A 41558-nucleotide genomic window follows, 5' to 3' on the forward strand; every position below is an offset into this window, starting at 1 on the left:
CGATTACATCGAGATGTTTTACAATCCGAAGCGCCGGCACAGCTCCAGCAATGACTTGTCGCCGGTCGAATATGAAAAGCAGTACTTCCAGCGGCTCGCGAGTGTCTAGGAAACTCGTGGCGATTCAAATAACGCTTGCCCTTGAACTCCTGCATGCTGATACCGTGGAGTTTCAGGTCGGCCTGGTGCAGCACGCTCTGGAGTCTGATGACTTCCAAGAACTCCAACACTTTCTGCCGCAATTGAGTGTACTGCTTTGCCCGAGCAAAATCGGGCGAAAGAAAATCGGTCGGCTTTAACAGAATGACCTTCGAGATGGCTGGAGCAGCCTCCCGGCTTCTATCGGTGCTGCGGTAGCTGGACTGCTCGAGCGAGCCACGCTTCAGGTAATAGCCATCGCCAGATATCACATACGAGGCACTTGAGACGTAATCGACTCGGTTGAAGGTCGGACTCATCTTTGGCTGGACGGTGACTGCGATGGTGCTTTGCCCATGTTCATCCGTCACGACAGTTTGCGTGATCGATTCGCCGTTCGCCTGGCTTGTCCACTCGACCTTTGCCTCCTTGACAGGCTTGCCCGCGGAATCGACAGCCGTCACTGAAAAGCTGTGGGCTGCCGCGCTTGAATCGAACCCCGGCGTAGCCTGGGTATTGGATCTCTGGGAAGCGGGATTCGCGATGGTGTAGGTGTTATATCCCTGGGAAACGGCAGGTGCGCCGCAGCCGCTTAACAGGACAGCGGTTACAGTGGCAAGGGGAGCGATATGGGTCAGGATGTGCTGGAATTTCATGGATTTCGCAGTGAGCTGGACTGCGGGCACTCTACCTTTGGTTTTGCTAAAAAGCAAACTTCTTTGCCGCGTTGCTATGGGTGCTTAGCGGGAGTGACTGTGTCAGGCAGAACGGCACACCTTATCGGGGCTGTTGCTTGTTCTGTTATTGGTGTGTTTGATCCGCGTGGGCACAAGTGCCCACCCTACAGGATGCGCTTGGGGTCGAGATCGCCCAGCGATGCGCCGCGGGCCGAACGTCATACCCGCGGCAATCTTTATCTTTTACGACGACGGTCCCATGTCCGCCGCCTGCGGATCCACCCGCATCGCCTTCAGCAGCGCGTCGTTGAACGCCGGGATATCGTCCGGCTTGCGGCTCGTGATCAGCTTTTCGTCGATGACCACTTCCTGGTCCACCCACTCTGCCCCGGCGTTCTTCATGTCATCCTGGATCTCCGGCCAGCTCGTCAGATTCTTCGATTCGGCAATGCCGGCGTCGATCAGCACCCATGGGGCGTGGCAGATGGCGGCGATTGGCTTGTCTTCGGCGTAGAAATCGCGGATGAAGGCGATCGACTCGGGGCTCTTGCGCAGTTCCAGGGGATTCTTTTCGCCGCCCGGCAGCAACAGGGCGTCGAAATCGCCCGGGCGCGCATCGTTCACGTTCATCTCGACGCGGAACTGGTCGCCCATGGCGTCATGGTTCATGCCCTGCACCGCTTCGCCGACGGCTTTCGGCGAGATCAGGATCACCTGCGCGCCCTGCCCTTCCAGGAAGCTGCGCGGCCCGGTGTACTCGACCTGCTCGACGCCGTCCGTCATCAGCACTGCAACGCGTTTGCCCTGCAGCGCTCCACCATTGCCCACACTACCGCTCTGTTCCATGTAACCTCCTCGATATGTCGAATTGTGATTTCACTAAGACCAATTCTAGGAGCACCCAAGCATGCACGGCGCGCGCTTCAGGGGTGGGCGATGCCGAGCGCATGCAGGCGGGCACGGAGCCGGCGCACTTCGTCCGCGAGGTCGATCACGAGCGCGGCGAGTTCTTCGTCGGCATCGAAATGGCGCTCGAGTTCGAGCAGCCGGCGCGCCCGCGCCAGGTCGACGCTGCGAAAGCGCACACTCGCCACTTGCGCGGCCTCGCCGCCAAGTACACCCGCTTCCACATGCCGCACCACCCAGTCCGGCTCGACCTTGCAGGCCCAGGCCAGTTCGTTGAGGTCCAGCGCCACGTCGTCGATCAGCACGCCAGTCAAGGTCTGGTTCGATAACATTTTTTTCCTCCTCAAGCCAAGCCCGCTTACGCAGCCCTCGGATTAAACGCGAGATCGCGCGCCATCGCCTGATAGATCGCGCGCGCCTTGTCGTTGTTCGCGGGCGGCAGCACGACGTCGAGGATCAGGTAGAGGTCGCCCGGCGGACTGGCCGGGATGCCGCGTCCTTTCAGGCGCAGCTTGCGTCCGCTCTGCGAACCGGCCGGTACCGTGACCTCGACCGTGCCGGAGGGCGTCTGCACCGACACGCTGCCGCCCAGCGCCGCTTCCCATGGCGTCACCGGCACATTCTCGTAGACATGCGCGCCTTCGACCCGGTAGCGCGGATCGGGCGCGAAGCCGATCTCGAGGTAGAGGTCGCCCGGCCCGGCGCCGCCGTGCCCTTCGTGGCCCTGCCCCGCGAGGCGCAGCTGCTGACCCGGCGTCACGCCGCGCGGGATGTTCACGCTCAGCGTTTTCTCTTCCATCACGGCACGGCCACGGCCTTGCTGGCGCGGCACCCGGAGGCTGACCGTGCGCGTCGCGCCCTGGTAGGCGTCGCGCAGGTCGATCGTGATGGCGGCGTGGATATCGTCGCCGCGCATCTGGAAGCCTCCGCCATGGGCGCCACGCTGGCGACGTCCGGCCTGCGCGAACAGGTCGGCGAAGAAGTCGTCGGCGCCCGCGCCGGCAAAGTCGAACTGCTCGCCCCAGTCGGGCGGCGGCTGGAAGGATTCGCCGGGGCGATGGCCACGGCCGAGCGCGTCGTAGGCGGCGCGCTTCTCCGCGTCGCCCAGCACCTCGTAGGCTTCGTTGATTTCCTTGGTCTTGGCGTCGGCGTCCTTGTGTCCGCTGACATCGGGGTGGTATTTGCGCACCATTTTCCGGTACGCCTTCTTGATCTCGTCCGCCGATGCGCTTCTGTCGACGCCAAGGGTCTGGTAATAGTCCTTGTATTCCACAGTGAACTCCCGGATGGTTAACGCTGGCAGCCCAAACCGCACACGGAACAGGCCGCGTTTTCCACCTAGATGGGGATTCACAACACAATTTCAAAGTTCTCTCCCGGCTCCCTTTACATCAGGTTGAATGCTGATAAATTGAACAAACCAACCACTCGTTACAGCGGGGCGGAGATGGCCAAGTGGAAGAAATGGACGGTACTGATCCTCGGCGGTTTAGTATTGCTGGGCCTGCTTGCCGCGGCCGCTGCCTACGTTCTGAGTGCACGCAAACTGGAACGCACGGTGGCCGTCGATGTCCAGCCGGTGGCGATTCCGGTCGATGCCGCCCGGATCGAACACGGCCGCTACCTGTATAACACCCGCGGCTGTGCCGAGTGCCACGGCGCCAACGGTTCCGGCAGGACGGTGGTCGACACCGACGGTATGCTGGTGGTCGCACCGAACATTACCCGTGGCGCGAACAGCACGACTGAAGACTACACCGTGGTCGACTGGGTGCGCACGATCCGGCACGGCGTCAAGCCCAACGGGCAGCCGGTGATCGTCATGCCGAGCGAAGACTATGCGCGCCTGACGAATGAGGATACCGGCGCCCTGATCGCGTACTTGCGCCAGATGCCGCCGGTTCCCGGCGCACGCAGGCAGGTCGAGTTGCCGCTGCCGGTCAAGATGCTGTACGCAACGGGAGCCATCAAGGACGCCGCCGAGAAAATCGACCACACGCTCCCGCCGCCGGCTGCGCTGCCTGCGGCCGTGACGGTGGCGCACGGCGCCTATGTTGCACAGACCTGCATCGGCTGCCATGGCGCCCGACTGAGCGGCGGCGCCATTCCGGGTGCTCCGCCCGACTGGCCCGAGGCGGCCAACCTCACGCCCGGCGCCGGCAGCGCCATGGCGCGCTACCGTAGCGCGGACAGTTTTGTGGCCTTGCTACGCAGCGGCAAGCGGCCGGACGGCAGCGCGATCAGCCCGGTCATGCCCTTCGGTTCATTCAGGAACATGAACGATACCGACGTGCGCGCCTTGCATGCCTACCTGTTGACGGTCCCGCCTCGTCCGATGGGCCAGCATTGACACGCGGAACAGGCCAGCGGCGTTATCAATGAGACAGTAAAATCATGGGTTTTCGCCACCAGGCTGCCCATGACATTCACCGCCACCCCTTCCGCCACGACGTCGCCCGTCCGTACCGAAATCGCCACGCTCTGGAAACTCTCCTGGCCGATGCTGGTCGGCCAGCTGGCCACCGTCGGCATGGGCGTAGCCGACGTCGCGATGACCGGGCACGTGAGCGCGGCCGAACTGGCGGCGGTGTCGCTCGGCGCCTCGGTCTGGTCGATCGTGCTGGTCACCGTGATGGGCACCATGATGTCGATTAACACCGTGGTCGCGCACGAGATCGGCGCCGGGCGTTACGACAAGATTCCGCATTCGGTGCGCCAGGCCTTGTGGAAAGGCGTGGGCATTGGCCTGATTGCCTTCGTGCTGACCAACCTGGCCACGCTGCTGTTCGACCATATCGGCCTCGACCAGGCCGTGGCCGACCGCGCCGCGATGTTCCTGCACGTGACGAGCATCGGCATGCCGGCCTTTGCCTGCTACCGCGCGCTCTACGGCTACACGACGAGCATCAACCAGACCAAGCCGATCATGGTCATCGCCATCTTCGGGCTGCTGTTCAACATCGCCAGCAACTGGCTGCTGGTGTTCGGCAACTGGGGTTTTCCGCAACTGGGCGCGGTCGGGTGCGCGGTGTCGACCAGCGTGGGCATGTGGCTGATGCTGGGCGCGATGCTGGTCTGGGTCAAGATCTCTCCGGTCTACCGCATGACTTATCCGTTCACGGGCTGGGAAGGCCCGGACTGGAAGGAAATCCGCGAGATGCTGCGCCTGGGCGTGCCGATCGGGATCACCTATTTTGCCGAGGTCAGCGCCTTCGGCCTGATCAGCCTGCTGGTGGCGCGCTTCGGCGTGGTGCAGGTGTCGGCGCACCAGATCGCGCTGAACTTCGCCTCGCTGGTCTTCATGGTGCCGCTCAGCTTCGGCATCGGCCTGCTGACCCGCGTCGGTCAGGCGATGGGCGAAGGCAATCCGCTGCGCGCGCAGTTCGTGTCGCGGGTCGGCGTCGGCATGTCGGTAAGCTTCGGCCTGCTGTCGGCCGCCTGCATCGCCCTCTTCCGCTGGGAAATCGCGCGCGCCTATACCTCGGACCCGGCCGTGCAGGAAGCCTGCGTGCACCTGCTGCTGTTCGCGGCGCTGTTCCAGTTGTCGGACGCGACCCAGGTCGCCACCGCCTCGGCCATCCGCGGCTACCAGGTGACGCGTCCGCCGATGCTCATCCAGCTGCTCGCCTTCTGGGGCTTTTCGCTGCCGCTCGGCTATATCCTGGGCATTGCACCGGGCTGGTTCCCGTGGGCGCCCGCGGCCCCGATGGAATCGACCGGCTTCTGGATCGGGCTGGTGCTGGGCCTGACGATCGCCGCTGTCCTGTTGAGCTGGGCGATGGAGCGCCTGTCGCGCCAGAAGGTGCGAGAGGGAGCACAGCAGCAGGCTGCCGCCACCGCCGCCGGTTGAATCTTGCCTGAGGCCGCGTTGTTGCAAACGCGGTCTTCCTCTGTGCTTTCCCCTTAGTATGTACAGCTTTTGAGGTGCGACTCTGGTATCGTCTCGTCCGTTGCATATAGCTAACTTTAACGAGACAAACAATGCGCCTTCTCCTCTGCCTCCTGGCCGCGCTCGCGGCAGCGCCCGCGTCCGCGGAACGCCTGACGCTCGACCGCATCCACGGCGAAACCTCGCTTGCCGGTCCCGGCGTGAAAAACGTGCGCGTGTCGCCCGACGGCGAACGCGTCACCTTCCTGCGCGGCCGCACCGACAACCAGTTCCAGCAGGACCTGTGGGAATACAACATGAAGGACAAGACCACGCGCCTGCTGGTCGATTCCAAAAAGCTGGTTCCCCTCGAAAACCTGTCGCTCGAGGAAAAGGCACGGCGCGAACGTGCCCGTACCGCAAGCCTGTCGGGCATCCTGAGCTATACCTGGTCGCCCGACGGCAAGCAGCTGCTGGTGCCGATCGCCGGCGACCTCTACCTGGTCGACGCTGCCAGGCCCGACGCGGCGCGCAAGGTTGCTTCGGGCAATGTGCTCGATCCGAAGATTTCGCCGAAGGGCCGCTACGTCTCCTTCGTGCGCAACCAGAACCTGGTCGTGATCGACCTGAAGACCGGCGCCGAGCGCCAGTTGACCCAGGACGGCAAGGGCACCGTGCACAACGGCGAGGCCGAATTCGTCGCGCAGGAAGAGATGGACCAGACCACCGGCTACTACTGGGCGCCGGACGATTCCGCGATTGCCTATAAACGCTACGACGAAGCCCCGGTGCCGGTCGCGCGCCGCTTCGAGATCTTTGCCGACCGCACCGAAGTGATCGACCAGCACTACCCTGCCGCCGGGGACCCGAACGTGCTGGTAGACCTGTTCATCGTTTCCCCGGAAACCGGCGTCTCGCGCAAGGTCGACCTCGGCGCCGAGAAAGACATCTACCTGGTGCGCGCCGACTGGAGCGCGGACAGCAAGACCCTCGTCTACCAGCGCCAGACGCGCGACCAGAAGCGCCTCGACCTGGTCGCGGTGGACGCCGCCACCCTGGCCCAGCGCAAGCTCTTGAGCGAAACCTCCAACACCTGGGTCAGCCTGCACAACGACCTGCGCTTCCTCAAGAAACGCCAGGCCTTCATCTGGGCCTCCGAGCGCAGCGGCCGCAACCACCTGTATTTGTACGACCTGAACGGCAAGCTGCTGCACCCGATCTCGAGCGGCGAATGGGGCATCGACAACGTGCTGGCTGTGGACGAGGCCGCCGGCAAGGTGTTCGTGTCCTCGAACCGCGACGCCGTGATCGACAAGCAGACCTATGCGCTGGCGATCGACGGCAGCACGGCCGCCAGGCCGGTGCGCATCACCAAGGCCGACGGCTGGCACGAAGCCGCGTTCGCGAACAACGGCAAGATTTTTGTGGACACCTATTCCGATCCGAAGACCCCGCCGCAGGTATCGATCCGCAAGGCCGACGGCAGCATGGTGCAATGGCTCGAGCAAAACGAGCTGAACGCCAAGCACCCCTACGCACAATACCTGCCGGACCACCTGCCGACCGAGTACGGCACCATCAAGGCGAAGGATGGCCAGACCCTGCACTACTCGCTGATCAAGCCGGCCAATTTCGACGCCACCAGGAAATACCCGGTCTTCCTGTTCACTTACGGCGGCCCGCACTCGCAGCGCGTCACCCGTACCTGGGGCAATTATTTTGACCAGTACATGGCGCAGCAGGGCTTCGTGGTGTTCCGCCTGGATAACCGCGGTTCGAGCCGCCGCGAGCGCCAGTTCACCGACGTCATCTACAACAACCTGGGCAAGCACGAAGTCGAAGACCAGCTGACCGGCGTCGACTGGCTGGCGCAGCAGGCCTTCGTCGATCCGAAGCGCGTCGGCGTGTTCGGCTGGAGCTATGGCGGCTTCATGACCCTGCGCCTGCTGGCGGCCGATTCGAACAAGATCGCGATGGGCGTGTCGGTGGCGCCGGTGACGGACTGGGCGCTCTACGACACCCACTACACGGAACGCTATGTCGGCGCCACGCCGAAGTCGGGCAAGGACGCCTACGACCGCAGCGGCGTGTTCGCCCACCTCGACGGCCTGAAGTCGCCGCTGCTGCTGGTGCACGGCATGGCGGACGATAACGTCCTGTTCACCAACAGCACGCGCCTGATCGACGAACTCGTCAAGCGCAACGTGCAGTTCGAACTGATGACCTACCCGGGCGCCAAGCACGGCATCTCGGGCCGCGTCGCCCAGCGCCACGTGTACGGCATGATCGAGAATTTCTTCAAAAAGAACCTCGGCGGTACTGCGCCACGCTGATCGCGCGGTTTACTAGCATGAAAAAGCCGGATTACCCAAGCGGGTAGTCCGGCTTTTCTTATTGAGTGCCCGAAAAAGCCAATTGTGTCTTTTTTTGACCATTCAACATGGAAATGTTTCTTATTGGTCTACACAATTTCTGACAACTCAACAAAATGTCAATGCCTGATGTTGCGAAAAAGAGACGAAATCAAAAATATTTTTAAGAGGTACATTTGACCCCAAATGCATATTTTTCCTATGGGAATTGTGAACACTGAACTCAACAGTTCAGCTTTCCTGTAACAAATTATGTCCCCACTGAATTAATTCCTCGCGGTATTCTCCGTGTTCCTGATCTAGAGACACGCTCAAGAAGAGCGGTACACCAAGAGGACTTATTCAATGCAAGCCATCCGTACCAGCGTCACCCGCACCTCCCTCGCAGTCTCCGCCCTCATCATCGGCGCGGCCATCGCAGCTCCAGCCTCGGCTGCCGTCCGCAGCGTCGGCGCCGGCAAAACCTACGCCACCCCATGCAAGGCCTTCGCCGCAGCAGCTACGGGCGACACCATCGAAATCCAGGCCGGCACCTATTCGGGCGACGTCTGCGCCATCTACAAGAGCAACCTGACCATCCGCGGCGTCAATGGCCGTCCGAAGATCGATGCTGCCGGCAAGAACGCGCTCGGCAAGGGCACCTGGGTCGTTGTCGGCAGCAACATCAAGATCGACAACGTCGAGATGATGGGTGCCAAGGTGACGTCGAAGAACGGCGCCGCCCTGCGCCTCGAAGGCACGAACTTCACGTTGACCAACTCGTTCCTGCACCATAACGAAAACGGCATCCTGAGCGGTGCGAATACGGCCAGCACGATCGTCCTCGAGAACAACGAGTTCGGCTACAACGGCTACGGCGACGGCTACAGCCACAACATCTACATCGGCTCGGTGGGCAAGCTGACCTTCCGCTTCAACTTCTCGCACGACGCCCGTGTCGGCCATAACCTGAAGACCCGCGCCCACTACAACACGATCGCCTACAACCGCTTCTCGAGCCTGCGCTCGGGCGAAACCGGCAGCACCCCTGCCGGCAAGCCAAGCTATGAGATCAACGTACCGAATGGCGGCACCACCTTCATCATCGGCAACGTGATCATGCAACCGACCGCCTCCAACAACCCGGCGATGGTGGCGTATGGCGAAGAAGGCGTCGGTACGCGCAAGACCGACCTGTACGTGGTCAACAATACCTTCGTGAACGACGACGGCTCACGCGGCACCTTCGTGCAGGTCAAGAACGCCGCTACCCCGGCCAAGCTGATCAACAACCTGTTCTCGGGCTACGGCACCGTTACCAACCAGACCTCGGCCGTCAAGAAGACCAACTTCCAGTCGCTGGCTGTGGGCTTCGTCAACCGCGCCGCCTATGACCTGCGTCCGCTGTCGAACTCGCTGATCATCAACGCCGGTTCCTCGCCGGGCAGCTCGAGCGACGGCCTGACGCTCAATGCGGCAGCAAGCTACAAGCACACTGCATCGGGCCTCAACCGTTCGACCCTCGGCAGCCAGATCGACATCGGCGCCTACGAAGTCCAGTAAGCACCCTGTTCCCGGCAACGGGGAGAGATAAAAAAGCCCCGGCGCGCTGCGCACCGGGGCTTTTTTGCGTTGACGGCTGCCATCCGCGGGCAGCGCGGATCAGCGGCGCGTGGTGTCGTTCAGGGCGTCCTTGACGTCGCCGTACTTTTCCTGGGTCTTGCCTTCGACCTGGTTCTTCAGGCCTTTGGCCTCCTGCTCCTTGTTGCCGACCAGCTTGCCGGCCTCTTCCTGGATCTTGCCACCGATGTCCTGCAGCTTGCCTTCGACTTGGTCCTTGTTCATGGTGTTCTCCTTGAATGCAGCGCGGTCCCGTTGACTGCGCGATGGGGCCAGAATACGGCCGCTTGCCGCCGCGTTCTGTACGGGCCCGCACATAGCTCGGCAGTAGCAAAGCCTGCATCCCGCTGAGCTCAGCCATGCGCCGGGACGGGACAACCCATGGTAGTGTTTCATTAACGTTTTGTTAATGGAATCCGATCATGAATGAACCCGCCCAATCCCCGCCGCCCGACAATGCACCCGCCAAGCGCAGGTTGATGAAGCGCACCGCCATCGTCGATGGCATCAGCCTCCTGTTCATCCTCGGCCTGGCCGCCATCTGGTTCGCGGCCGACGCCCTGCTGCTGGTATTTGCCTGCATCCTGTGCGCGGTGCTCTTCTATGAGCTCAGCCGCATGCTGGCGCGGCGTACCGGCATGCGGCGCAAGTTCGCGCTGGCCACGGTCGTCGTGCTGTTGCTGGCGATCATCGGCCTCGGCGGCTGGGCGATGGCGCCGCAGATTGCCGAGCAGTCGAACAAGCTGGCCGAGGCCGTGCCCAAGTCGCTGCAGCAGTTGCAAGGCGTCGTCAACGAACACCCCCTGCTCAAGCGCGTGCTGGCCGGCATGCCGCCGCCCGAGCAGATCGTCAAGCAGATGTCGAACATGGTGCCGAATGCCGGCCTGTTCTTCGGCGGCGTCGTCGGCGCGCTCGGCAACGTGGTGATCATCCTGTTCGTCGGCATTTATTTTGCCGCCTCGCCCCAGCTCTACACGAGCGGCGTCATCAAGCTGGTGCCGCAGTCGAAACGGCCGCGCGCACGCCAGGTGCAGCAAAAGATCGGCGACACCCTGGGCAGCTGGCTGCTCGGCAAGGCGATGTCGATGCTGATCGTCGGCATCGTTACCTCGGCGGGCCTGTCGATGCTGGGCGTGCCGCTGGCGCTGATCCTCGGCATCATCGCCGGCCTGCTCGACTTCGTCCCCTACCTCGGGCCGATCATGGCCGGGGTGCCGGCAGTGCTGATCGCGTTCTCCATCAGCCCCGACCTGGCCCTGTACACGGTTGTGCTGTTCGTCGGCGTGCAGCTGGTGGAAGGCTATGTGCTGCAGCCCCTGATCGAATCGCGCGCGGTCGACCTGCCGCCGGCCCTGACCATCGTGATGCAGCTGATCTTCGGTACCCTGTTCGGCTTTGCCGGGGTCGCGCTGGCGACGCCGCTGGCGGCGGTGATCAAGGTGCTGGTGCAGATGCTGTATGTGGAGGATGTGCTGGGGGATAAGGTGGAGGAGCCGGAAAAAACGTAGGGTGGACGGCTCTGCCGTCCACGCGTCGATCGCCGCCACGCGATCGGCCGCAAACGCGCTGGTGCACAATAAACAAAGCCGCGACGAATCGCGGCTTTGTTCTGCGTGGGCTGCAACGATTACTTGTTGCCCTTGAAGATATCCTTCACATCGCCCACCTTTTCCTGCACCTTGCCTTCGGCCTGGTTCATGTTCCCTTGCTTTTGCTGCTGGCGGTTGCCCGTGGCTTCGCCGACTTTTTCCTGAATCTTGCCGCCGATGTCCTTGGCCTTGCCCTTGATCTGGTCGTCGTTCATCACTGCACCTCTTCGGTTGGAATTGGAAAGCCCACCTTAGGCCCGATTCCAGGGTGCATCCGTTCGCTGGTTAACATTGCCTGAAGCTTAAGAATCCTCTAAGGTTTTCGCCACAGGCTGGCCAGCCAGGGCTGCTGCTCGCGCGGCAGTCCGGGTGGCCGATAGTAGTGGCCCAGCGGCGCGAATCCCGCGGCGACGAGGTAGGCTTCCCAGGTCGGGTAGTCGTAGTAACTCCCGTAACGCGGCCCGTTCCAGCCCTCCTCGTTGTGCCCGCGGGGGTTCGAGCTGAACAGCACGCCGCCGGGCTTGAGGGCGCCGTGCAGGGCCGCCAGCACGGCCGGCAGCGCCGCGCTCGGCACGTGGAACAGTGAGGCGTTGGCGAAGATGCCGTCGAACATGCCGGGCGGCAGCGCCAGGTGCAGGAAATCCTGGTGCCAGACCTCGCAGCCGCTGTACTCGCGTGCCAGCGCGACGAATTCCGCCGCGCCGTCGAGCCCGATCGCACGGTGACCGAGCGCGCTGAAGGTCTTCAGGTCGCGCCCGGGGCCGCAGCCGAGGTCGAGCAGCGTGAACGGGCCGGGTGCTTCGATGGCGCCGAGCAGCGCCGCCACGTTCTGGCTGACGTCGTGGTCGACCGTGCCGGCGAAGAACTGCTGCGCATGGCGCTCGTAATGCGCCAGCGTGCGGCGCGCGATGTCGTCGAGGTCCTCAGTCATGGTTCACCAGATCCGCACCCGGTCCTGCGGCGCCAGGTAGAGCTCCTGCCCCGGCTTGACGTCGAAGGCTTTGTACCATGGGTCCAGGTTGCGCACGATGTAGGTGCGGTACTGCGCCGGTGCGTGGCCGTCGGTAAGGACGATGCGGCGCAGCGAGGCTTCGCGCATCTTGGTGCGCCATCCCTGGGCGAAGCCGGTGAAGAACTGGCGGTCCGCCTCGGCGGTCTTGCCCGATGGCGTCGTCTTGAAGGCGTCGTAGGACGCGGCCAGGCCCGCCAGGTCGGCCAGGTTTTCGCTCAGCGTCAGCTGGCCGTTCACCGCCAGGTCCGGGAAGGGTTTATAGGCGCCGTACTGGGCGACCAGCTTGTTCGATGCCTCCTTGAAGTGGGCCAGGTCTTTCTCGGTCCACCAGTTGCGCAGGCGCCCCTGGGCGTCGAACTGGGCGCCCTGGTCGTCGAAGCTGTGGCTGATCTCGTGGCCGATGATCGAGCCGATCGCGCCATAGTTGACGGCGTCCGGCGCCTTCGGATCGAAGAACGGCGGCTGCAGGATCGCGGCCGGGAAGTTCATCGCGTTCTGCAGCGGCAGGTTCACCGCATTGACGAGCTGCGGCGGCATGGCCCACTCGGTGCGCTCGGGTTTGCGCCCCAGCTTGGCGAGTTCCTGCTTGTAGCGGAAGTCTTCGGCGCGCACCGCGTTGCCGAAGGCGTCGTCCCTGGCAACCTGCAGGCCCTCGTAGGACTTCCAGCGCTCCGGATAGCCCACGCCCACATACATGCCCTTGACCTTGGCCTGCGCCTGGGCGCGCGTGGCCGGCGCCATCCAGTCGAGCTTTTCGATGCGGCGGCTGAAGGCGTCGATGATGTTGGCCACCATCGCCTGCACGCGCGCCTTGTTCTCTGCCGGGAAGTAGCGCGCCACGTAGATCTTGCCGACAGCCTCGTCCATGCCCTCGTTGGTCGCGGCCAGCGCGCGCTTCCAGCGCACCGACTGCTGCGGCGTGCCGGTCAGGGCGCGCCCGTTGAACTCGAAGCGCTGGTCGGCAAAAGCCTTGGGCAGCAGGCTGGCGTACTGGTTGAGCTTGTGGAAGGCGAGATAGTCGCGCCAGATGGCGACGTCGGCCGCCGTCGCGTTCCCCAGCAGCCGCGCCGCCCCCGTCACGGCGCTCGGGTGGTAGACCTGGAAGCGTTCCTGGCCGGACAGGCCGGCCGCCTTGAAGAAGGCGGTCCAGTCCACGCCCGGCGCCTTCGCGGCGAAATCTTTCATGGTCCAGACATTGTTCGACTTCTGGATGTTGGCCGAATCCTCGCGCGTGGCGTGGGTCTGGGCCAGCGCCAGCTCGAGTTCGAACACGCGCGCGGCGCGTTCCTCGCTCTTGTCGAAGCCGGCCAGCTTGAGCATCGCGGCGATGTGCTGCTGGTACTTCGTGCGCAGCTCGGCCATGCGCGCATTGTTTTCCAGGTAGTAGGCGCGGTCCGGCATGCCGAGGCCGCCCTGCAGCAGGTACGGCAGGTTGCGCGACGGGTCCGTCAGGCCCTGCGCCACCCACAGGCCGAACAGGTTTTCGGTGAAGAAGTCGGTGGCGTTGAGCGGGTCGACGTCGGCCCGCAGCGAGGCGCCCAGCGCGCGCACCAGCGCCGCCTTGTCCTTGATTGCCGCAATGCTCGACAGCATAGGCTTGATCGGGGCCAGGCCGCGCTTGTCGATGCCCGCCTCGTCCATGTAGGCGGCGTAGAAATCGGCCACCTTGCGCGCCTCCCCGCTCGCATTCTTGTCGGCGCCCAGTTCCTCGATCATCTTCGCGATGCGGGTGTTGGTCTCTTCGGCCAGCGCCCCCATGGCGCTCCAGGAGCCGCGGTCGGCCGGGATCTCGGTCTTGGCCAGCCACTCGCCGTTGGCATAGGCGAAGAAGTCGTCGCCGGGCAGCACGGTCATGTTCGCCGGCTTGGCGGCGGCGGGTTTTTCGATCGGCGGCGCGATCTTGGTGGCGTCCTGGGCCTGGGCCAGGCCGAAGCTGCCGTAGAGGGCCAGCGCAACGGCGGCGGTCGATGAGGTCAAACGGATCTTCATGCTCGTCCTTTTTCTCGTGATCGGTCTATATCAGGGATGCGGGTTCGCCAGGGCCGCGCGCACCTGCGGCAGCAGGCGCGCCTTTTGCGCCGCGCGCACGCGGATGCCGTTGCCGACGCGCTGGGCTTCGACCAGCGCATCCGGGCCGAAGTTCTGGGCCACGTAATGTTCCATCATATCCGCGTGGCGCACATCGGCGGAGCCGGCGACGACGCTGGCGATGGCGCGGTTGCGCGCCACGGCGTCGCTGCTGGCGATCAGGGCCTTGCGGTTGGCGACCGCGAAGGCCCAGGCCTGGTCCGGATGCTGGCGTCCGACGCCGCTGACGATGCTGCCGACCAGGTTGGCCGGCGTCTGCGGCGACAGCGCCATGTTCAGGGTCCGGGCCGCCAGCGCCGGGTCCTGCACCAGCGTCATGGCGCCGCCGATGCGGTAGCGTTCCTCGTCGGTCGCGCTCGCCGCCAATGCACGCCCGAGCGCCTCGTAGGTGGGCGCGTCGGCATAGCGGCCGGCGGTGTTCACCACGAAATCGAGCATCTCCGGGCTGATCGAGGACGGGTCGCTCACATAACGGGCGAAACGCGCGCGCGCTTCGCTGATTGCGCGCTGATCGCCGGCACGCGCCAGGGCACCCGCCAGCAACGGCCGCAGGCGGCGCTCCTCGAGCGTGTCGCCGGCCCGCTCTTCCCAGCCGAGCTTGTCGAAGCGGGGCTGCACGAAGCGCGCCACGAAGCCGCGGATCAGGGCGCTTTCCGGCTCGCCGCGCGCCAGGTTTTCCAGGGTGCCGAGGTTGGACAGGATCGATTCCCAGACCGCCAGGCGCGGCTCGTCGCCGTATTTGTCGACCAGGTTCAGGTAGCTGGCCAGCGGCGCGCGCCCGGCCGCGACCAGGCTCCAGGCGTCGAGCAGGAGTTTCAGGCGGGTCGGGTCCGGCAACTGCCGGGCGTTCGCCGCCAGCGCATCGAAACTGGCGCGGTCGTACTGGATGCGGAAGAAGCCGACACTGTCCGGATCGACCACCAGCGTGCCGCTGCAGCTGCCCTGGGTGAGCGTCGTGCTGCGGCTCGTCAGCAGCGTGGTCCAGGCGCGGCCATTGACGGTGCCGACCTGCAGCGGCACGCTCCACAGGCGCTCTTCCTTCGCCGGCTCGTCGAGCCGGTACTGCTCCTGCGACAGGGTGACCTTGCGCCGCCCGTCCTCGCAGCTTTGCGACACCGTGATCAGCGGGTAGCCCGGCTGGGTGGTCCAGTCGGCGGCGATTTTCGCGACCGGCTTGCCCGAGGCCGCCTCGATCGCCGCCCACAGGTCGGCCGAGGTGGTGTTCGAGTACTGGTGGGCGGCCATGTAGGCGCGGATGCCCTTGCGGAACTTGGCCTCGCCAACATAGTCTTCGAGCATGCGCAGGAAGCCCTGGCCTTTCACATAGGTGATCGCATCGAAGGCGCTGGCGGCCTGCTCCTCGTTGTCGATGCGCATCTGGATCGGGTGCGTGGTCTTGCGCGCATCCAGGTTCAGCACGCTTTCGCGCTCGACGATGCCGTCCAGGTAGGGGCGCCACTCGGGGTGGAAGCGCTCGGTGGCCTTCGCCGCCATCCAGGAGGCAAAACCTTCGTTGAGCCAGAGGTTGTCCCACCAGGCCATGGTGACCAGGTTGCCGAACCACTGGTGCGCCACTTCGTGCGCGTTGATCTCGAAGGTGAGCTTCTTGACGTCTTCCGGGCTCTTTTTCGGGTCATACAGCAGGGTCGCCTCGTTGTAGACGACGCCGCCCCAATTCTCCATCGCGCCATTGAAGCCGCCGGGAATCGCGATCTGGTCGAGCTTGGCGAGCGGGTACGGCAGGCCGAAGTAATTATTGTAGTAGCGCAGCAGATCGCGGGTGGCGGCCAGCGGGAAGGCGGTCGCGCCCAGCTTGCCTTCGGTGGTGACGATGCCGATCTCGACGCCGCCCTGGCGCGCCGAGACGCGCTCCATTTCGCCCGCCACCAGCACTACCAGGTAGCTCGGCATCTTCGGCGTCGGGGCAAAGGAGATGCGCTGCAGGCCGTTGGCCAGCGTTTCCTGCGTCAGGACCGGCGTGTTCGAATAGGCCTTGAAGCTGGCCGGCACGTCGACCGTCAGCTTAAAGCGGGCGCGGAAGGCCGGCTCGTCCCAGGTCGGCAGCATGCGGCGCGCGTCCGAGGGCTGCATGGTGGTGGCGACCAGTTTCTTGTCTGCGCCGCCCGCCTTGTAGCGGACCTGGAACAGGCCGCGCCCCTCGCGGTTGATCTGGCCGCGGAAGCGCAGCGCCAGCGTGTAGCGTCCCGGCGCGAGCGCTTCGTCGAGCTGGAAGGCGAGCGTTTCCTGCTTCTCGTCGAGGATGGGCTGCAGCGTTTGCTGTCCCTTGCCGGCGCGCGACAGCGTGGCGCCCTCGATCGTGAGGTTGGCGGCATTGAGCACGATGCGGCTGGTCGGGCGCAGCACCTCGATCTCGACGCTCTGGCTGCCGCTGAAGGTGTCGTCGGCGATATTCGGCACCAAATGCGCGTCGTACAGCAGCGGGATCACGTCCTTGGGCAGCTTGCCGGGCGTGGCGGCGAACGAAAACGGTGCTTCGGCCTGGGCGGTCGCCGGGAGCAGGACGGCGGCCAGGGCCAGCGCAGTCGCGGCGGCGGCGGTGACGGCGCGCGATGCTCGGTGGTCTCTCATGATTTCCTCTTTTCTTGTAAGTGCCGGATGCCGCGCCTGGCGCAGCAACCCAGCACGCACTCTAGGAGAACCGGTGGGAGGCGGTGCCGGGATTGCGACAGACGGCATAAAACGGCGCTGGAATGCAGAATCCCGGCAGTATGCGATCCCCGGTAAAGCCGGGCTCTTGCGCAGGCCGCCGCGCCCTTTTCGACTACCGGAAAAAATTTTCAACTATTTTTGCGGACAACCCTAAAGTTCCCGAAAGCCCTGCCGTAAAAGGAGGACAACCGGTAATCCGGCCGAAAAAAAATACCAGCGAAGCTGCCATGACCTCCAACGAAGTCCTCTCGATGTACGAAAACATTGCTGGCCTGACCGGCAAGATGGCCGCGGCAGCGCAATCGGACGACTGGAACGGCTTCGACAGCCTGCAGGCGCAATGCGCTACTCAGGCATCCGCCGCCGCGACCGGCGTGCCGGCACTCGAGGGCGCCAAGCGCCTGCGCAAGATCGACCTGCTCAAGCAGATCATGGCCAACGACCGCGCCATCCGCGACATCACCGAACCCTGGATGGGCCAGCTGGACCGCGCCATGTGCGCGCACTGAGCCCTGCCCTCATCATGAAAAAAGCGCCTGCGGGCGCTTTTTTTTATTGCCTAAAACTTTTTCCTGAACACCGGCGCATCGACGCACGGCGCACAAAACAAAAAAGGCGCCCGGAGGCGCCTTCCTGCTGCGACCGGCGTGAAGCCGATCGCATGAATTCGGAGAGCAACACCAGAAACCTGGTGCTGCCTCTTTGCCGGTTGCATCCGGCGTCCGCTGCCGCTGTTGGCAAACGTGACCGCTTCCGGAAACAGGCATCTTGCGACGTACATCCGGTACCCGCGCCACGCTATCGGTGGTGGCTGCGCCGGCCTCTGTTCCGTTTTGTGGTTTTGACAACCAACGAACCCAGTATATATCAAATTTTTAACTTGTGTAGACTGATTCGTGCGCGTCCCCTGTCGGGCTAGCTGTCGGCGTTTTCCAGGGCCGGCTCGACCGCTTCCGGCGCCGCCTGCTTGCGGTTACCCGGCATCAGGCGCTCCTTCACCGAGGCCATGAAGCCCGGTTTCGGCACGCCCTCAGGCGCATCCGGCTCCGATGCCTTTGCCATGCGATGCAGCCTCGCCGGCTTGTGCTCTTTCGGGATCTTGCCGAAGCTCGAACGCTTGCGGCGGCGCAGGAGTGCGACGGCCAGGCCCGCCAGCGCGAGGCCGGCCGCCAGCGCGCCGCCGATCAGGCCCCATGGGGTTTCCGGCTCCGGTGGCGGCGGCGCCTTCTTCGCCTTGAGGATGCGCGGCGCGCCTTTCGGTGCGGGTGGCGCGGCAGGTGCGGCGGCGGCATGCGCAGCGGCGGCAGGCGTGGGCGACGGCGTCGCGCCGGCCGCGACTTGCAGCCCCTTCATCTTTGCTTCGAGCCGGCCGAGTTGGTCGTGCAGGGCGGCATTCTTTTCGCCCAGCGCGGTGCAGGCGTTCAGCTGCGCATCGGCCGGCTGCGGGGTGCAGGCGGCGGGCGCCTCCGGCGCTTTCGCAGGAGCCGCAATGGGCGCCGGCTTCCTGGCAGGCGCTGCCTTGACGGGTGCCATGGCCTTGGCGACCGGCTTGCGCACCGGCGCGGCCGAAGCGCTCCCGTCCACGTACTCCTCGCCCTCATGCAAGGCGGCTTGGGGACGCGCCACGGGAACGCTCCGGCGCGATGCGGCCTGGACTGGTGCCGGCAGCGGCGCAGCGACGGCCGGCGTGGGCGCGGCCACAGGAGGCGGCGCCGGGCTCGGATCCGGCGTCAGCCACAAGGTCACCAGGCGCACCGTGCGCTGGCCGCCATCGACCAGTTCGAGGTAGACGTGCAGGTGGCGGCTCTCGACCGGTTTGAGCGTGCTTAAGTGCAGGAACTGGCGGCCGCCCTGGCGCATCACATTCAGGTGCAGGCCGGAGAGTACGGCCGGCATGGCGATGTTGGCGCCCCGGTAGACGTCGGGATGGGCCAGGCGCACCCCGACCGGCGTCCCCGCATCCTCGATCATCGTCAGCTCGACGTCCGCCACCAGCTGCTGGCCGATGTGGGACTGCATCTTCGCCTCGCCCAGTTCGGCGGCATGGGTACCGGCGGCGCAGGCGAACAGAAGGCTGGCAGTGATGTGAGAAGCGCGGATCGGCATGGGAAGGGAAATGTGGTGCCTAAGCGTCATTAACGGGTGTTCGGCTACACTCTTTAGCTCAGACGCCAAATAAACAAGAGGACAAGCTCATGGATAACCGGATAGAAAAAGACAGCTTCGGCCCGATCGAGGTTCCGGCCGGGCGGCTGTGGGGTGCGCAGACCCAGCGCTCCCTGCACCACTTCCATATTTCGACCGAAAAGATGGCGCCGGAACTGGTCGCCGCGCTGGCCCAGGTCAAGCGCGCGGCCGCCGCCGTCAACCGCTCGCTCGGCAAGCTCCCGCGCGACAAGGCCGACGCCATCATCGCGGCCGCCGACGAAGTGCTGGAGGGGCGTTATCCGGACGAGTTCCCGCTGGCCGTGTGGCAGACCGGCTCCGGTACCCAGAGCAACATGAACATGAACGAGGTGCTGGCCAACCGCGCCTCCGAGCTGATGGGAGGCGAACGCGGCGAAGCGCGCCTGCTGCACCCGAACGACCACGTCAACATGGGGCAGTCCTCGAACGACATCTTCCCCACCGCGATGCACGTGGCGGCGGCGCAGGCGGTGTCGAAAGACGTGCTGCCGGCGCTGGCGCGCCTGCGCGGCACCCTGCAGGTGAAGTCGCGCGACTTCGCCGACATCGTCAAGATCGGCCGCACCCACCTGCAGGACGCCACGCCCCTGACCCTGGGCCAGGAATTCTCCGGCTATGTCGCCCAGCTCGAGTTCGCGGAAAGCGCGATCAAATCCTCCCTGTCCGGCCTGCTGTTGCTGGCGGCGGGTGGCACGGCGGTCGGCACCGGCCTCAACGCGCATCCCGATTTCGCGCCGCGCATCGCCGCCGAACTCGGTTCGCGCACGGGACTGGCCTTCAAGACCGCCCCCAACAAGTTCGCCGCCCTCGCCGGCCACGACGCGCTGGTGAGCAGCCATGGCGCCCTCAAGACCCTGGCCACGGCGCTCATGAAAATCGCCAACGACGTGCGCTGGATGGCTTCCGGCCCGCGCTCGGGCCTCGGGGAAATCACGATCCCGGAAAACGAGCCGGGCAGCTCGATCATGCCGGGCAAGGTCAATCCGACCCAGTGCGAAGCGCTGACGATGCTGTGCTGCCAGGTGTTCGGCAACGACGTCGCGCTGACGGTGGGCGCCTCGCAGGGCAATTTCGAGCTGAACGTGTTCAAGCCGATGATCGCGCATAACTTCCTGCAAAGCGCGCGCCTGCTGGCCGACGGCATGCGTTCCTTCGACGAGCATTGCGCCAAGGGAATCGAGCCGAACCACGGCCGCATCGGCGAGCTCATGGAGCGCTCGCTGATGCTCGTGACCGCACTGGCGCCGCACATCGGGTATGATCGCGCCGCGCAGATTGCCAAGCATGCGCAGCACGAAGGCATCACGCTGCGCGAAGCGGCCCTGCAATCGGGCCACGTCAGCGAGGAACAGTTCGGGCAGTGGATCGTTCCGATGGACATGACGCGGCCCGATCCGGCCTGAGCCATAAGGAGCCGCCGCGCGCCGGCTGGCTCCCCTTCGCCACTCATGCGAGGCCAAGCGTGCGCCCCACAATTTTTCCCGAGGATAGTATGCAAAAGACAACTTTCGAACTGACATCCGAGTTCGTCGAGCTCAACCAGCTGTTGAAACTGGTCGGCTTGGTGGACAGCGGCGGCGCCGGCAAGAACATGGTGGCCAGCGGCGCGGTGTCGGTCGATGGCAAGCAGGAGCTGCGCAAGACCGCAAAGATTCGCACCGGACAGACTGTCACCGTAGGCGACGTGCGGATCTCGGTGCAGTAGGCGGGACTGCCGGCCTCTACGGCACACGTTTGCGCGCAGACAAACGCGACCGGTGGTCCTTGTTTATATTTTAAGCGTGACCAACCGGCTTAAGGTGACGGCAATGGAAACCCCGCAAGATAACCCGCAAACCCAGGAACGGCTGATCGGCGATCTGCGCCTCGTGATCGAGAACGCGGAAGAGCTGCTGAAAAACACCGATCAGTACACCAGCGTCCTGTACCAGAACGCGCGCGCCAAGCTCGCCATGGCGCTCAACGCGGCCAACGAAGAACTCGAACGCTTCGAAGACGCCCAGCTGAGTCGCATGATGGAGGCGACACGCCAGGCCAACGAGCGTTATGCCGACCTGACCGGCGAAGCACGCGTCTTGCGGGCTTTCCACTGAGTTTTTCCAGCGCTGCTGCGGCGCCGAGAGGCGCCGCGTTTCGTTTACGTTCCTGTTTTTGATACCCGCTCGGGTATGCGTAGGCACGAAAACGCGTGGAGTCGGGACTCCACCCTACGATCAGCTGGTTTCGTAGGGTGGAGTCCCGACTCCACGCGGCATTGAACTTCGCACACCGCCCGGCCACGTTCGGCCACGGCCGGATTCAGGCAGTCGTATTGATCGTATTCCCCAGATGCGCCGGCAAATTCTGGATCGGCTGCGGCGGCTGGATGGCGTCGAGCATCTGGGTGGCCATCGACTTCTGCATGTCCTGCTGTTTCTTCAGCATGGTCAGCGCCACTTCCTGCTTGTTGCCCGTTTCGGCAATGGTGGTGGACAACTTGGCGATCGCGGCGACATCCATGGTGGACTCCTGATGAGGGTTATCCTCCGTTAACGGCAGGCGTTCCAGGAACTTGAGCGTCCAGCCCCATCCATTCGATGAGCCACGTCAAAACATTGTCGGGCGTATTCAGGTCCAGCCAGGCCTGCCCTGCCGCACCCGGCATGGACGGCGGCGCATCCGAGGCCACCGCCACCACCAGCGGGTCGTCGGTGTAGAGCGGCGCGCGGCCGAGGGCCGGGCGGAAGACCTCGAGCTTGGGCAGCGGTTCCCACTTGTAGCCTTCGACCAGGGTCAGGTCGGCCGGGGCCAGGCGGGCAAGCTGCTCGGCCAGCGGCGGTTCGCGTTCGCCGCGCAGCTCGCGCAGGATGGCGTAGCGGTAGGGAGAGGCGATCATCACCTCGGCCGCCCCAGCCATGCGCAGGCGCGCGCTGTCCTTGTGCGGCGGCTCGAGTTCGATGTCGTGGTGGCTGTGCTTGACGATGTTCACGTGCAGCCCGCGTGCGGCCAGCTGCCCCACCAGGAATTCGAGCAGCGTCGTCTTGCCGCTGCCCGACCAGCCGACGACGGCCAACACGGGGCCGGCCTGCCCTATCCGGGAATCAGTAAGCGACACGGTAGCGGGTGCCCCGGTAATTCATGACCGCGTACTTCGGCATCAGGCGTTCCAGCACCAGGCCAGGCGCCAGCTCTTCTCCCTCGCGGCGCAGCATCTTGTCGACCAACAGCAGGCGATCGGCCGGATTCGGCGAATAGATGTAGCCGCCGACGGCGACCTTCGGCACCTCGCGCTGGAGCGCTTCCGGCAGCTGCTGCAGCGTACGCAGGTTTTCCTCGGCAACCGGATCAGGCGCGCGCACCACCGGCGCGCTTTCCGCAGCACGGGCCGGGGCCGGCGCCGGCAGGTAGACCGCTTGCGGCGCGGCCTCCGGGACGGCGACGACGGGTGGCGCGGCGGCAGGCCGGGGCGCTGGAGTTGGCGCAGGCTTCGACACGGCGGGCGTTGGCGCAGGGGCGGCCTTAGGCACGGCAGGCGCCGGGGCCGGCGCGGCAACCGGCTCGTTCCTGGGGACAGGCGCCGGCGCGGCCGGTGTGCTCTCCGGTTGGGTCTCTGGTGCGGGCACAACCGGCGCAACCGGCGCTTGCGTCGCCGCGGCAGGCAGACCGCTCCCGGCCTGTGCCAGCACGGCCGGCTGCCCTGGTGCCGGCGTGTTCCCGCGCCAGGCCAGCCCGGCAGCGACGGCGGCGATCAGGGCGCCGGCCCCGAGCCCGATCCACAAAGGCTTGCGATTGGCCGGCGCCGCACTGGCCGGCACATGGACGGGCGCGGGCGTGTGGATGTCCGGCGCATGGCCCAGCTGGCGTTCGGCTTGCGCCTTCTTGAGTGCTTCGAGAATGTACGACATCTTATTGTCCCGTCCCGGCGGCGGCGAGCAGGCGCGGCTCCTCCACCCCGGTCAGCTGGTTGAGGCGGATATAGGTGCGCGGGCCGGCGACGCCGTCCGCGGTCAAGCCTTGTTGCTGCTGGAAGGCGCGCAGCTGGCCCTGGGTGCGCGCATCGAACGGCCGTTGCGCGGCCGGCGCAGGCGTGCGCCCGGCTTCGGCCAGGCGGGCGGCGATCCAGTCCACGTCCGGCCCCTGGTCGCCGAGCGCCAGCTGGTCGCGGAAGTTGCGCGGCATCTTCCAGAAGGTGGTGTACTCGCCGGTAAAGCGCGGCGCGAGCTGCGCCAGCTCGACCCGCTCGCGCTGGCGGCCGGTGTCGATCGTCACGCCGGTGGCATCCATCCCGACCAGCACCGCGTAACGCGTAGCCGCCCCTTCTCGCAGCGTGATCACGGCCGGGCGGTCGAGCTGGCGCAGTTCGAAGATGCCGCCGCGCCCCTGGTGGCAGCGCAGGTCGATCCGGTAGGCGATCTCGCAGGGCGCGCCCTCGGGCAGCGCGCGGCCCCAGCGCGTGGCCAGGGCGCGCAGTGCCGCCGCCTCGTCGGCGCGGCCCAGCGCCAGGACTGCCGGCGCGCGCCCCGCGGCCGGCCTGGCGGCGGCCAGCACCACGCCCTTTGCGGCCGGCGCGGCGCCTGGTGTCACCCGGGCCGCAGTCTGCTCCGACTTGGCCGGCGCCGCGGCACGCGGCAGCACCTGCCACGCGACGGCCGCGCTCAGCGCCGCCCCGGCGAGGACGCCGCCGGCGACCAGCGGCCAGCGCACCGGGGCAGATACCGGCGCCGCGTCCTCGCCCGCGAACACCTCGGCGGCGGCGGTACGCACGATCTTCGGCGTCGCCTCGCGGCTGTTTTCCACATAGGCGCCGAGCAGCGCGCGGTCGCACAGCAGGTTGATCCGGCGCGGCACCCCGCCGCTGATCCGGTGGATCAGCGGCACCACCGCGGCCGGAAACACCGGCGCGCCCTGCGCACCCGCCACCGCCATCCGGTGCGCGATGTAGGCGCCGGTCTCCGCCTCCGACAGCGGGCCGAGGTGGTAGCGCGCGATCACGCGCTGGGCCAGCTGCTCCAGCTCGGGACGCGCCAGCATCGTGCGCAGCTCGGGCTGGCCGATCAGGATAATCTGCAGCAGCTTGCGCTCGCTGGTCTCCAGGTTGGTCAGCAGGCGCAGCTGCTCGAGCACGTCCGTCGAGAGGTTCTGGGCCTCGTCGATGACGAGCACGTTGTTGCGCCCCTGCGCATGCGATTCCAGCAGGTAGGCGTTAATCGCATCCACATAGCCCTTGACCCCGCCCTGCCCGCTTGGCGCGGCGATGCGGAATTCCTCGCATACCGACTGGAGCAATTCGCCGACCGTCAGCTTCGGATTGAAGATATAGGCCAGCCGGCAGTTCTCCGGCACCTGTTCGATGAAGCAGCGGCAGACCGTGGTCTTGCCGGCGCCGATCTCGCCCGTCAGCAGCACGAAGCCGCCGCCGCTGTTGATGCCGTAGAGCAGGTGCGCCAGCGCCTCGCGGTGGCGCTCGCTCATGAACAGGTAGCGCGGATCGGGCGCGATCGAGAACGGGGCCTGCTTCAGGCTGAAGTAATGGGTGTACATGAAGGGAACGTACCTAACGGCCTGGAGGCAAGGGTTTATACCTCGCGCAGTATATTTTGGATTTGCCGTTGTGATAAGCGATGACGCTGCCCGGGTTCGAAACCCTCAAAGGAAAGGGAGACGCGTCGGCCGGCAGGTGGCGCAGGCCGGCGCCGGCGCGGACGGCTTCTTCCAGCTCTTCCGGCTTGCCGTCGACGATTGCAGCGATGAAGGTCATCGGATTGGTGTCGTCGCTCACCATCACCTCGCTCACGGGTTTACCCCACAGCGTGGCCTCGACCTTGAACCAATGCGCCCCGCCCTCCTGCTTGTAGGCCGGACCGAAGGCGGTGGTGAGCCAGGCGTGAAAATGGGCGTTGTCGAGATGGCTGCGGCACAGCAGCGCGCTGCCGACGAGGGGGCCGAAAGTGGATGGCGCCGCGTGGACGCAGTTGCACGCCAATGCGAGCAGGCCGGCTGCGGCGGCGCGCCGGATCACAGCTTCGACAGCCAGTCGCGGTTGGCGGCGATCTTCGCCTTGGCCGATGCCGGCAGGGCCTCGTAGCAGCCGGGATGCTGCTTGAGCGCGTGCTCGCGGACCTCTTTCTCGAGGCCATTGACGATAAACACGTAGACGGTGGCGCCCTCGCTGTTCTTGCGCGTGCCCATGTAACGAATCACTGCTTTCTCCTCACTTGACTGCCGCATTATGACACTTGCGGCACGGGCCGGTAGCGCGTTGGGGCCGCAGGAGGCTGTCTTGTGCGCGGGCGCTTGGGAGGAAGTGTTGCTTTGGGGCCACGCAGGTGAACGCGTGGAGTCGGGGACTCCCCCTACATCTCGGGAATTCCGTTCACCGCCTTTCTTTGACGGTTGATACCGCGATTTTGCACGTCCATCGGTTGCGCTGCCCAGGCTGCGGCGCTTTGCCTTATCGTAACGGTTCCCGAATACACAACAACAACGAGGACACCCGTGAATACCCGAATCAAGCACACCGCCATCGGCGCACTCCTGCTCTGCGTGGGCGTCGCCGGCATGCAGGGCGTGACCGCCCAGGAAGCGCAGGAAAAAGCGCGTCGTGACGAGCGCAAGGAAGCGCGCCAGGCCGTCGTCGTCGACCAGCGCAAGGTCGGCGCCTTCAACGCCATCGAACTGGCCGGTCCCTTCCGCGTCATCGTCAGCGAAGGCGCGCCGCATCTCGAACTGTCGGGCGAGCCGAAGCAACTGGCCGAGATCGAGAGCGAAGTGCGCGGCGGCACGCTGATCGTGCGCCAGCGCTCGCGTTCCGGTATTCACTTCAGCTTCGGCAAGCGCGACCGGCGCGAGGAAGTCGTCGTGCGCATCGGCGCGGCCGGCCTGAAAAGCCTCAGCACCAGCGGCAGCGGCGACGTCGAACTCGAATCGATCGGCGGCGAACGCTTCGTGTTCGCCTCGCAAGGTCCGGGCGACGTCCGCGCCCGCGGCACCGTGCGCGACCTGCGCGTGACCAGCAGCGGCAGCGGCGACCTCGAACTGCGCGGCGTCAAGGCGGCGAACGTCGAGCTGGCGATGTCCGGTCCCGGCGACGTGCACCTGGGCGCGGTCGGCAACGAGCTGGCGGCGCGCGTCTCCGGCTCGGGCGACTTCGAGGTCGACGAGCTGCGCGTGGGCCGCGCGGTGGCCCAGGTCAGCGGCCCGGGCAATGCCAGCCTGCGCGGCAGCGCCCGCGAGCTGCGGGTGGAAGTCACCGGCTCGGGCGACTTCGACGGCTGCGGCCTGAACGTCGAAAAGCTCGGCAGCGTGCAGCGCGGACCGGGCAATGTCTGCGTCGCCGGCACCATCCGCCAGTTCGAAGCCGAAGTGCACGGCTCGGGCGACCTGGAAGCCCGCGGACTGCAAGCCGGCCGCGCCATCCTGCGCATGAGCGGCCCGGGCAGCACCAGGCTGTCCGGCAGCGCCGACGAACTGCGCGCGGACATCAAAGGCTCGGGCGAACTCGAGGCCGAGCGCCTGTCCGTCAAGAACGCGATGATCGCCAGCGGCGGCCCCGGCAACGTGGCCCTGGCAACCGTATCGGACACGCTCGACGCCACGCTGCACGGCTCGGGCGACCTGTCGGCCGCGGTCGAGGGCAAGCGCGTCATGCTCAAGATGAGCGGTCCCGGCAACGTGCGCCTGGAAGGCCGCGCCGACCGCATCAACGCCGAGCTGAGCGGCTCCGGCACCCTGCAGGCGCGCCGCCTGACCGTGCGCCAGACCGACATCAACGTGCGCGGCCCGGGCACGGCGGCGGTGAACATGCTGCGCGATGGCGACGGTGGACGCCGCGACGAGCTGGTGCTGGTCGAGCGCGGCGGCCGGCGCCAGGTCGACTGAGGCAGCAGGCTCCCACAACAAGCACGCGGCTCCGCTCGCGTGCTTTTTTATACGCTCAGCAATACCACTTCATCTGATTTACAATACCAGTTAGATACCTGTTGACAAGCTCAACCCGCCTCCCTATAGTGCCCTGACCTCCCTCCGGCACCTATTTCACCCATGATCGAATACCTCATCGGCGTCGACGGCGGCGGCACCGGCACCCGTGTGCGCTTGGCGCGTCCCAGCGGCGAAGAACTGGCGCAAGCCAGCGCCGGCCCCTCCGGCCTCTCCCACGGCATCGCCAATGCCTGGACCACCATCCTCGGCGCCATCGGCGAAGCCTGCGCGGTGGCCGACATCGGCTCCCCTCCCCTGGCCTCGATGGCGATCGGCCTGGGCCTGGCCGGGGTCCACAACAAGGACTGGGCGGCGCAATTCGTCGCCGCCGATCCCGGCTTCGCGGCGCTGGTGCTCGACACCGACGGCTTCACGACGCTGATGGGCGCGCACGGCGGCCAGCCGGGGGCGATCGTCGCGATCGGCACCGGCAGCGTCGGCGAAGCGATGCTGGCGGACGGCACCAAGGTGGAAGTCGGCGGCTGGGGCTTCCCGGCCGGCGACGAGGCCAGCGGCGCCTGGATGGGGTTGCGCGCGCTGAACCACATCGAACAGGTATTGGACGGACGTGTCGAAGGCGGCGCCTTTGCGCGCGAAGTCATCGCCGAATGCGGCGGCAACCGCGACGCCGTGCAGATCTGGCTCGGACGCGCCAACCAGACCGCCTACGCGGGCCTGGCGCGCTTCGTGGTGCTGCATGCGGCGAGCGATCCGGTCGCGCGCGCCATCCTCGAACACGCCGGCCAGGAAGCGGCCAGCATCGCCGACGCCCTCGACCGCAGCCATACGCTGCCGCTCGCCCTGTGCGGCGGCCTGGGCGAAGTGCTGATGGACTGGCTGCCGCCGGCCACGCGGGCGCGCTGCCTGGCGCCCCAGGGCGATTCGGCGCGCGGCGCCCTCCTCATGATCGAACGACACCTGCAAGGAGCCGCCCGATGAAAGGCAACATCCTCACCCCCGGCGGCTGGGTTCATGGCGAACTGCACCACCAGGCGCTGATTGAAGCCATCAACGGCACGCCGGTCGACCCGGACGCCAACGACGACGATTACATCCTGCCCGGCTTCATCGACGTGCACGTGCACGGCGGCGCGGGCCGCGACATGATGGAAGGCGGCGACGCGCCGCACGTCATCGCCGCCCTGCACGCGAAGCATGGCACCACCAGCCTGCTCGCCACCACCATGACGGCGCCGCCCGAGGACATCGAGCGCGCGCTGGCTGCCATCGGCGCGGCCGTCGAGACGCGCGGCAAGAACGAGGCGCGCATCCTCGGCGTGCACCTGGAAGGTCCGTACATCAACTCGGCCAAGCTAGGCGCCCAGCCGCCCTTCGCGAAGGAAGCGACGCTGGCCGAAGTGAAGGCCTACCAGCGCCTGGCGCCGATGCGCGTGATCACAGTCGCGCCCGAGATCCACGGCCACCTGGAACTGGTGCGGCTGCTGGCCGACGCCGGCATCCGGGTCCAGGTCGGCCACACCAGCGGCTCCTACGAGGACGGCGTCGCCGCCCTGGAGCACGGCGCGGCGGGCTTCACCCACCTGTTCAACGCGATGCCGGGCCTGCACCACCGCGAGCCGGGCATGGTCGGCGCGGCGCTGGCCCATGCGCAGTACGCCGAGATCATCCCCGACCTGCTGCACGTGCATCCGGGCGCGATCAAGGTGGCGCTGCGCTCGATCCCGCAGCTGTTCTGCGTGACCGATTCGACGGCGGCCGCCGGCATGCCCGACGGCGAATACATGCTGGGGCGCCAGGTCGTCCACAAGTGCATGGGCGGCGTGCGCCTGGCCGACGGGACCCTGGCCGGCTCCACGCTCACCATGGATGGCGCGCTGCGCAACCTGGTCAAGATCGGCCTGAGCCTGGCGGAAGCCTCGCGCCGCGTCTCGACGAATGCCGCCGACTACCTCGGCGAAACCCGGCGCGGGCGGCTTGCCCCCGGCTGCCATGCCGACATCGTGGTGCTCGACCGCGCACTGAATATCAAAGCTGTGTACATAGAAGGAGAAGTGCTGTGAGTGCGTCTGAAACCGAATCGACTACTTCGCTGATGCTGCAGGAAGCCATGTCCGCCGGCGACTGCGTCGCCCGCCAGCTGAGCCAGGACGTGGAACGCTATGCGGAGCTCGGGCGCACGCTGAGGTCGGCCAACTTCCACAGCGCCGTCACCGTCGCGCGCGGCAGCTCGGACCACGCGTCGAGCTATGTCGCCTACCTGATCATGTCGCGCATGGGGCGCCTCGTCACCTCGCTGCCGATGTCGCTCATCACGCTGTACAAGTCGCCGCTGGTCACGCGCGACACGCTGGCGATCTCGATCTCGCAATCGGGCCAGAGCCCGGACGTGGTCGAGCCGATCCGCTACTTCCGCGACGGCGGCGCCACCACCGTGGCCCTGGTCAACGATGCGGAGTCGCCCCTGGCGCAAACGGCCGCCTGGGCGATGCCCCTGCATGCCGGCAAAGAGCAGAGCGTGGCCGCGACCAAGAGCTTCATCACCAGCCTGGTGGCCGGCGCGCGCCTGGTCGCCGAATGGCAGGACGACGCCGAACTGAAGGCGGGTCTCGCCGCCCTGCCGGACGACCTGCGGGCGGCGGCGCAGGTAGACTGGTCGGCGGCGATCGAGGTGCTGGCCCCGGCGCGCAACATCATGGTTGTCGGGCGCGGCATCAGCTTCCCCGTCGCGCTGGAAGCGGCCCTGAAGTTCAAGGAGACCTCGGCCCTGCAGGCCGAAGCCTTCTCCGGCGCCGAGATCAAGCACGGCCCGATGGCGCTGATCGAGGACGGCTACCCGCTGCTGATCTTCGCCACCCGAGGCCCGGCCCAGGCCAGCCTGGTGGCCCTGGCGATCGAGATGCGCGGGCGCGGCGCACGCGTGCTGCTGGCGGCGCCCGAGGACGTGGCCGAACGCGACCTGACGCTGCCGGTGGCCGCGACGCCGGACCTCGATCCGATCGTCGCGATCCAGGCCTTCTACGTGATGGCCGCCAAACTGTCGAAGGCGCGCGGGCTCGACCCGGACCGTCCGCGCCACCTGAGCAAGGTAACCAGGACCAATTAAACACTGCAAGGCGCGACATGAACGAACTGAATGACGACCTGAGACAACTCGCCGGCCAGCTGATCATGGTGCGCCTCTTCGGCACCGAACTGGACGAAGACACCGCGACCTTCCTGGCGCAGAACCGCGTGCGCGGCGCCTGCCTGTTCCGCCAGAACATGACGGACGCAAGCCAGCTGACCCGCCTCACCGGCGCCCTGCGCAAGGTGATGGGGCCGGGCGCGCTGATCGCCCTCGACCAGGAAGGCGGCGCCGTCGTGCGCTCGACCTGGGTCCCGGCGCCGCCGTCGGCGATGGCGCTCGGCGCGGCGGGCGACCCGCTGCTTGCGCGCGAGGTCGGCGCGGCCGTGGCGCGTGCCGTGCGTTCGCTCGGCTTCAACTGGAACTTCGCGCCGGTCCTCGACCTGAACAACAACCCGGACAACCCGGTGATCGCCGAGCGGTCGTTCGGGGCCGACCCGGACACCGCGACGCGCATGGCCTTGGCGTGGATGGAAGGCAGCCAGTCCGAGGGCGTGGCCTGCTGCGTCAAGCACTTCCCCGGCCACGGCGACACCCACGTCGACTCCCACCGCGCACTGCCCACTGTCGACAAGCCGCTCGATGAACTGGAGCGCTTCGAATTCGCGCCCTTCCGCATGGCGGCCCAAGGGGACAAGGCCGCTCCCGCGATGATGACCGCGCACATCGTCTACCCGGCCCTCGACCCTGAGTACCCGGCCACGATGTCGCGCCCCATCCTGACGGGCATCCTGCGCGAAGGCTGGAACTACCAGGGCGTGATCATCACCGACGGCATGGACATGCACGCGATCGCGCATCGCTACGGCGTCGGCCAGGCCGCCGTGCGCGCGCTGGTGGCCGGCGCCGACATGGTCATGGCGATCGGCCCGCGCGAGACCCAGCTGGAAACCATCGAGGCGATCGCGGCGGCGATTGCCTCGGGCGAGCTGCCGATGCCGGAAGTCGAAGCGCGCCTGGCCCGCCTGGCGAAGCTGGCGCAGGCCTACCCCGCCGGACCGGCCGCGCGCCCCGCCGCCGCCATCGCGGCCGGCAGCCCGGCCGTCGCGACCGGCGAGGCCCCGGGTGCCGACGAAGCCCCGATCTACACCACCGACCTCGAGGACCGCGCGCTGATGGCGCGCGCATGGCGGCGCGCCCTGAGCGCGCGCGGACCCGTCACCCGGCCGCAGGTGGGCGGGCGCGTGCGCCTGGTGGCGCGCCAGGACGTGGTCAGCGACGGCGTCTCCGAGGCCGGCGTGCCGGCGGCGGGCATCGCCGCCTCGCTGGCCCAGCTCTACGAGGTGGAACTGGTGACCTTCGCCGATGCCGACAGCTTCGACTGGAGCACGCTGCCGCAGGACGGCCGCTTCACCATCCTCGCCTCGACCTCGCGCCGCCGCTACGGCCCCCACGCGCGCGACACCTGGCGCCCCGACCTGCACCTGGCCCTGTGGAACCCCTACCAGGCGCTCGACATCGCGGCTCCGGCCCTGATGACCTACGGCTTCGCCGCACCGGCGCTGGCCGCGGTCAACGCCTGGCTGGCGGGCGAGATCGAGGCCGAGGGGCGCTGTCCGGTACCTGGGTTTTAGAAGACCTGCAACGCCTGATGTGTCCGGCGTTCAATAATGCATGAGCGGCGGCCGGTTTCGCGGTAACGCAATGTAACGGCCCGCCCTGCCCGCCTGCACCTGCGGCACAATTGCGCCGCAGGGTCCCGGGCATTTATGGGACAATGCGCGTTTGCACAAGATTGGCAAAACTGCCATCATGCCGCGGATTCGCACCACTTATCCTGAACCGCTTATCTTTTAGAAGGATCATTCATGTCCCATTTCCGCCTCGCTCGCCTTTGCCTGCTGCTGGCTGCCGTCGGCCTGAACACTGCGCCCGCCCTGATGACGAGCGCCCACGCGCAGCGCACCGAAGCGCCTGAAGCCGCCAAGCCGAACACCGTTCGCCCAGAGATGGCCAAGCTGTTCGACCCGGCGCAAGTGCAGCCCCTGATCACCGCCAAGAATTTCACCGAGCTGCAGAACCGCATCAACCAGGCCGAAGCGCTGCCGAACAAGACGCCGTATGAAGCCTACGTCACCACCCGCATGAAGATGGTGCACGCTTCGGTCACCGGCAACGACGCCTCGTTCGTGTCGCTCGCCGACCAGGTGCTGCAGTCGGGCTTCGAGCCGAAGGACTCGCAATCGAAGCTGGTGCTGGCCCTGGCCGACACGCAATACAAGCTGAAGAACTACGGCGGCACGGTGGAACAGCTCAAGCGCTACGAATCGATGGGCGGCGACATGACGACCGCACGTCCGCTGCTGCTGCGCGCCTACTACCTGAACAAGGACTACGCGAACGCCAAGACCCAGCTGCTGCAGACCATCGCCGACGCTGAAAAGGCCGGCAAGGCACCGACCGAGGAAGAACTGAAGCTCCTGCGCAGCGCCGCCAACGAGAGCAAGGACAACGCCGCGTACGAGACCGCCGTCCAGAAGATGATCGCGTACTACCCGAGCGACGACATGTGGAACGAACTGATTCGCGTCAGCGTGATCAAGAAGCCGGGCTTCAGCCAGGACAACTACATGCCGGTGCTGCGCCTGCAGCACGCCGTCACCAAGACGATGCGCGAGGAAGACTACGTCGACCTGGCCGAAAGCGCGCTGCGCGACGGCTTCCCGACCGAAGCGAAGAACGTGCTCGACGCAGGCTACGCCGCCGGCGTGCTGGGCAAGGGCGGCAACGCCAAGGCCCACGATGCCCTGCGCAGCCGCGCCAACAAGGGTGCCGCCGACGACGCGAAGAACATCGCCGCCGGCGAAGCCTCGGCCGCCAAGTCGAAGAACGGCGCCGGCCTGGTCAACCTGGGTTGGGCGTACTCCACGATGGGCCAGCACGACAAGGGCATCGGCTTCATCCAGCAGGGTATCGCCAAGGGCGGCCTGAAGCAGCCTGACGAAGCCAAGATCCGCCTCGCCGCGGCCCAGGCCAAGGCCGGCCGCAAGGACGAAGCGATCAAGACCTTCGAGAGCGTGAAAGCCGGCGGCGGCCTGTCCGACGTCGCACGCGTCTGGGCCATGTCGCTGCGCCAGCCGACCGGCGCCGCAGGTGCCGCTCCTGCCGCCGCTGCCGCTCCTGCCGCAGGCCAGTAAGTCCTGCCGCGTCGCAGTACCAAAGAAGCGGGTAGCGCCACTGGCGCCGCCCGCTTTTTTTTATGCATCTTGCGTACGCAAGCGTACATTCGCATAAGCAGGCTTTGCCGATAATCGTCTCCATTCCGATGGAGGGCGCATGACAATCGTACGCAAGGGCCAGGCGCCCGCCAGGCTGGAACGCGAGGCGTTCCGCAACAAGTTCATGGAAGGCTTTTTCGACCCCGCCTTCGAGGCCGTGGCCGGGGAACTCGAGCGCATCGAGGAAATCGCCTGGCAGGCCTACCGCGACAAGCGCAAGGCGCCGCGCACCGTGAAAGCCGGGCCGGGTTTCGCCGATCCGGACTACGACCTGTCGATCGAATGGAAGCAGGCGCGCGACCGCCTGCTGGCGGCCGAAGCCCGGCAAAAGGATGCCGCGACGCCGAGCCGCGTCCTGCTCGTCAACGCCTCGGCGCGCAACGACGGCACCTGTCCCGGCGAGATCTCGAAGACCTGGCGCCTGTCGAACATGGCGCGCCAGGCCCTACTTGCCGAGGGAATCGAGGTCGACCTGCTCGACCTGTCGCGCCTCACTTCCGACTACGACCGCCACATCCACCCCTGCAAGGCCTGCGCGTCGACCGCGATGCCCTTGTGCCACTGGCCGTGCAGCTGCTACCCCAACCACGCCGAGCGCCAGACCGGCGACTGGATGAACGAGATCTACGAGCGCTGGGTCGCCGCGCACGGCATCCTGATCCTCACGCCCGTGTACTGGTACCAGGCGCCGTCGACCCTGAAGCTGATGATCGACCGCCTGGTATGCGCCGACGGCGGCAATCCCGACCCGACGTCGACGCAGGGCAAGGACGCGGCAAAGGCCAAGGAGATCGAGCTGGCCGGCTGGGACTACCCTAAGCACCTGGCTGGGCGCGCCTTCGGGCTGGTGGTGCACGGCGACGTCGCCGGCATCGAAGGCACGCGGCGCTCGCTGTCGGACTGGCTGAACTGGATGGGACTGGTGGACTCCGGCAGCTTCGGCCAGCTCGACCGCTTCGTCGGCTACTACGAGTCCTATGCCGACAGCCACGCGGCGCTCGACCGCGATACCGCCTTCCAGGAAGAAGTGCGCAACGTGGCGCGCGCCGTGGCGCTGACGGTGCAGGACCTGCGCGCGGGACGTGTAGTGCCGCCGGCATCGCGTCTGCGCACGCCGAGGCCGAAATAAGGCTTCCGGCTACGGGCAGTTCTCGAGTTAATGTCGAGAAATATTACAGCTTCGTGATTGCAAAATTGAAAAGATTTCCAAGTGCATGATTTACCGGAAGTTTTAAATCCGGCACAACTATTGCTTCCTTATGCGCGCCTTCGGGCGTCCATTTCTATAAAGGGAGCATATGTTCAAGAAAGTATTGGCAGTCATCGTCACTGCCCTGGCCTGCAATAGTGCATCGGCCGGTTTCATCCAATATGACGTCGATGCACGGTTCAGCGACGGCACCTCGCTCGATGGATTCTTCGTCCAGGATACGAATGACAAGGCCATCGCGTATTACGAGCTGTTTGCCAATGGCAGCGAAGCGGCACCTGCAACCTGGTACTCCCCCTCAGGCCTGTTCGCCAACATCCTCAGCGCCCACCGCAACTTCTATCACGCCGGACCTACCAGCTTTACCTTGTTCAGTGATCTGTCGGATGCCTACTACGCAACACTGGAGCTGTCCTTCCGCATGGGCGCGAACGGCGGCGTGCACGTGGCCGGTTCAGAGCGCACGACGCCCTACTCCTACGCCGCCGAGTGGGGCGCGGAGCCTTCCTGGCGCCGCATTGTCGGTGGCAACGTGACGCTGGGAGAGATCGATGCGGGGCTGCTGGCGTCACTGGAAGCCGGCGAGAACGGCGGCCTGGAACATATCGTCCCGACCCCGATGCCCGAGCCGGGCAGCCTGGCCCTGCTCGCCATCGGCATCCTGGGCGCGGCCGGCATGCGCCGCCGGCGCCCGGCCTGATCGAGTCAGATGGCGGTGAACCCGCCATCCACCGCCAGCTCGTGCCCGGTGACGAAGGAAGAACTACCCGAGCACAGCCACAGCACGGCATCGGCGACTTCGCCGGGCTCGGCGAAACGTCCCATCGGGTGGGCTGCGCGCAGCTTCTTGTCGGCGCCCGGTTCGCGCCCGACGGCGCGCGCCAGCATCGGCGTGCGCACCGCGCCGGGACAGACGGCATTGACGCGGATGCCGTCCTTTGCGTAATCGAGCGCCGCGCTTTTGGTCAGGCCGGCCAGCGCATGCTTGCTGGCCGCGTAGGCCGACTGGCCAGGCGCGCCGACCAGGCCAAAGGCGGACGACAGGTTGACGATCGCGCCGCCGCCGCCCTTCACCATCTGGCGGATCTGGTACTTCATCGACAGCCAGACGCCCTTCACGTTCACGTCCATGATGCGGTCGAAGTGCTCTTCGTCGATGTCGGCCAGGCGCAGGCCCTCCTCTTGCACGCCGGCGCAGTTGACGGCGCAGTCGAGCCGCCCGTAGTGGTGCACGGTCTTGTCGACCAGGGTTTCGACTTCCTGCGCGCGCGTCACGTTCGCCTGCACGAACAGCGCCTTGCCGCCCTGCTGGACGATCGTCGCCGCCGTGGCGTGGCCGCCGTCGACCGACACATCGGCGATCACCACCGAAGCCCCGGCGCGCCCGAAGGCCAGCGCCACGGCGCGGCCGATGCCGCCGGCGGCGCCGGTGACGAGGACGACCTTGCCGTTGAAAGCGTTAGCGGCCGGGGTGGCGTCCGGGGTGGCGTCCGGCCTCTGCTTGATACTTCCCTTCATGTACTGCTGCTCCTGCGTTGCCGCGTGATGCTCAAAGGCAACATGATAGCGGGACGGCGCACAATCATCAAATGTGCGCGGCCCCGCGGCGGGCAGGTGTTGCGTGCCTGCCCACCGCCGCTGTCGGTCCAACTCAGGGCTTCGCGCCGCCGGCGACCTTGACCGGCGCCCCTTTCGCCTTCTCCTGGTCGCCCGCCACGACGACCGACAGCTTGGCCGGGTCGATGGCCTTGCGGAAGGCGGCGTTCAGCTGCGGCAGCGTGACGGCCATCAGCTTGTCCTCGAACTGGCGCGACCAGGCATAGGTGCGGTCGCGGTACAGGTAGGCGGTCCAGCCGGCGGCCAGCGCGCCATCCTCGGTGCGGGTCTGCTGGCGCTGCTGCATCAGGCCCGATTTCGCGCCCGCCAGCTCGGCGGTGGTGAACCCGTCCTTGACCGCACGCGCCAGTTCCTCGCGCACGGCGGCGTCCAGGCGTTGCAGGTTCTGGGGCGCGGCGATGGCGCTGATGCCGAAGCCCCCTGCCCGGTCCAGGTCGCCGGCGTCGAGCTGCGAGCCGCCGCCGTAGGACAGGCCGTCCTTCTGGCGGATGCGGTCCATCAGGCGCGAGCGCAGGCCGCCTTCGCCGAAGATGTAATTGGCCAGCATCAGCGCCGGGTAATCGGGGTCGTCGATGTTCAGATCGAGGTTCAGGCGCGCCAGGTAGATGCCGTTTTCCTTGTCCGGCGTGTCGAGCGTCTGCTTCGTCGGCGCGATCTCGGCGTGGCGGCGCAGTATCGGCGCCACGTTCGCCTGCGCGCGCCAGTTGCCGAACAGTTCCTCGACCAGCGGCGCGATTGCCGTGGCGTCGAAGTCGCCGACGATCGCCATCTCGGCCGGCACCGTGCCGTAGTACGTGCGGTGGAAGGCGCGCAGGTCGTCCAGGCTGGCCGCCTGCAGTTCGGCCATGTCTTCGTCGAAGCTGTTCGCGTGGCGCACGTCGCCCTTCGGATACAGGTTGAAATGGCTGGACAGCGCGCGCGAGGCCACCGCCTGCGGCTCGGCGCGGCTCGCCTCCAGGCCGACCAGCGACTGGCGCCGCAGCTGCTCGAATTCGGCTTGCGGGAAGGCCGGCTCCTTCAGCACGTGGGCCACCAGGCGCAGCGCCGCGGGCAGGTGCTCGCGCGTGGTCTGGAAATGGGTCAGGCCGCCGGCGATCTTGAGGCGGTCGAATTCGTCGGCCAGCTGTTCGCGCGTGTAGCGGCTGGTGCCGCGCACCAGCATGGCGGACGTCAGCTCGGGAACGGCGCCCTTGCCGAACAGATTCTGCTCGTCGCCCATGTGCTGGCGCAGGTTCACCGTCACCGCCTCGCCGCGGTTCTTCTTCGGCAGCAGGGCCAGCTTGACGCCGCCCGCTTTCGTGACGCGGGTGCGCTTCAGGATGTTTTCCTGGGTCGGCTCGAAGTCTTCCGCCACCAGGGTCGAGGCGTTCGGCTTGAAATTCTTGAGGATGCTCTCCACGCTCGGCGCCGGCGGGATCACGGCGCGTTGCGGCGACTCTTCCGGCACGAAGATGCCGGTGACGCGGTTGTCGCGCGTGAAGTAGCGCTTCGAGGCGGCCGCCACCTCCGCCGCCGTGATCGTCTTGATGCGCTCGCGCCCGGTGAAGAACAGGCGCCAGTCGCCCAGCGCGATGGTTTCCGACAGGGCGACGCCGACGCGCTGGGGGTCGTTCAGGCTGCGCTCCATCTCGTTCTCGTACATGCGGCGCACGCGCGCCATCTCGTCCGGCGTGGGCGGCTTGCTCGCAAAACCTTCGACCGCTTCGGTCAGCGCCTGGCGCACCGGCTCGATCGGCTCGCCCTTCTTGACGATCGCGCCGACGTACTGCAGGCCGGGCGCGTAGCCGGTTTCGCCGAAGGTGAACACCTGGCTCGCCTCGCCGGTCTCGACCAGGCTCTTGTGCAGGCGGCCGGTCGGCACGTCGCCCAGGATGCTCGATGCGAAGGCCATCACGTCGCTGTCGTCGTGCACGCTCGACGGCACCTTGTAGCCGAGCATGACGATCTGGACATCGCCCTGGCGCCGCACGGCGAAACTGCGCTCGCCGTCCTGGGTCGGCTCGACCGTCCAGAACTCGGGCAGCTTGCGCGCCGGTTTCGGGATCGCGCCGAACAGGCGGTTGATCTTCGCCAGCGTCGTGTCGAGATTGAACTTGCCGGCCACCAGCAGCACGGCATTGTCGGGCTGGTAGTAAGTGCGGTAGAAGGCGCGCAGGTTGGCGATCTTGACGTTCTCGATGTCGCTGCGGTTGCCGATGGTCGAGCGGCCATAGCTGTGCCAGTCGTAGGCGACGCTCTGCATGCGCTTGACCAGCACTCCGGTCGGCGAATTCTCGCCGCTTTCGAACTCGTTGCGCACGACCGTCATTTCCGAATCGAGGTCCTTCTGGGCGATGAAGGAGCCGGTCATCCGGTCCGCTTCCATCTGCAGCGCCCAGTCGAGGTTGGCGGGCGTGGCCTGGAACACCTCGTAGTAATTGGTGCGGTCGAGCGAGGTGGTGCCGTTGAAATCCATGCCGCGGTCGGCGAACTGGCGGGTGATGTCCGGATTCTTCTTCGAGCCCTTGAACAGCAGGTGCTCGAGCAGGTGGGCCATGCCGGTTTCGCCGTAGTTCTCGTGGCGCGAGCCGACCAGGTAGGTGACGTTTACGGTGACGGTCGGGCGCGAGTTGTCGGGAAACAGCAGCACCTTCAGTCCGTTGGCCAAGCGGTATTCGGTGATGCCCTCGACCGAGGCGCCCAGCGTGACGCCCTTCGGCAGCGCCGCGGCCAGTGCCGGGCCCGCTGCCAGGAAGGCGAAGGCGCCCGCGATCAGGTGCGCAGGCAGCCCGCGCTTGAAACTCGTGAAAATCATGTCGTCCCGTCAGTTGTGCGCCATGTGGACGCGCGCACGCCGCCCCTGCGGCGCGCGAACGGCGATGGTAACAGATGGTCGCTTTTGGAGATGCCGCCACGCACTAATGCGGTGCGGACCAGGATGCGATCGGGACGATCGGGAAAGCCGCGGCGGCGGTGACCGGCCAGGGCCTAGTGCCGCGCCCGTTTCTCGTGTGCCTGCTGGCTGCCGCTGATGCGCGAGAGGTCGCCCATTTCCTCCGCGAGGAATTCGAGCAGGTCGTCGGCGCTGACGATCCCGGCCAGCGCGCCGCGGTGGTTGACCACCGGCACCCGGCGTATCCCGCGCAGGCGCATGTGCTCGATGGTCTGGTAGACGTCGTCCTCTTCGCGGCAGGTGAGCAGGTCGTCGGTCATGATGTCGCCGACCAGCAGGCTGGCCGGATCGAGCCCGAGGGCGATGACGGAAACGACGATGTCGCGGTCGGTGACGATGCCGACCGGAATATCGTCATCTTCGACGCGGTCGACGACGACCAGGTCGCCGACATGGTGCTTGCGCATCAGGAGCGCGGCGGCCTGGACGGTTTCGTCGCGCGTGCAACTGATCGTGTCGGCGGTACAGATGTCGCTGATGTTCATGGTGGCCTCCCCTGGCAATGAATGGACAGGTTGCAGGGAGCGGCGGCGGAAATCGTGTTGTCGGGTCGCCTGTATGCACCCTGACAGAATGAAATTAGTGCAGGAAATGTCGGCATGTTTGATCTGCGTCAAACGTGCCCAGCAACTGCGTAAGCAGTCAGGCCTTCTTGTCGCCCGGCAGCTCGACGAAGCAGGCGTCGACCACCTGCAGGTCGTTATCCTTGGCGAAATTGACGACAAAGTGATACGCCAGCGGTTCGGCTTTTTGCAGCGCGTTGTTGACGACGACGGCCTTGACGCCGTTCACGACGGTCGGGTGGACGTAAGGAGAAAACTGGAGGTGGGCATGGCGGCCGCCGCTGCCTTCGGGGCGGAAGCAGGACATGACGCCGCACAGGCGCTCGGCCCAGTCGCTGGGACGGAACTGCTTGCCCTTGGAAGTGAGGCCCAGGATGAAGAACTCGCCATTGGCGCTTTCCTTCCCGGTATGCGGTAACTCGGCCATAACCCTGCTTGCTGAATGCGTGGAGGAGAACAACCAGTATTATATCTTATAGAAGACTTGGGGTGGACCTCGGTACGCTCCGTGGCAACCAGGCCCAGAAGGTTTTCCTCAACCCAACCAGACCATACTTGAGAGCAGCAGGAGCAGAATCATCCATAGTATCAGGGCGCGCCAAACAAGTCCTACCGTGCTTTGCAACGCGCGCAGGCTGGGTTCTTCGCCGGGGAGGACCTCGTTTTCCGAATCGCTCAGGTCAACCAGGGCGGCGTCGACGGGCAGCAGCTGGGGGGCGTTCTCGTTCGGGGTGCCGAGGCGCACGCCCATCGCCCCGCCGCCGGCGGCGAGGATGATGCCGCGCGATTCGTCGGCCCAGCGGTTGGCGAAATTGCGCCAGGCATAGATGGCGTCCTCGAAATTGCCGACCACGGCAAAGGCGATGGCGGTCAGGCGCACCGGGATCCAGTCGATCCAGTAGAAGGCCTTGGCGGCGAACTGGCCGAAGGCTTCGTTACGCATGTGCTCGGGCTCGTTCCAGGCGCGGGCCAGGTATTCGGAAACACGGTAAAGCACGGCGCAGGCGGGGCCGGCCGGCATCAGGAACCAGAAGAACACGCCGAACACGCTGCGGTGCGTCGTGATGAGCGACTTCTCGACGGCGATGCGGGCAATCTCGGTGGTGTCCATGCCGACGGTGTCGATCCGCGCCCACTCGGCCAGCAGCGCGCGCGCCGTGGCTTCGTCGCCGTTGTTCAGGGCCAGCTGGATCGACGTGAAGTAATGGCTGTAGTGGCGGAAACCGAGCGTCAGGTAGACGATGGCCACGTTCCATGCGAAGGCCAGGAACACGAGGCCGAAATATTGCAGCACCCAATAGACGAGCGCGACCGGCAGCACCAGCACCGCCATCATCAGGAACCAGCCCATGCGGCCATTCTTCGGCTCACCCGCGTTGAACCAGCCCTCGATGCGCATCGCCAGGCCCTTGATGCCGCCATAGACCTGGTTGTCTGCGCGCAGGGGTTTCAACTGCTCGATGAGCAGGGCGCACAGGATGGAAAAAAATGTCATGCAAGTCCTTCTTTTGTTATGGCAATACAACGCTGCCCGCTACGATAGCGCAGGTGCACGCCATAATCAAATGTGGACTAGTAAGCAATTGTTTATTGCGGCCAACTGAACCCGGAGGCAAGGGCTCGATGCCAGGTCATGAAACGCATTGGGTTGAATCAGACAGTACCTGTGTGCAGCGGTTCCAAACGCGTGGAGTCGGGACTCCACCCTTGTATCTTGATCGTGTTGGTGGTTAGCTACCACCAATCGAGGCGAAGACGAGCTTGACTCCACCCTGAAGGCACTGACCTTGCTGCGTAGATAAAGCCTTCGCCTCACCCCACACTACTGAAAACACTGGACGGTATCCAAGGGCCTGGACCCTGCATGT

The 41558-nt window shown here is 66.1% G+C and carries 38 protein-coding genes; 18 read left to right on the top strand and 20 right to left on the bottom strand.

All coding sequences use genetic code 11. The features are described from left to right. Positions 1-109: IS3 family transposase (locus tag ACWCIA_RS21920; RefSeq protein WP_454166358.1), on the top strand; the 109-nt coding region annotated here is incomplete at its 5' end. A gap of 949 nt (positions 110-1058) precedes the next feature. On the opposite strand, the gene ACWCIA_RS21925 is transcribed toward ACWCIA_RS21920, so the two are convergent. The 3 genes from ACWCIA_RS21925 to ACWCIA_RS21935 form a co-directional block, all read right to left on the bottom strand. After that, the gene (locus ACWCIA_RS21925) at positions 1059-1661 is read right to left on the bottom strand and encodes a type 1 glutamine amidotransferase domain-containing protein (RefSeq protein ID WP_454166603.1); all 603 of its coding nucleotides are present in this window, start codon (positions 1659-1661) and stop codon (positions 1059-1061) included. Positions 1662-1738: 77 nt separating this feature from the next. Beyond that, positions 1739-2053 carry a MerR family transcriptional regulator gene (locus ACWCIA_RS21930; RefSeq protein WP_454166604.1) on the bottom strand — a complete coding sequence of 105 codons (315 nt, stop codon included), beginning with the start codon at positions 2051-2053 and terminating at the stop codon, positions 1739-1741. 26 nt (positions 2054-2079) lie between these two features. Continuing rightward, positions 2080-2994 (bottom strand): DnaJ C-terminal domain-containing protein, encoded by a 915-nt coding sequence (locus ACWCIA_RS21935; RefSeq protein ID WP_454166605.1) that lies wholly within the window; start codon positions 2992-2994, stop codon positions 2080-2082. Positions 2995-3168: 174 nt separating this feature from the next. Between ACWCIA_RS21935 and ACWCIA_RS21940 the strand changes: the two genes are divergently transcribed. From ACWCIA_RS21940 to ACWCIA_RS21955, 4 genes are all read left to right on the top strand, one after another. After that, positions 3169-4071 (top strand): c-type cytochrome, encoded by a 903-nt coding sequence (locus ACWCIA_RS21940; RefSeq protein WP_454166606.1) that lies wholly within the window; start codon positions 3169-3171, stop codon positions 4069-4071. A 69-nt stretch (positions 4072-4140) separates the two neighbouring features. Continuing rightward, positions 4141-5571: an MATE family efflux transporter gene (locus ACWCIA_RS21945; protein WP_454166607.1), complete on the top strand. Its 1431-nt coding sequence runs from the start codon at positions 4141-4143 to the stop codon at positions 5569-5571. Positions 5572-5702: 131 nt separating this feature from the next. Next, entirely contained in the window at positions 5703-7922 is a 2220-nt protein-coding gene (locus ACWCIA_RS21950) for a S9 family peptidase (RefSeq protein WP_454166608.1), read from the top strand. 384 nt (positions 7923-8306) lie between these two features. Further along, complete coding sequence (locus tag ACWCIA_RS21955) at positions 8307-9503, top strand: hypothetical protein (protein ID WP_454166609.1); 1197 nt, start codon at positions 8307-8309, stop codon at positions 9501-9503. Positions 9504-9602: 99 nt separating this feature from the next. Here ACWCIA_RS21955 and ACWCIA_RS21960 read toward each other — a convergent pair whose 3' ends face one another. Continuing rightward, entirely contained in the window at positions 9603-9785 is a 183-nt protein-coding gene (locus ACWCIA_RS21960) for a CsbD family protein (protein WP_454166610.1), read from the bottom strand. A gap of 197 nt (positions 9786-9982) precedes the next feature. Between ACWCIA_RS21960 and ACWCIA_RS21965 the strand changes: the two genes are divergently transcribed. Next, the gene (locus ACWCIA_RS21965; RefSeq protein ID WP_454166611.1) at positions 9983-11068 is read left to right on the top strand and encodes an AI-2E family transporter; all 1086 of its coding nucleotides are present in this window, start codon (positions 9983-9985) and stop codon (positions 11066-11068) included. A 119-nt stretch (positions 11069-11187) separates the two neighbouring features. Here the strand turns inward: ACWCIA_RS21965 and ACWCIA_RS21970 are convergent, their stop codons facing one another. The 4 genes from ACWCIA_RS21970 to ACWCIA_RS21985 all read right to left on the bottom strand — a co-directional run bounded on the left by ACWCIA_RS21970 (position 11188) and on the right by ACWCIA_RS21985 (position 16838). Next, positions 11188-11364: a CsbD family protein gene (locus ACWCIA_RS21970; RefSeq protein WP_454166612.1), complete on the bottom strand. Its 177-nt coding sequence runs from the start codon at positions 11362-11364 to the stop codon at positions 11188-11190. Between the two features lie 98 nt (positions 11365-11462). Further along, positions 11463-12080, bottom strand: a complete 618-nt coding sequence (locus ACWCIA_RS21975) for a class I SAM-dependent methyltransferase (RefSeq protein ID WP_454166613.1) — start codon at positions 12078-12080, stop codon at positions 11463-11465. 3 nt (positions 12081-12083) lie between these two features. After that, positions 12084-14150 (bottom strand): M13 family metallopeptidase, encoded by a 2067-nt coding sequence (locus tag ACWCIA_RS21980; RefSeq protein ID WP_454166614.1) that lies wholly within the window; start codon positions 14148-14150, stop codon positions 12084-12086. A 30-nt stretch (positions 14151-14180) separates the two neighbouring features. Then, positions 14181-16838 (bottom strand): M1 family metallopeptidase, encoded by a 2658-nt coding sequence (locus ACWCIA_RS21985; protein WP_454166615.1) that lies wholly within the window; start codon positions 16836-16838, stop codon positions 14181-14183. Between the two features lie 308 nt (positions 16839-17146). Between ACWCIA_RS21985 and ACWCIA_RS21990 the strand changes: the two genes are divergently transcribed. Continuing rightward, on the top strand, positions 17147-17428 hold the full coding sequence (locus ACWCIA_RS21990; protein WP_454166616.1) for a flagellar protein FliT: 282 nt from the start codon (positions 17147-17149) through the stop codon (positions 17426-17428). Positions 17429-17834: 406 nt separating this feature from the next. Here the strand turns inward: ACWCIA_RS21990 and ACWCIA_RS21995 are convergent, their stop codons facing one another. Beyond that, the gene (locus tag ACWCIA_RS21995) at positions 17835-19055 is read right to left on the bottom strand and encodes a FimV/HubP-related protein (RefSeq protein ID WP_454166617.1); all 1221 of its coding nucleotides are present in this window, start codon (positions 19053-19055) and stop codon (positions 17835-17837) included. 59 nt (positions 19056-19114) lie between these two features. Here ACWCIA_RS21995 and fumC point away from each other — a divergent pair, with 59 nt between their 5' ends. The 3 genes from fumC (at position 19115) to ACWCIA_RS22010 (ending at position 21199) form a co-directional block, all read left to right on the top strand. Continuing rightward, the gene (gene fumC / locus ACWCIA_RS22000; RefSeq protein WP_454166618.1) at positions 19115-20509 is read left to right on the top strand and encodes a class II fumarate hydratase; all 1395 of its coding nucleotides are present in this window, start codon (positions 19115-19117) and stop codon (positions 20507-20509) included. A gap of 89 nt (positions 20510-20598) precedes the next feature. Next, positions 20599-20811, top strand: a complete 213-nt coding sequence (locus tag ACWCIA_RS22005; protein ID WP_454166619.1) for an RNA-binding S4 domain-containing protein — start codon at positions 20599-20601, stop codon at positions 20809-20811. A 103-nt stretch (positions 20812-20914) separates the two neighbouring features. After that, positions 20915-21199 (top strand): DUF883 family protein, encoded by a 285-nt coding sequence (locus ACWCIA_RS22010; protein WP_454166620.1) that lies wholly within the window; start codon positions 20915-20917, stop codon positions 21197-21199. A 205-nt stretch (positions 21200-21404) separates the two neighbouring features. Here the strand turns inward: ACWCIA_RS22010 and ACWCIA_RS22015 are convergent, their stop codons facing one another. The 6 genes from ACWCIA_RS22015 to ACWCIA_RS22040 are packed head-to-tail and all read right to left on the bottom strand — an operon-like array spanning position 21405 to position 25286. Then, positions 21405-21605 carry a YjfB family protein gene (locus tag ACWCIA_RS22015; protein WP_454166621.1) on the bottom strand — a complete coding sequence of 67 codons (201 nt, stop codon included), beginning with the start codon at positions 21603-21605 and terminating at the stop codon, positions 21405-21407. A gap of 19 nt (positions 21606-21624) precedes the next feature. After that, on the bottom strand, positions 21625-22161 hold the full coding sequence (gene mobB / locus ACWCIA_RS22020) for a molybdopterin-guanine dinucleotide biosynthesis protein B (protein ID WP_454166622.1): 537 nt from the start codon (positions 22159-22161) through the stop codon (positions 21625-21627). A gap of 25 nt (positions 22162-22186) precedes the next feature. Beyond that, on the bottom strand, positions 22187-22990 hold the full coding sequence (locus tag ACWCIA_RS22025; protein WP_454166623.1) for a general secretion pathway protein GspB: 804 nt from the start codon (positions 22988-22990) through the stop codon (positions 22187-22189). A gap of 1 nt (position 22991) precedes the next feature. After that, positions 22992-24626 (bottom strand): AAA family ATPase, encoded by a 1635-nt coding sequence (locus tag ACWCIA_RS22030; protein ID WP_454166624.1) that lies wholly within the window; start codon positions 24624-24626, stop codon positions 22992-22994. Positions 24627-24639: 13 nt separating this feature from the next. Next, on the bottom strand, positions 24640-25104 hold the full coding sequence (locus ACWCIA_RS22035) for a hypothetical protein (RefSeq protein ID WP_454166625.1): 465 nt from the start codon (positions 25102-25104) through the stop codon (positions 24640-24642). Then, positions 25101-25286 (bottom strand): hypothetical protein, encoded by a 186-nt coding sequence (locus ACWCIA_RS22040; protein ID WP_136219554.1) that lies wholly within the window; start codon positions 25284-25286, stop codon positions 25101-25103. The genes ACWCIA_RS22035 and ACWCIA_RS22040 overlap by 4 nt, the downstream gene beginning before the upstream one ends. A gap of 294 nt (positions 25287-25580) precedes the next feature. Here ACWCIA_RS22040 and ACWCIA_RS22045 point away from each other — a divergent pair, with 294 nt between their 5' ends. The 8 genes from ACWCIA_RS22045 to ACWCIA_RS22080 all read left to right on the top strand — a co-directional run bounded on the left by ACWCIA_RS22045 (position 25581) and on the right by ACWCIA_RS22080 (position 35278). Then, entirely contained in the window at positions 25581-26963 is a 1383-nt protein-coding gene (locus ACWCIA_RS22045) for a GIN domain-containing protein (protein WP_454166626.1), read from the top strand. A gap of 162 nt (positions 26964-27125) precedes the next feature. Further along, on the top strand, positions 27126-28004 hold the full coding sequence (locus ACWCIA_RS22050) for a BadF/BadG/BcrA/BcrD ATPase family protein (protein ID WP_454166627.1): 879 nt from the start codon (positions 27126-27128) through the stop codon (positions 28002-28004). Further along, positions 28001-29086 carry an N-acetylglucosamine-6-phosphate deacetylase gene (gene nagA / locus ACWCIA_RS22055; protein WP_454166628.1) on the top strand — a complete coding sequence of 362 codons (1086 nt, stop codon included), beginning with the start codon at positions 28001-28003 and terminating at the stop codon, positions 29084-29086. The genes ACWCIA_RS22050 and nagA overlap by 4 nt, the downstream gene beginning before the upstream one ends. Positions 29087-29118: 32 nt before the next feature. Further along, complete coding sequence (locus ACWCIA_RS22060) at positions 29119-30129, top strand: SIS domain-containing protein (protein ID WP_454166638.1); 1011 nt, start codon at positions 29119-29121, stop codon at positions 30127-30129. Positions 30130-30146: 17 nt separating this feature from the next. Next, entirely contained in the window at positions 30147-31724 is a 1578-nt protein-coding gene (locus ACWCIA_RS22065) for a glycoside hydrolase family 3 protein (protein ID WP_454166629.1), read from the top strand. A 234-nt stretch (positions 31725-31958) separates the two neighbouring features. Continuing rightward, entirely contained in the window at positions 31959-33287 is a 1329-nt protein-coding gene (locus ACWCIA_RS22070) for a hypothetical protein (protein WP_454166630.1), read from the top strand. Between the two features lie 139 nt (positions 33288-33426). After that, positions 33427-34497, top strand: coding sequence for a flavodoxin family protein (locus ACWCIA_RS22075; protein ID WP_454166631.1), 1071 nt, complete (start codon positions 33427-33429; stop codon positions 34495-34497). Positions 34498-34666: 169 nt separating this feature from the next. Beyond that, positions 34667-35278: a PEP-CTERM sorting domain-containing protein gene (locus tag ACWCIA_RS22080; protein WP_454166632.1), complete on the top strand. Its 612-nt coding sequence runs from the start codon at positions 34667-34669 to the stop codon at positions 35276-35278. A 5-nt stretch (positions 35279-35283) separates the two neighbouring features. Here ACWCIA_RS22080 and ACWCIA_RS22085 read toward each other — a convergent pair whose 3' ends face one another. The 5 genes from ACWCIA_RS22085 to ACWCIA_RS22105 form a co-directional block, all read right to left on the bottom strand. Next, positions 35284-36096 (bottom strand): SDR family oxidoreductase, encoded by an 813-nt coding sequence (locus tag ACWCIA_RS22085; RefSeq protein ID WP_454166633.1) that lies wholly within the window; start codon positions 36094-36096, stop codon positions 35284-35286. A gap of 133 nt (positions 36097-36229) precedes the next feature. Beyond that, a complete protein-coding gene (locus tag ACWCIA_RS22090; RefSeq protein WP_454166634.1) occupies positions 36230-38989 on the bottom strand; it encodes a M16 family metallopeptidase in 2760 nt (919 codons plus the stop codon). Between the two features lie 173 nt (positions 38990-39162). Then, positions 39163-39612, bottom strand: coding sequence for a CBS domain-containing protein (locus tag ACWCIA_RS22095; protein ID WP_454166635.1), 450 nt, complete (start codon positions 39610-39612; stop codon positions 39163-39165). 157 nt (positions 39613-39769) lie between these two features. Then, positions 39770-40117, bottom strand: coding sequence for a DUF3579 domain-containing protein (locus tag ACWCIA_RS22100; RefSeq protein ID WP_454166636.1), 348 nt, complete (start codon positions 40115-40117; stop codon positions 39770-39772). Between the two features lie 108 nt (positions 40118-40225). Continuing rightward, the gene (locus tag ACWCIA_RS22105; protein WP_454166637.1) at positions 40226-41185 is read right to left on the bottom strand and encodes a CobD/CbiB family protein; all 960 of its coding nucleotides are present in this window, start codon (positions 41183-41185) and stop codon (positions 40226-40228) included. Positions 41186-41558: the final 373 nt, after the last annotated feature.

This window comes from Massilia sp. SYSU DXS3249, assembly GCF_053668055.1.

What these genes read in the sequence shown, in the direction of transcription:
- ACWCIA_RS22090 (WP_454166634.1), bottom strand. Translation starts at nt 38,989, where the DNA reads ATGATTTTCACGAGTTTCAAGCGCGGGCTGCCTGCGCACCTGATCGCG.
- ACWCIA_RS22005 (WP_454166619.1), top strand. Translation starts at nt 20,599, where the DNA reads ATGCAAAAGACAACTTTCGAACTGACATCCGAGTTCGTCGAGCTCAAC.
- fumC (WP_454166618.1), top strand. Translation starts at nt 19,115, where the DNA reads ATGGATAACCGGATAGAAAAAGACAGCTTCGGCCCGATCGAGGTTCCG.
- nagA (WP_454166628.1), top strand. Translation starts at nt 28,001, where the DNA reads ATGAAAGGCAACATCCTCACCCCCGGCGGCTGGGTTCATGGCGAACTG.
- ACWCIA_RS21930 (WP_454166604.1), bottom strand. Translation starts at nt 2,053, where the DNA reads ATGTTATCGAACCAGACCTTGACTGGCGTGCTGATCGACGACGTGGCG.
- ACWCIA_RS21945 (WP_454166607.1), top strand. Translation starts at nt 4,141, where the DNA reads ATGACATTCACCGCCACCCCTTCCGCCACGACGTCGCCCGTCCGTACC.
- ACWCIA_RS22085 (WP_454166633.1), bottom strand. Translation starts at nt 36,096, where the DNA reads ATGAAGGGAAGTATCAAGCAGAGGCCGGACGCCACCCCGGACGCCACC.
- ACWCIA_RS21970 (WP_454166612.1), bottom strand. Translation starts at nt 11,364, where the DNA reads ATGAACGACGACCAGATCAAGGGCAAGGCCAAGGACATCGGCGGCAAG.
- ACWCIA_RS21940 (WP_454166606.1), top strand. Translation starts at nt 3,169, where the DNA reads ATGGCCAAGTGGAAGAAATGGACGGTACTGATCCTCGGCGGTTTAGTA.
- ACWCIA_RS21975 (WP_454166613.1), bottom strand. Translation starts at nt 12,080, where the DNA reads ATGACTGAGGACCTCGACGACATCGCGCGCCGCACGCTGGCGCATTAC.
- ACWCIA_RS21995 (WP_454166617.1), bottom strand. Translation starts at nt 19,055, where the DNA reads ATGACGCTTAGGCACCACATTTCCCTTCCCATGCCGATCCGCGCTTCT.
- ACWCIA_RS22060 (WP_454166638.1), top strand. Translation starts at nt 29,119, where the DNA reads ATGCTGCAGGAAGCCATGTCCGCCGGCGACTGCGTCGCCCGCCAGCTG.
- ACWCIA_RS22010 (WP_454166620.1), top strand. Translation starts at nt 20,915, where the DNA reads ATGGAAACCCCGCAAGATAACCCGCAAACCCAGGAACGGCTGATCGGC.
- ACWCIA_RS22080 (WP_454166632.1), top strand. Translation starts at nt 34,667, where the DNA reads ATGTTCAAGAAAGTATTGGCAGTCATCGTCACTGCCCTGGCCTGCAAT.
- ACWCIA_RS22065 (WP_454166629.1), top strand. Translation starts at nt 30,147, where the DNA reads ATGAACGAACTGAATGACGACCTGAGACAACTCGCCGGCCAGCTGATC.
- ACWCIA_RS22025 (WP_454166623.1), bottom strand. Translation starts at nt 22,990, where the DNA reads ATGTCGTACATTCTCGAAGCACTCAAGAAGGCGCAAGCCGAACGCCAG.
- ACWCIA_RS21965 (WP_454166611.1), top strand. Translation starts at nt 9,983, where the DNA reads ATGAATGAACCCGCCCAATCCCCGCCGCCCGACAATGCACCCGCCAAG.
- ACWCIA_RS22105 (WP_454166637.1), bottom strand. Translation starts at nt 41,185, where the DNA reads ATGACATTTTTTTCCATCCTGTGCGCCCTGCTCATCGAGCAGTTGAAA.
- ACWCIA_RS22030 (WP_454166624.1), bottom strand. Translation starts at nt 24,626, where the DNA reads ATGTACACCCATTACTTCAGCCTGAAGCAGGCCCCGTTCTCGATCGCG.
- ACWCIA_RS22095 (WP_454166635.1), bottom strand. Translation starts at nt 39,612, where the DNA reads ATGAACATCAGCGACATCTGTACCGCCGACACGATCAGTTGCACGCGC.
- ACWCIA_RS21980 (WP_454166614.1), bottom strand. Translation starts at nt 14,150, where the DNA reads ATGAAGATCCGTTTGACCTCATCGACCGCCGCCGTTGCGCTGGCCCTC.
- ACWCIA_RS21960 (WP_454166610.1), bottom strand. Translation starts at nt 9,785, where the DNA reads ATGAACAAGGACCAAGTCGAAGGCAAGCTGCAGGACATCGGTGGCAAG.
- ACWCIA_RS21955 (WP_454166609.1), top strand. Translation starts at nt 8,307, where the DNA reads ATGCAAGCCATCCGTACCAGCGTCACCCGCACCTCCCTCGCAGTCTCC.
- ACWCIA_RS21950 (WP_454166608.1), top strand. Translation starts at nt 5,703, where the DNA reads ATGCGCCTTCTCCTCTGCCTCCTGGCCGCGCTCGCGGCAGCGCCCGCG.
- ACWCIA_RS21925 (WP_454166603.1), bottom strand. Translation starts at nt 1,661, where the DNA reads ATGGAACAGAGCGGTAGTGTGGGCAATGGTGGAGCGCTGCAGGGCAAA.
- ACWCIA_RS22100 (WP_454166636.1), bottom strand. Translation starts at nt 40,117, where the DNA reads ATGGCCGAGTTACCGCATACCGGGAAGGAAAGCGCCAATGGCGAGTTC.
- ACWCIA_RS22050 (WP_454166627.1), top strand. Translation starts at nt 27,126, where the DNA reads ATGATCGAATACCTCATCGGCGTCGACGGCGGCGGCACCGGCACCCGT.
- ACWCIA_RS22075 (WP_454166631.1), top strand. Translation starts at nt 33,427, where the DNA reads ATGACAATCGTACGCAAGGGCCAGGCGCCCGCCAGGCTGGAACGCGAG.
- ACWCIA_RS22015 (WP_454166621.1), bottom strand. Translation starts at nt 21,605, where the DNA reads ATGGATGTCGCCGCGATCGCCAAGTTGTCCACCACCATTGCCGAAACG.
- ACWCIA_RS21985 (WP_454166615.1), bottom strand. Translation starts at nt 16,838, where the DNA reads ATGAGAGACCACCGAGCATCGCGCGCCGTCACCGCCGCCGCCGCGACT.
- ACWCIA_RS22070 (WP_454166630.1), top strand. Translation starts at nt 31,959, where the DNA reads ATGTCCCATTTCCGCCTCGCTCGCCTTTGCCTGCTGCTGGCTGCCGTC.
- ACWCIA_RS21990 (WP_454166616.1), top strand. Translation starts at nt 17,147, where the DNA reads ATGACCTCCAACGAAGTCCTCTCGATGTACGAAAACATTGCTGGCCTG.